Below are 53,906 nucleotides of genomic sequence, written 5' to 3' on the forward strand. Positions count from 1 at the left end.
AGCGCGGCGCATTGCGACGCCGACGGTTGCGCGCCGCCGGAGAGCATCAGCCCGTGGCGGTGCATCGCGACGCCTTCCTGCGGCCAGAAATCGAAGTGCCCGATCCACATCTGCTCGTTGATGGCGTTGACGAGCGCCATGACTTCGGCGCGACGCCGCTCGGGGGCCTTGAGATCGAAGGCGCAGCTGACGTGAAGCGTCTCGATCTGCGGCAGCCAGGTGAAGGCGACGTGATATTCCGTCCAGGCTCCGGCGACGGAAATCGAAATCTCGTCTTGATCTTCGCGATCGAAGGACCAGTCGTTGGTGGCGGCCAATTGCTCCACAACATCCACCGGATGTTCGGCGCGTTCTGTTTCTTTTTCGGTAGCGATCAGCATGAGCCAACCTTTTCGGGGTGTCAGCAGGACGCGGCGACTTGAACAAACTTGGGACGACGCATCACGAGACTTCGAGTAACAGGCGCCTCCTTCGAGCAGAGAGTCCGGGGCGGACGAATCACCCGCCAGAGCCACTATACTCCACCTGTTCAGAAACGCGTGACGGTTCAGCCGCGAAGCGCGCGTCAACCTGGGCGCAGACTGCGGGATTCGGCCTCCTGCGTCTATGGGCCCGCCGCCCCCTTCCACAACAAGACGCGAATTTGCTGCGAAAAAACTCTGGAGAAATCCGCCATTACTTTTTTGGTTCGAATCAGCGGCGCCAACTCCTTTGGCGCGGAAAGCGACGGCGCCCCGCTTTCGGCGGGCGAGGCGCCCGCCCCGCTCAGGGCTCCATCATCACCGGCGTTCCGATGCTGACGCGCGAGTAGAGGTCGGAGACGTCCTCGTTCAGCATGCGGATGCAGCCATAGGAGGCGGCGGTGCCGATCGAGGCGCGCATCCTCGGGCTCGTGCCGTGGATCGCGATCTCGCCGCGGTCGAGGGTCAGGGCCGCGACGCCCATGGGATTGCGGGACGAGCCGCCCGGAATGAAACCCGGCAGTTCCGGATGATCCGCGCGCACGACCGCGGGCGGCGCCCAATCCGGCTGGAAATATTTGCCGTCGATCGAGGCGTAGCCGGACCATTCCTTCCCGCGTTTCGGCACGGCGACCGGATAGCGGATCGCGACGCCCGGGCCGACGACATAGAAGAGTTTGCGCTGGCTGGCGCTGATGACGATCGTGCCGGGCTCTACGTCGGGCGAAAACGAGACGATGTCGCGCGCGAGCGCGCCCTGCGGCAAAACGGCGAGGCCAAGCGCGGCGACGGCGCCCAGCAGCGTGAACCGGAACCCGTTGAAACGCGGCATACGATAGACGGAACGCGAGCTACGCATTGCAGTTCACCCTTGCCTGAGCGGCCGAGACGGAAATTTCGATGACGGCATTTTACGTTCCGCGATGGGCTTGTCGAAGCGTTCCGCGTCTTGCGGTTAGGGCTTAAGGTTAAGTTTTTCCGTATGTTGCACGACAGCAACACCCTTTGCGGCCTCTTTTTCGCGCCTGTCAGGCCTACGCCCGCCCGGAATCCGCATCTTGCGCGACTTGCCCTCTTGACGTGGCTGCGCGATAGAAAAAAGCGATGACGAATCAAGCTTCCCCGCCACAGATTTTCGACCGCGCGCTGCTGCGCCGGCGGCTCGAGAAGGCGCTCGCCAAAGGCGCGCCGGACTTCCTGCTGACGCGGGCCGCGGACGACCTTCTGGACCGGCTTCTGACCGTTAAGAGGGAATTCCCGCGTTCACTCGATCTCGGCGCCCCCGCGGCCCATTTCTCGGAGGCGATCGTGGCGAGCGGACGCGCCGCGCCCTTGCGGGCCGGCCGGTTCGGCGGCGCCGCCGCGGTCGTAGACGAGGAGGCTCTGCCCTTCGCGCCGGCCTCGTTCGATCTCGTGGTCTCCGGCATGGCGCTGCAATGGGTCAACGACCTGCCCGGCGTCTTCGCGCAGGTGCGCCGCGCGCTCGCGCCGGACGGCCTGTTTCTGGCCTGCCTGCCGGGCGGCTCCAGCCTCGTCGAATTGCGCGCGGCGCTCGCGCAGGCGGAAGAGGAGATTACCGGGGGCGCGAGCCCGCGCGTCTCGCCTTTCGTGGACGTGAGGGACATAGGCGGGCTCTTGCAGCGCGCGGGCTTCGCCCTGCCCGTCGCCGACGTCGACAGCTTCACGCTGCGCTATGATTCGGCGCTCGCCTTGATGGCCGACCTGCGCGCCATGGGCGCCGCCAATGCGCTGGTCAGGCGCTCGACGCGGCCGATGCGCCGCGACGTTCTGGCCCGCGCCGCGCAGATTTACGCCGAGCGCTTCTCGGACCCCGACGGCCGCGTGCGCGCGAGCTTCGAAATCGTCTGGATTTCCGGCTGGGCGCCGCACGAGAGCCAGCAAAGGCCCGCCAAACCCGGTTCCGCGACCATGCGCCTCGAAGAGGCGATGAAGGCGGCCCGAGACAAGGACATTTGAATCTGAAAAATGCGCGCTCGAAAATATTTCCGGGCGCTCGATTGCTATTCTGGAAAATATCTCTATCTTGATATTATCGGGTTTCGGCCAGACGATCTTGCTTTCTTTCTCGCCTTGGGCGCGTCGGCTTGTGACTTCCTCTCCAGAACTTCGATCTACCAGCGTCGGCGCTTCCAGCTGGCGCGAAACCGTTCCTGGAAAGGACACCCCATGAATACTGGCGTCGTGAAATGGTTCAACGCGGACAAGGGTTTCGGCTTCATTCAACCGGAAGCCGGCGGTCCTGACGTGTTCGTTCACATCTCCGCAATCGAACGGGCCGGCCTTCGCTCGCTCGCCGAGGGTCAGAAAGTCAGCTACGAGGTTCTGGTCGACAGGCGCAGCGGCAAATACGCCGCGGACCAACTGCAACTACAGGGCTGATTTCCGGCGTTTCCCGGCTGGCCGCGGAATGTTCCGCGGTCCAGCGGCCACGGATCGCGGGGGCGGCGGCGCACTATGTTCGCCGCTCCCGCGAAGACCTTTTTCCCTCCAGCCCGAGGTCGACCGACATGGCCAAAGAACAACGCCGCGGCAATCGCGAGCCCAAAAAGCCGAAGAAGGCGAAGCAGTCCGGCGCCCCCCTCGCTGCGAGCGAGACCTGGGCCACGGTCGAGAAACTGAAAGCGCAAGACCGCAACAAAAAACACACGTGAGGCGGCATGACCGATTTCATCAATGCGCGCGAGCGGTTTCGGATCGCCAGGCCGACGGCCGCGGCGACCCACAAATACGCCGTCGGCGCGCATGTGACCTACAAAGTCGGCTTCGCGTCGGAAAGAACCCCGTTTCGCGTGACGCGGCAGCTGCCTGACGGCGGACAGGGTTTGCAATACCGCATCAAGGCGGATCGGGACGGCCAGGAGCGCGTCGTCGTCGAGACGGCGATCGAACGCATCGCGTGAGCTGGGGCGATACATCTCGGAGGCGATAATGGACGCGAAAGACTATCGAATGGAAGCTTCGCTGTTCTACGCCAAGAAAGCCGGCGGGCGGCAAAAGGCGCTGGTCTTCCGGCGTTTTACGGCCGCTGCGGAGGCGATCCGCTTCGCGGTCGAGGAACTTGCGCCGAAAGTTCTCGACAGTTGTTCGCTCGAAGTGAACGAAACGCAATATTTCGGTCGCGAGATCAAGCCGCTCTATGACAGCGGCTCTTTCCCCTTGCGACGCCGGGGCAAATAGCGCGCCGGCGGGCGGCGGAGGCTTTCCGCCGAAAGGAAACTCCATGGACTATGGCGTTGTAAAGTCGTTCAGCGCGGCGGATGGCTTCGGCTATATCGAACCGGACGCCGAAGGGCCGGACGTTTTCGTGGACGCCGGCGCGATCGAGCGCGCGGGCCTCACGACGCTGGCGGAGGGTCAGCGGATCGGCTACGAGCTCTTCGTCGACAAGCGAAGCGGCCGCTTCCTCGCAGACGCCCTCCAGCCTGTTTGATCGTCTCCGGCGTCTCGGGCTTGGTCACGCCGCGTTTATGGACCGGATCCGTGATCGAGAGGCGGCCCATCCCCTGCACACTCCGGGGGCAAGACGCAGAATTACGTCGACCCCGGCCGCCGACGCCGCCGCCAGCGCGGCGAACGCCACGATAACTCGGCTTAACATGGCGCAGGCGCCCGCCGCTCTTGTCCGTCCAGAAGCCGCGAGATACACGAAGCGGCGACCGAGGCGCCGTCCTCCTGTCCGACCGACGGCCCGATTTCGGCGGCCCGTCGCGCGCAACGCCCGTCGCACAGCAGCGCCTCCAGCTCGCGCTGGAGGATGCCGGCGTTCGCCGATTTTCCATCCGTCGCGCGAGCGACTCCGATGCGGGTCAGCCGCTCGGCGTTGTCGAACTGGTCGCCAAGGAAGGGCGTGACGAGCTGCGGGCGTCCGGCGCGCAGCGCCTGCCCCGACGTGCCCACGCCGCCATGATGCGCCACCGCGCAGGCGCGCGGGAAGATCAGCGAATGCGGGGCATATGGGGCCACATGCATGTCGCGCGGCAGGTCCGTTGCGATAGCAGGCACGTCGTCCTCATGCGCAAGCAGCACCGCCCGGCGCCTCAGATTTTGCGCCGCCGCCATGCAATCCCGATAAAACGCGTTGCGCGCCCGCGCGACGAAGCTGCCGAGCGTGAAGACGATCGGCGGCTCTCCCGCCTCGAGAAATGCCTCTAGCGCGGACGAAAGCGCGCCGCCCACCCCGTAGCGGTCGTGGAACGTATGGCCGGCCACCAGCGTCCGGGAGCCGTGGTCCGGCTGCGGCGGCGCGAGCTTGGGGCTGAACAGGCCGATGATCGCGTCGCTCGACTTCACGCCCAGCAGAAGGTCCAGACCATAACGCGGTTTGAGGCCCAACTCCCGCCTCAGGCGGCGCAATGGCTCCGCCCAAAGGGCGACGGCGTGGGACAGCGACCAGAGCAGAAAGCGGTTGTAGGCGATCTCGACGGGCCAGACCGGCGCGCGGCGCAACGGCACGCGGGAGCCGAGCGGCGGATCATAGGCCGAATAGAGCATCATCGGCGACAGCAGCACCGTGACGAGCGGCAGCCCCCTGGCCTCGGCAACGAGACGCGCCGAAAAGGCGAGGCTATGGGCGACGATGGCGACCGCCTCCCCGCTTGCGTCAAAAAGATCGTCGTAGCTTTCCCGCAGATGTGGAAATATGAGGGTGTCGAAGAGAAACTTGTCGTCTTCGGCCATGCGGCGGGCGATCGCCCCCATATCCATGTCGAGCCGCGTCGTGAGATCGTCGGCGTCCGGGCGGATCGGCGCGAAAGCCAGTCCTTCGGCCCGGATGTAGTCGGCATAGGCGCCGCTCGTGGCGATGACCGGCTCGAATCCCTCGCGCGCCAGGGCGAGGGCCAGGGCGACGAACGGATGGAGGTCGCCGAGCGAGCCGAAGGTGGCGATGAGGATTTTTCGCGCGGTCAGGGGCTGCTCCAGAGCCAAGCTTCTGAAAAAGAACCGCTAATCCAAAAGCAGCGTCCCGACAACCCTATGTTGGCGCCCTGCATTGATCATTCGGCGATATGGTCTAGAGATGACAGTGAGAATGTCACGGAAGGATGGCCTCGTGGCCGACGACAAACCCTCCCTCGCCGGCATGACCCGCGCGGAGATCGGCGACGCTTTGAGCGCGCTCGGCCTGCCCGAGCGTGAAATCCGCATGCGCGTGTCGCAACTCTGGCACTGGATTTATTTCCGGGGCGCCCGCGATTTCGGCGACATGCTCAACGTCTCCAAGGCTTTGCGCGCGACGCTGGACGGCGCCTTCGCGCTGCGCCTGCCGGAAATCGTCGAAGAACAGGTTTCGGTCGACGGCACCCGCAAATGGCTGCTGCGCCTCGCGCCCGTCGACGCGCTGGACAAGGGCGCGGAAGTCGAGTGCGTCTACATCCCCGAGAGCGACCGCGGCACGCTCTGCGTCTCCTCGCAGGTGGGCTGCACGCTCAATTGCAGTTTCTGCCACACCGGCACCCAGAAGCTCGTGCGCAATCTGACGACCGCGGAGATCGTGGGGCAGCTTCTCGTCGCGCGCCAGCGGCTCGGCGACTTCCCCGGCCGCGAACGGCCGACGGACGGGCTCGTGCCCTCGGGCGAGGGCGTGCGCGCGGTCTCCAACATCGTCTTCATGGGCATGGGCGAGCCGCTTTACAACATCGACAACGTCATGGCCGCGATCGAGGTCATGGCGGACGGCGACGGGCTGTCCCTCTCCAAGCGCCGCATCACGGTCTCGACGTCTGGCGTCGTGCCGCAGATCGAGACGCTCGGCGCCGAATGCGGCCCTGCCCTCGCGATTTCGCTCCACGCCGTGCGCGACGATCTGCGCAACGAACTGGTGCCGCTCAACAGGAAATATCCGATCAGGGAATTGCTTCAGGCATGCCGCCGCTATCCGGGCGCCAGCAACGCCCGCCGCATCACCTTCGAATATGTGATGCTCAAGGGCGTGAACGATAGCCCGGCCGAAGCGCGCGAACTCGTGCGGCTGCTCAAGGGCGTCCCGGCGAAGATCAATCTGATCCCCTTCAATCCATGGCCCGGCGCGCCCTATGAATGCTCCGACTGGGAGACGATCGAACGCTTCTCCGACATTGTCTTCAACGCCGGCTACGCGAGCCCCGTGCGCACGCCGCGCGGCAGGGACATTCTAGCCGCCTGCGGGCAATTGAAGAGCGAAACGGAAAAACTACGCGCCCGGGCGCGGCTGGCGGCGGAGTGAACGGGCGCCCGCCGTCGCGATCCAGGCCAGCGCCGCCGTTATCGCCACATTCCAGTTCGCCAGCGTCAATCCTAGCACCCACAAGGTCGGCTCGTCGCAGCGCACGACCTTCACGGTCTGCAACTGCTTCATGAAGTCCTCGACCGACCCGGCGGTTTGCAGCGCGCCGGAGCAGTCGCCCGGCCCCGGGAAAATCTTCCACTCCACGCCGGAATGGTAGATCGACAGCGCCGCGTCGCCGGCGAAGAGCGCCGCCATCAGCAGGAAGGCGACCCGCGCGAGCCCTGCCCGCCCCGTCTGCGCGGCGAAGCCCGCGAGCGGCGCCAGCGCAAAAGCGGCGTAATAGGGAACGCGCTCCCTATAGCAAAGCTCGCAGGGCAGATAGCCAAGCGCTTCGTAAACCCACGCGCCGCCGATCGTCGCGAGCGACGCCGCGAGGATGAGCGCCGCAAGGTTGCGCGGCGCGGCGAGACGGCCGAGATCGATCATGGTCAGAACATTTTCGCGGCGAGCGCGAAGCCGGCCACGACGATCACCGCGAGCGAGCCGACGAACAGGCCGAAATGGCGCTCGAGTTTCAGGCGGATCGTGTCGCCGAAATGGTTGATCGCCGCCGCGAGCAGGAAGAATCGCGCGCCGCGGGTGATGAACGAAAGGGCGATGAACAGCGGGAAATTATAGGCGAGCAGACCCGAGACGATGGTCACGAGCTTGTAGGGGATAGGCGTGAAGCCCTTCACCAGAATGAAGATCGCGCCCCACTGGGCGTAGAAGGCGCGCAGCGCGTTCATCTTCTCCGCATAGCCGTAGAGATTGATGAGCCACAGCCCGATCGTATCGTAGAACAGCGCGCCGAAAGCGTAGCCCAGCGCCCCGCCCGAGACAGAGGCGATGGTGCACAGCGCGGCGAAATACCAGGCCTTTTTCGGCTCGGCGAGCGTCATCGGCACGAGGATCACGTCCGGCGGCACGGGAAAGAACGAACTCTCGGCGAAAGCGATGGCCCCGAGCGCGATGGGCGCATGCTTGCTGGAGGCGAGCGACATGGTCCAGTCGTAAAGCTTTTTCATTTTGCCTCGTGCGGATCGGGCGTCACGGTTCGATCCTGCCGTTACCACGAAAAGTTTAACCTAAAGAAGGCGGCCGCCGGGTTGACGGAGCCCCGCGCACGGCTAATATCCGCGCGCTCGGCGGTCGCGGTTTTCGAACCTCCTCCGCGCCTGGGCCCCTGTGGCGGAATTGGTAGACGCGCTCGACTCAAAATCGAGTTCCGCAAGGAGTGCTGGTTCGACTCCGGCCAGGGGCACCAAATCGCTGTTCTCCAGCGTCAAAAACATCCAAAAATCACTATGTAAAAAATGGTTGACGGCGTTTCGGCGTTCCCGGGCGTCCGTTGGCGCGGGTAGGACGAAATGACGGGCGCTGGCTTGCGTCCGCGCGTCTGTCGCGCGACTCGGGCACGCCCATTCTCCGGACGGCAAAACCTTCCCCCTGGCGCCGCGCCGCCTGAACCAACGCCGCGGGGGCCGAAAAGAATGACCGCGCCGGAAGGCCATCGCTGGCGTCTTCGTTGGCGCAAAACGCCCGTGAGTTTAACAATACCTTTTATATCAACTACTTTGCCATCGAACGCGACTCTGGCGAGGCCGCTGTCTCGCGCTTCTCATTTCAACTGAAGCGGAACGATCTGCCCTCTCCCGCGTTAAAGCGAGTGGCACAATTTGTTCGCCCGTTCCGCGCGGAGCCGGCGCTCCTCTCAATATTGCCCGGCATTTCGACCCGCGAAATTTTTTCCAATCAACTCCCGGGAGGCGATATGATTTTCTCTTTCAAAGGCCCCCTCGCAGCGCCCCGAGCATTATTCTACTGTGCTTCCGCCGCTCCGTCCCGCATCCTGCGGCGGGCGGCCCGCCTGAGTCTGCTGGCATTGGCCATCAGCGCCGGCGGCGCGGGGGCGGAGGCCGCCAATCTGCTCGCCAACGGGGATTTCGAGGCGCCGCCGGTTCCGGCGGGGTCGTTCACGCGCTTCGCGACAGGGTCGCTCATCAGCGGCTGGCGCGTGGTGGGCGCGGCGGGCAATGTGGACCTCATCAGCGGAACTTACGTGTCGGGCGCATTTACCGCCACCCCGCGGTCCGGCCAGCAATGGCTCGACCTGACCGGCATCAGCCACACCGCGACCGGCGTCGCGCAGACCGTGCCGACGACCGCCGGCAGGCTTTACGAGCTGTCGTTTCACGTCGGCAATGTGGTCAACCCCGGCGGCCCGCTCGGCGTGACGAGCCTCGTGCGCGTGTTCGTCAACGGGACGCCGCTCATGACGGCGACGAACAGCGCCGGCGCCGGCCAGAACAAGGTCGTCTGGCGGCGGTTCTCCGCCACTATCGTAGCGAGCGGGCCGAACACGACGATCACATTTCTGAACGGCGACTCCGCCGCAGACGACTCCTGCGGTCTGGACGACGTGACGTTGATCCCGCTGTTCGCGGTCGGCGAATAACGCCGCGCGAGACGGACATCGAGGTTCTCGGGCAGGCCGCCGTCTCTCTCGGCGGCCGGGCTTTATGGCGCGCAATAATACCCAGGCCGAACCCTTTGATAGCGAACATAGCTTCCGCCGGGGCTCCGGTTGAACTCATTCGCCACGCATTTGCCGCCGACGCGCACGAAAGGGGCGACATAACCCCAGGGATACCATTCGTCCGTCGCGGGATAGGCGCTCACGAGGCCGGCGTCGTAGGCCCAGTCCCCGGCGTAGCCCCATCCGGGCCAAGCCTCTCGCACCCAGGGACCGAGTTGCGTGGGTCCGGGCGCGCGCAATTGCGGTTCGCGGCGATGCGCCCGCGCCCCCGCTTCGGACGCGGCCCCAAGGACAAGCGCCGCCGCGAGAAAACCGCTCGCCATGTGTCTGGCCGCACCCATCACGTCCTCCCGCTATTCACTGGCCCGACAGAAGCATGATCCGCGACGCCGCGAAACGGGGCCGCGCGCATATCTCTCCTCTCCGCGCTTGAAGCGGCCGGGACGCGCACAAGATCCCGGAGGCGTCCGCAAGCGGCGGCGCAGGGAGACGGAACCATGACAAACGACAATCCGAACCTTGCCAAGAACAAATACATCTTCGCGGGCGTCGGCGCCGTATTGGGCGGCCTGACTGGGGCCGCCATCGGCGGCGGGCTGATCGTGCTGATCGGCGCGGGCGTCGGCGGGCTTCTGGGCTATAACGCTCTCAGGCGGCTGTAAGCGCCGGCGGCCCTTCAGTCGCGTTGATTGATGAACAGCATGGCGATCCCCACGCTGCCGATGAAGCGGAAAGCGGGCTCCTGCATGTTGTAGACGCCCGCCCGCCACATCTGGAACCATTCGCCGCCGACGGCCATGAAGCCGAAGAGATAGAGCAGAAAGCCGATGCTCAGTCCGGCGATCGCCACGCCCTTCGCGCCGTTGAACGCCGCCGCGTCGGCCACCCGCGCGCGCCACAGAAGCCATGTTCCGTAAAGCGTGAGACCCGCGGAGACGGCCTCGGTCACGATGATGAAAACGTAGCAAAGGTGATGCAGCGCCGGACTCGTGATCGCGCGCCAGGTCAAGGGGCTCGGCGGAATCATGTCCATGGACAGGATGTGCTTCACCACGTCGAAATTCGCGCCGTAGTCGAGGACATTGCCGAGCGCCACCAGCGCAATGAGCGCGCCGCAGGCGGCCGCGACCGCAATCTTGGCGAGTCTTGTCATCATGTCGCCGTCTCCTCCCGACGCGAAGGCGTCAGCCTAGCGGGATCGGACGCGAAAGGAAACGAGGGGGTCGCCGCGCGCGCCCGAAGCGCCCCTGTCGCGCGCATCGCCCGCTTCGCGAGCGGCCGTAGTCGCGCCAAAGCGAAGGCGGCGAGCCGGCCCTTCAGGCTGGACGCAATAAACCGGCCTCGCACCGGAACTTCGCCTGACGACCAGGCCAGCTTGTAAGGGTCCGCGGGCAGAAGCAGGTCGTAGCGGGAAAGCCCCTCCTCCGCGCATCGCGCGATCAGACGGGCGGTCAGAGACTGGCCGGGCGAGCCTTCGGAGAACCGCGGGTCGTAGCAGGCGAGGAGCGAACGGTAGGCGTCGCCGCCGACGAAGCCGATTTCGATCGCCGCCGTATCCGCGCCCACGCACAGGGCGTGAACGCGCAGCCCCCCCTCGCGGGCGAGAGCGGCGGCGAATTCCTCCGAAGCCGGATTGGAGAGCCCGGCGCTGTAAACGCCCTTGCCGCGCAGCCATTCGCGCTTCAGCGTGAAGGCGCGGCGCGCCAGACGCTCCCGTTCGGCAGGCGTCCGCGCCTCGTGAAGCGAAACGGGCCCGAGCGCGTCGAGCCGTTTCGCGCGCCGCTCAACGCTCTTGTGGCGCCGGCGATTTGGCGCGCGCAAATCAAGATAGGGCGCGGACAGCGCCTCGCCTTCGCCGGCGCCGGCGGCGAATACGCCGTCTGCGCGAATGCGCGTGAGCGCGAAAAGATCGACGTCTCGCCATCGCGCCATGCCAGCTTCCGCCGCGTTGCGCCAGCGTGCGCGCCCCTCTCCCCCTTCCGCGAGCGCGTCGCCATACTGCGTCATCGGCTCGCCAATCCATCGCGCGATCGAGACGCCCAGCCGCCGCTCGATCTGCAAGGGCAGGAGCATGACGAGCCGGCCCGCCTCCCGCACGCAAACGAGGCTCGGACGAACCCGAGGCCCGGCGGCCGCAAGCCAGGCGCGGCACCAGCGGAAATTCTGAAAGCCCGTCGCCTCCGGCGTCGCGCGCTCCAGCGCGTCCCACTCGGCCTCGAGGGCGTCCATCTCCGCGAGCGTCCCGATGCGCTCGACCCGGCAGGAGGTTTCGACGGCCACGCTATTTCATGATCTGGTAGGGCGCGACGTCGCTGAAGCCCAGTTCGGCGCGCGGATCGACCCGGAAGTCGATCGTCATGGGCACCCCCTCCCTGCGAGCGAGTTTCCGAAACCCCTTGTGCGCGGCGGCCAGCGCCAGTTTAGCGAAAAAGGCGGGTCCGCTCGTCGCCCGCGACAAATCCCGTCCGCCGAGCAGCGGCCGCAACAGGCCGTTGGCGTAATCGACCACATAGCCGTCGCGCAGCTCGTCGGTCCAGTGCTCGGTCGTGAAGGAGACGTTGACGCAATCGGCGTTGCGGACTCGATGCGGGGAATTGCGCGGCCAGGTCGTCCAGTCGCCGGCCTCGAGTTCGAAACTTTCGGCCGCCGCCTCATAGGACGGGTCGTAGGGCAGTTCCGTATCGAAACTGCGCTGAAGCACGATGTTCTCGATCGTGCTTTGCGGCAGATGCGGCGGGCGCGGCGGATAGACCCATACCCGTTTGCGGCCCCTCACCTGCCACAGGCTCTGGCCGGGAACGTCCGCATGAAGCGCCACATTCATGTTGGGCGACGAGATGAGAACGCTCATCGAGCGCTTGTAGCTGCGAAATCCCGGAACGCTGCGCTCGATGTCGGCGAAGAGGTCGTCGAGAAACTCGCCATAAGCTTCGAACGCCTCGTGCACGCGCTGGAGGTGCACCCAGATATTGCCGCGCGCCACCGCCTCCATGACCTCTCGGCCTGAAAGGCCGATCATGTCGCCCTCCCGCCATTTGCGGGGGTCGGTCTCGCCGCGGGGCATGGTGTTGACGTGGAACAGATCGCGCGGCGTGGCCTCGATCAGCCGCTCCAGCGCTTCGTCCGAAAACAGCAGGCTGTCTGCGAGCCTGTGCTTCAGCAGCATCGGTCGGCGGCCGAAATCCCTGATCTGCTCGGGGGTCCACTCTATCGAGGAAATTTCCATGGCCATTGATCGCCGCGCCTCTCGAGCTTCAGCGATAGCGCCAAATGGAAAACAAAAGATGGACGCATCCTCGAAGCTTCGACGGGCGCGAGACAGCGGGCGATTCTCTCCCGATGCGGGCCGGTCGCGCCCGCTAGCGCGACGAGCGCCCGGAATCGCGCCAATTGGACAAACGGGCCGCGATGTGCCCATTTCTGGGTAGAGAGTAACCTTAACCGATGCAACCCCTGACCATCGAAAGGTTTTGTCGAGCACGACCGGCGCTTCCCTCGCCGGACCCTGGCTCGTGACGGATCGGCGCCAATTGGCGGTTGTCAGCGGATCGGCAGGAGGGGCGCAGATGATTGATCTCTACTACTGGCCAACTCCAAACGGCCACAAAATCACGATCATTCTGGAGGAGACCGGCCTCGCCTATCGGATCAAGCCGGTCGACATCGGCAAGGGCGACCAGTTCAAGCCGGATTTTCTGGCGATCTCGCCCAACAACCGGATGCCGGCGATCGTGGACCGCGCGCCGGCCGACGGCGGCGCCGAGGTCGCCATCTTCGAGTCCGGCGCGATTCTATTGTATCTCGCCGAGAAGACGGGCCGCCTGTTGCCGGGCGACTTGCGCGGACGGATGCGCGCCCTGCAGTGGCTGTTCTGGCAGGTCGGCGGGCTCGGCCCGATGGCGGGGCAAAACCACCATTTCGCCAAATACGCCCCCGCCCGAATTCCCTACGCCATCGACCGCTATCGAAACGAAACCGGCCGCCTCTACGGCGTGCTCGACCGGGAGCTGGCGAAGTCGCCATTCATCGCGGGCGACTACTCGATCGCCGACATCGCCTGCTATCCGTGGATCGTTCCGCACGAGGACCAGGGGCAGGATCTCGACGATTTCCCGCATCTAAAACGCTGGTTCGAGTCGATCAGGTCGCGTCCGGCCGTGACTCGCGCCTATGCCGCCGGCGCGCCCTATGGGCGGCGAGGGCCGGACTTCACCGCGCTGGAGCGGGAGATTCTCTTCGGCCAGACAGCCGCGCGCCCCGACACGAAATAGGCTATAGCCGGCGCATCCAACAGGGAGCCCGAGCTGCGTTCATGTCAAACGACCGTCAATTCGCCGCCCAAGAGACAGCCAAGGCGCTGATCGAAGTTCAGGCGGTGCTCGTCAATACCGAGAAACCTTTCATCACCACGGCGGGCTGGGCGTCGCCGGTTTATATCGACATGCGCAAGATCATCAGTTTCCCGCGCCTGCGCCGGCGGCTGGTGGACTTCGCGACCCGCGCCATCGAGCGCGACATCGGCTATGAATCGCTCGACGTTGTGGCGGGCGGCGAGACCGCGGGCATTCCCTTCGCCGCCTGGATTTCGGACAGCCTCATGCTGCCGATGCAATATGTCCGCAAGAAGCCGAAGGGCTTCGGCCGAAATGCGCGCATTGAGGGCGACCTGCGCGAAAACGGCCGAGCGCTGCTCGTCGAAGATCTCGCGACCGACGGCGGCTCGAAGAAGGATTTCGTGCAGGCGCTGCGGGACTCCGGCCAGCGCTGCGACCATGTCTTTGTTTTCTTCTTTTACGATATCTTCGCCGGCGCGCGGGAGGACATGGCGAAGATCGGCGTCACACTGCATTATCTCGCGACCTGGCGCGACGTGCTGGCTGTCGCCCGCGAGCATGGCTACTTCCCCGAAACGGCGCTGAACGAAATAGAGGCCTTCATCGCCGATCCCATCGCCTGGTCGGCCGCTCATGGGGGAGCGGACCGGCCGAAGGCGTGAACCGTCTCATCCGGCGGGCGACGCATTAGCAAGAGTTCGCGCCCGCCGAATCATCCCCAAATCCTATCTCGACGAACGCCCGTCTTTCTCCTAAAGATGGAATGCTGAGATGGATAATAGAAATACTTAATCGTGATTAAGCTTCTCCAGGGAATGACGGCAACAGCAACTTAACGCCTTTGTAGCTACTTTTCCCAACGCGCCGGGGGGCAGCGCCTGAAGCCGCATAGGCCTGCGGTTCGGCGTCCGTATGCGAGGGGAGAGCCGAGCGATGCGGCGGTCCGAGAATCCGAGAGACGCTCGGTTGGAAGTCATCTCTCATTACAGCCGCTCCGGGGAAAAACATCCGCCGCTTCTGTTCGTACATGGCGCGTGGCATGGCGCCTGGTGCTGGAATCGCGGCTTTCTGGAGCGCATTGCCCGGCAAGGCTTCGACGTCCACGCGATGAGCCTGAGGGGTCATGGGCGGAGCGCGGGCCGCGACCGTCTGCGCACGACCCGCGTAAGGGATTTCGTCGACGACATAGAGGAAGTAGCGGATAGCCTGCGGGCGCCGCCCATTATCATCGGCCATTCCATGGGCGGCTTCCTGACCCAGAAGCTCATGGAGCGCCGGCGTCTTCCGGGCGTGGTTCTCCTTGCCTCCATGCCTCCGAACGGCGTCGCGGCCTTCGTGGGGAAACTGATCCGCACCGATCCGGTCGGCGCGCTTCAGGCGAATCTCAGGCTCCAGCTCAGACCTGTCGTTTCGACGCCGGACCGCGTGAAGCGCCTTTTCTTCTCCAAGGTCACGCCTGACGCCGACATCGATCTTTTCGCCTCGCAGCTCGGCGATGAGGCGTTCTTCGCCTATCTCGACATGCTGTTCGCCGATCTGTGCAAGCCCGCGAAGGGAACGCCCGTGCTGGTGCTCGGCGCCGAAAATGACGCGATCTTCCCGATCGAGACGCAACGGCGCATCGCGGCGGCTTATGGGACCGAGGCGATCGTCTTTCCGAACATGGCGCACGACATGATGCTCGAGCCCAACTGGGAGCGGGTCGCCGACTTGATCGCCGCCTGGGTTCGCGAAGGCTGCCGCCAGCGCCTTCCCGTCGCCGCCTGACGAAGCCTCAGGCGGGCTTCACCGCCCAGGCGCCGACCACCAGAGGCCCGAGCATCAGAGCGTCGATCGCATCCGCCTCGTCGCGGATCCGCCGCTCAAGCGTATCGATGCCGATTTCCGCCTCCGTGGCGACCTGCATCTTCACCATCGCGGGCGCAAGGCTACGGATGGTCGAGACGAACCACGTCGGACAGAACCCTCCCCCGCCCTGCTCGATGCGGGTGATGCCGAACAGCGAAGGCGTCAGGCCCGCGGCCTTGAACGCGCGCCCCAGCGAGGCGCCGATGCGCGGATGAAAACCGCAGCGCTCGAACACCGTGGTCAAACGGACGACGTTTTCGGTCACGGAAGCGATCGGCGGCACAGTGGCGGAGCGCGAAAGATCGGGTTCCTGAAAGGCGACGATTCCGCCGGGAACGACGTAAGACAGCAACTCCCGCAGTCCAGCAGCGGGATCGGGAAAGTAAATCATCACGAACCGGCCGACGAGCGCGTCGAATTTTTCGTTGCCGCCGACATGCGGAAGCTCCGCCTGGCGGAACTCGATATTGGTCGCCCCCGCCGCCGCGGCGCGCGCGCGCGCGCGGTTCAGTCCCTCCGCGTCGCGATCAATTCCGACGACCGAGCCGGCATCGCCGACGAGACGCGCCGCCAGAATGGACACGTCGCCCATCCCGCAACCGATATCCAGCACTCTCATGCCCGGCCGCAGACCCGCGCGCCTGAAAAGATCAGTTGTCGTTTCGTTGAGAAATGCGGCCTGCTGCTCGAGCCGCTCAGCCTCCTGGGCCGAATATCCGAGGGGGTAGGAGCCGCAATCTTCCCTGCTCATGACGCATCCCGGCTGAAGTGGAGAAATGGTTAAACTCGAACGTGACTAGATAAACCCAATCTGAACGCGGACGAGAATTTCCTGCTCGTTTGGTTAACTCCGCCCGCAACCGAAATCGCCTATTCGGCCGCAAGGCTCATAAAAAGCTTTACCTCGTCCTCGAGCCGGTCGATGTCGGCGGCGAGTTCCCTGCGCCTCGAAAATGCGTTGAGCGCGAGCCCTTCCCGAAGGTCCATCGGTCGGCCCAGGAGGCGATAGAGATCGTCGAAGGCATTGGACGCCTCGTCCATCTCGGCCGCAATGTCCCCGAGAGTCCTTGCCGCGGTTTCCGAATAGGGTTCCGAGGCCAGAACCTTGAAACAGTCATAGGCCGCCTCGACCCAACCGGCGATCTTTGGATGCGCAGACAAATCGGCGTCAGGCGCGACGTGATGGCGCAGCGTGTCGCTGAGATAGGCGTCGATCTCCGCCTCGGTCTGGGCGGAAAGATTGGGCCAGGCGACGCCCAGCCGCCTCCCGATTTTTTCGATTTCGGCGCGCCAGTCCCGAAGGAAAAGCGGCCAGAAGACGATGGCGCGCGGCAGGGGGCGAGAGAATGCTTCAGCGTCGAGCATATGCCGCAACCAGATCAGCGAACTGATCTCGGGCGCAAAACCGTTGCGCTTTTCCAGCGACGCCGCAACCTCGATCGGCGAACGAAGGGCGATAATGCAGCGCAAGCCATAATTCAGCTTTCGCAGCGCCCGCGCCCAGAAGGGGCCCATGCGGGAATTCCGGGGATCCTTGAGAACGATCAGCGGCGCGAGGTCGAATTCGCTTTTCAACAGGGCGACCGCTTTTTCCCCGAGCGCCTCCAGTTGCGAGGGCTCGATGCGCGATTCGTCGAACTTCCGCCAATCGTTCCAGACGCTGCCAGCGCACGCCAGCGCTTCGTCGTTGAAACTGGCGATCAATGTTGATTCGTAATGGCCGCGAACATTGTCCGGCATGCCGCTCATCAAAGTATTCGGCGCCCGAACGCCGAGTCTCGTGAGCGTTCCCGAGACGGAGGACGTGCCGGAGCGATGCATCCCCAGAATCAAAATTGCCGTCTTTTCCGGTTCTTCGCTCCCGCCGAGCGAAGGTTCTTCTGGGTCCGCCATCGAATCGTCGCCATTTTTCTACGCTGTCGCGAGGCTTATCCGGTTCCCCCATTGAGAGCAAATCGAGACGAATGCGCGCCCGGATACAGCCGATCATCCTCCCATTTTTGCGGCCGGCGAGGAGGCGACGCGGCGCCTGGCCGGTTTTCAAGAACAGCTGATGAATTCGCGATAGATCCAGCCGAGCCGCTTGCCGCCGGGCGTCGCGACATAGGCCCAGGGCCGGCCCACTCTGTCTTCGCCATAGCGCTGGACGACGACCGGGCGACCGCTCTCGATCGCGCCGATGACGTTTTCTTTCTGGTCCCAAATATCGAGCGAGGTTCCGGCGGGAGCCGTCGCGGTGCAGCGGTCGCCCGCGAGCGCGGGCGCGTCCCAGGCAATGGCGGCGGCGAATGCGGCGAGAAGCAAACCTGTGGTCAGCGACAATTTCTCAGACATGCATAACTCCTTTGCGAATGGCGTCAGCTATAGTCGCCGCGTTCCTCCCCAAAGTTGCGCGAGCGCACATGAGCCTGCGATGAACAGAGCCCCTCTCCTCTTCCTGCTTCTCGCCCTTGCCGCGCCTGCGCGGGCGGAACCGCCGCCCGGTTTCGCCCGCCTCTCCGACGTCGCGCCGGACATTGCGCAGGACATGCGTTACGCGGGGCCGAACAATTTCACCGGCCGCCCCGTTCCGGGCTATCGCGCGCCGCAATGCTGGCTGCGCGCCGAGGCCGCAAGGGCGCTCGCCGCCGCACAGGCGGATGCGAGGGCGCAGGGCGTTTCGCTCGTGGTCTACGATTGCTATCGCCCCAGACGCGCCGTCTCCTCCTTCGTGGAATGGTCGCGCAACGCCGATCAATCGACCAAGGCCGACTATTATCCGCGTCTCGACAAGCGCCAGCTCTTTCCTCAGGGCTACATCGCCGAGCAATCCACCCATTCGACGGGGCTCGCGGTCGATATCGGCGTCGCCGGGTGGAATTTTGGCACGCCTTTCGATTTCTTCGACCAACGCTCTTGGACGAAATCGGAGACGGGCGGCGAGGCGCGGGCGCATCGTGAAGCGCTCGTCGCACTGATGCGCCGCCACGGCTTCCAAAATTATCCGCGCGAATGGTGGCATTTCGCCTTCAGTGGGGCGGACGGCGCCCAAAGCTACGATGTCGAAGTGGAGTGAGACCGTGCGCGGATTTTCCTTCGCGGCCGCCACCATCTGTCTTCTCGCCTCGCCGCTCGCGACGGCGAAGGATTGCGGCGCGCTGAACACGCAGATGGAGATGAACGTCTGCGAAGGCGAGAATCTCGCCAGGGCCGACGCCACGCTCAATGCCGCCTACGCCAGGTTGACGGCGAAGGTTGGCGCGGGCGGCAGGGCCAGCCTCGTCGAAGCGCAGCGGGCGTGGATCAAATATCGCGATCTGCAATGCGGCTTCGAAACGCTCGGCGCAGTCGGCGGCTCTATTCACACAATGCTGGCCGCCATTTGCAGGACCGAGCTTACGCGGGACCAGACGAAGCGGCTGCAACGCCAGCTCGACTGCGTGGAGGGCGACCTGTCCTGCGGCGGGCAATGAGACTTTATCTTTGGCTTGCGGCGCGGATCGCTGAAATATTGGCCCTAACCCAGACCGCGAGCCCCTCTTCGTCGATCTCGCGATTGGAGAGTTGCTCGATGATAATGAAGCAATCTTCGTCGCGGGCGGTCAGTTCGTAGCCGTTGTCGGCGAGGAACAACTCCATCGCCGTCAGCGCCACGCCCTTCTTGCCGTCGACGAAGGGATGGCTGCGGACGAAACCATAGGCGCAGGCTGCGGCGAGCCGCGCCGCGTCGCTCGACGGCGCCGCCCGCGCAATCTCCTGCGGGCGGGAAAGCGCCGTGGTCAGCGCGGGCTCGCTGATCAGTCCGATGGCCCCGCGATGGGCGGCGAGCAGTTCCTCGTGGATCGCGAGAACGATGTCGCGATCGAGAAAGCGCCACCTCGTCACTTGGAAAGCCCGCGCAAGGCGTTGTGCCGCCTGCTCATCATTCGGCGCGCAAGGGCGATGCGGCGTTCGAAATCGGGATCGCTCTTGGTGATGCGATAGCCCTCCGGCGAGCGGGTGAGATAAAGCCGGTCGCCCTTCTCGACGTTGAGATCCGCGATGATCTCGCGCGGCAGAACGACGCCGAGGGAGTTGCCGATCCGAAGGACTTTCAACACGCCGAAGGCGTTGGCGGGGTCGATTTCGTCCATAGGTTACAACACCCGTATTAACGTTGATGATTATAACAAATGTTATAACTAAAGCAGGGCAAACGCAACATGACAAATGACCGTGCGCGGATAAACTGCGCGGCCCATGCGTCCCGACATTCTCGCTCCGCTTTTCGGCCGCGTAGCCGCCCTGCCCGGCGTCGGCCCCAGGACCGCGCCGCTGTTCGACCGCCTGCTCTCCAGGCCAGGTCAGCAGGCGCGCGTGGTCGATCTCCTGTTTCATTTGCCTGCGAATCTCATTGACCGCAGCCGGCGCCCCAAAATCGCGGAGGCGCCGATGGACGCCATGGTGGTCATACAGGCGCGCGTCGTCGAATGCCGGCGGCCGCAGGGGCGCTACGCCAAACAGCCCTATCGCGTGCTCGTCGAGGACGAGACGGGCGACGTCGAACTCGTTTACTTTCTTGCCAACGCCGACTGGATCGAACGCAGCCTGCCCCTGGGCGCGACGCGATGGATTTCGGGCCGTCTGGAACTTTATGACGGGCGTCGCCAGATGGCGCATCCGCGCGTCTTCGACGAGGCGGGGTTCGCGAAGCTGCCCCCTTTCGAAGCCGTCTATGGGCTGACCGAGGGCCTTCAGCCGCGTTTCGTTTTGCGCGCCACGGAAGAAGCGCTGACGCGCCTGCCGGCGCTTCCCGAATGGCAGGAACCCGCCGTCCTCGCCGCGAACAAGCTGCCGGGCTTCGCGGAGGCTATGCGCGCGGCGCATCGGCCGGACGACGCCAGGGCGCTGTCGCCGCAACATCCGGCCCGCCAGCGGCTCGCGCTCGACGAGCTTCTGGCGAGCCAGCTCGCGCTGCGCCTCATGCGCGCGAAAATGCGTCGGCTTCCCGGACGCGAGAACAGGGGCGACGGTCGCCTTGCGCGCCAGATCGAAGCCGCGCTCCCCTTCCGGCTCACCGGCGCGCAACGGCGCGCCCTCGAGGAGATTCGCGCCGACCTCGGCTCCAACATGCGCATGTTGCGGCTCGTGCAGGGCGACGTCGGATCGGGCAAGACGGTCGTCGCGGCGCTGGCGATGGCGAGCGTCGTGGAATGCGGGCGGCAGGCCGCGCTGATGGCGCCGACGGAAATTCTCGCGCGCCAGCATTACGAGCGCCTTGCGCCGCTCATGCAGCCGGCGGGCGTGCGCATCGCCCTCCTCACGGGCCGCCTGAAAGCCAGCGAGCGCGCGGCGGCGCATGCGGCGATCGCGGCGGGCGACGTCGACGTGGTCGTTGGAACTCATGCGCTCGTGCAGGGCGATCTCGTTTTCCACGACCTCGGCCTCGCGGTCATCGACGAGCAGCACCGGTTCGGCGTTCAACAGCGTTTCGCTCTGGGCGCCAAGGGGCTGGGCGTCGACGTGCTCTTGATGACGGCGACGCCGATTCCGCGCACGCTGGCGCTCACCGCCTTCGGCGATATGGACATCTCCGCACTCGACGAAAAGCCGCCGGGCCGCACGCCGATCTCGACCCGCGCCCTCCCGGCGTCGCGCATCGGCGAGGTCGTCGCGGGGCTCCAGCGCGCGCTGGCGCAAGGCGCGCAGGCGTATTGGGTCTGCCCCCTCGTCGAGGAGAACGAAGACCTCGATCTCGCCGCGGCGGAGGCGCGGGCGGCGGATCTGCGCCATTATTTCGGCGACGCGGTCGGCTTGCTGCACGGTCGGATGAAAGGCCCGGAAAAGGACGCGGCGATGGAGGCTTTCCAGCGCGGCGACACGCGGGTTCTGGTCGCGACGACCGTCGTCGAAGTGGGCGTCGACGTGCCCGAGGCGACCATCATGGTGATCGAGCACGCGGAACGTTTCGGGCTCACGCAGCTTCATCAGTTGCGCGGGCGCGTTGGGCGCGGCGCGCGCGAATCGAGCTGTCTGCTCCTATACAAAGGGCCGCTGAGCGAAGCGGCAAAAGCCCGTCTTATGGTCTTACGTCAAACGGAAGACGGGTTCCGTATCGCAGAAGAAGACCTGCGACTGCGCGGGGAGGGCGAATTGCTCGGCACGCGGCAGGCCGGTCTGCCCGGCTTCCGCCTTGCCGACATCACGGCCCATGCCCGCCTGCTTGCGATCGCGCGGGACGACGCGGAACTGGTTTTGCGTCGCGATCCCGACCTCGTCAGCGAAAGGGGACAAGCCCTGCGGGCCCTGCTCTATCTCTTCGAGCGCGACGAGGCGGTTCGCCTGTTGCGGGCGGGCTGACGGCCGATCAGGCCGCCGCGCGCTGCAACTGGGCGAACTGCGGCACGAAGCCGGCGACCGTTTCGAACGGAATGCGACGGTCGAAATTCAGCGTCCGCGCGTCGCCCACGATGAGCGCCTGCGGGGCCAGCAAGACCGTCTCGAAGTCCATGTAATTGAGACAGGCGTCCTGATTCATCATCGCCTGGGCGAGCGTCCGGTAGGATCCGTTTTCCGACGCCGAGAGATCCTCCTCCCGCGTCGCGCACTCGACGTGCAACGCAAAGCGCAGCTTGGTTTGCTCCACCTCGAAGATGAACAGCATCCGGGTCGCCGGCGCGCCAATTCGCGCCGGGCTCCAGTTGCGCCACCAGGCATCCCCGCCCCGGGCTTCCTGTTGCTCCTTGTGCAGCAGGGTGGCGAGCGGCCAAAGGCGAGAGAATTTCGTGCGGCTGAGAAACCAGGACCGGAACTCGTGAGATTCAACCAGCTTCGAAGCAAAAATCTCGTCGAGGCGACGGTCGGCGGCGGCGTCCTGCATGGTCTGGTCCTTGATTCAAAAAAATAATCGGCGCGCTGCGTCAATGCGCTCTTCCCGACTTCTACGCGGTCCGCGTGAATCTTCCGTTTAGAAACCGCCCTATAAAAGCCTAACGCCAAACAACAATTCGCTCCATACGTTAAACTACGCGTTGTGCGACCACCACCCGGTTGCTATTCACGCCTTTTGAATTGTTGGAGACGCCCCAACAGTTGCTGGTCTTGGTGAATTTCTGCCGATTGACCACGACGCAGAGCCGCGCGAAGGGAAGGCCCTCCATCGCTTCCCACACCAGGCGCTCCAAAAGCACCCCGCCGCGCCGAACTTCCCCGACTTCGTAAGCGACGCGCCCGCCGGGCCGAACGACCCGCGCAAGTTCCTGAAAAACGCCGCGGGTCATCTCTTTCCAGGCCTCGAGGGACCGAAGCTGGGAAATCTCGACCCTTTCCGCCGCCACGCCCGCGAACCAGTTGCGCAGCCAGTTGTCCGCCCGGTAATCGACGACGTCGAGAAAGGGCGGCGAGGTCACGACGAGATCGACGGATGCGTCTGCGAGATAGGCGAGCTTCGTCGCCGGCGCCACGGCGAGTTGCGGCTCCTCGCCGGACGGCGGCGCGCCCTCGGCGAGGAGCGCCCGCGATTTCTTGAGGATCAGCGCCGCAATGTCGCGCGGCGGCGGCGTCTGCGCGCGGCGCGCATTGATCTTGACCTGCGCCTTGACGCTCACCGCCTGATTTGGCGGCATGGTGTAGACCGAGAAAAAGCCGGGCGAATGTCCGGTCAGCCGATTGAGGGCGACCATCCGAATCCAGTCGTCGACGGGATCGGGCGGGCGCGCCAGCAACCAATTCCGAAGCGCGCAAATCTGTCTAAGCGTATCGGGATGGTAGAAGGCGAGAAGATCCTCGCGCTCGATCTCGCCGTCGCCGAGCGGCGCCTCGGCGAGCCGCCGCGCCACTTCGGACAGCGCGGGCGGCCGCAGTCGCGGCAGCGTCAGCATGAGCGACAGGGGATTGGCGTCGGAGCCGCAAGGACGACGCCCCCTCAGCGCAGCCTCGAGGGGCGTCGTGCCGCGGCCCATGAATGGGTCGCAAACCACGCCCCCCGGCGCGCTCAGCCGCTCGATGAAAAACGCGGGAAGCTGCGGCTTGAAACAGGCGCGGTAGCTGATTTCGTGAAGGGGATGCCCCGAGCGCTGCGCGGAGGTCCAGAATTCGTTGACGAAATAAGGGATGCCCCCTTCCTCGAAGACCTGCGTCGGCGCGCCGAAATCGTCGAAGGCGCGAAGCGCGGCGAGAAAGGCCCGCTCGCCGCGCGCCTGCGCGAGACCCATCAGGAAACGCGGTCGACGAGGCGCGGCAGCTTGCCGACCTTCCCGCCGACCTCGCGCCGGGCGAGCCCAAGCTCGTATTGCATCTGTAGTTCCAGCCAGTCTTCGGGGTCGACCCCGAACCAGTGGCCGAGCCGAAGGGCGGTATCCGCCGTAACGCCGCGTTGTCCGTTTATGATCGCCGTGATGCGATTGACCGGCACTTCGAGATCGCGCGCGAGATCCGACGCCGTGAGGCCGAGTTCGGCCAGATGCTTTGCGAGAATTTGGCCGGGATGCGTCACCATCCACTCCTTCGCCCGGAGCCTGTTTCCGGAACGCCAAAGAACGCGCGGCCGATAGGCGGGCGGCGGCGCGTGAAGCGGCGCCGGAGCCGGCCGTTGCCGCCGCGCGCGCTCACGAATCGGCGCCCGAAGCGGGCGGCCCCGAAAGGCGCCCGAAAGAAAGAGTCGCGTAAGCGTCTGGCGATATCCCCGCATGGCCTCATGCCCCATCCAGCGTTCGATACGCAAACCATACTCACGCCTTCCGTAAACCCTACCGGCCTCCTTCGCTCTCGCCGCGCGCCCAGGCGTCGCGCACGTCTGCGATGAAGTCCGCCAGGCGTCCCTGCGCGATCGCGCCGCGCAATCCCGCCATCAGCTCCTGATAATATGCCACATTGACCTGAGTCAGCAGCATCATTCCGAGAATTTCCCCGGCTTTTACGAGGTGATGCAAATAGGCGCGCGAATAGTCGCGCGCGGCGGGACAGTTCGACTCCGGGTCGAGCGGCCGCTTGTCTTCAGCGTGGCGGGAGTTTTTGATGTTGATTTTTCCGAATCGCGTATAGGCGAGCCCATGGCGGCCCGCGCGCGTCGGCATGACGCAGTCGAACATGTCGACGCCCCGCGCCACCGCCTGAATAATGTCGTCCGGCGCGCCGACGCCCATGAGATAGCGCGGCTTGGTCTGGGGCAGATGCGGCACGGTGGTCTCGAGCATGTCGAGCATGACCTCCTGCGGTTCGCCGACGGCGAGGCCGCCGATGGCGACGCCGTGGAAGTCCATGTTCGCGAGCGCCGTCGCGCTTTCGATTCGCAGCGGCTTGCTGGCGCCGCCCTGGACGATTCCGAACACCGCCCTGCCCGGCTGCTCGACGAAGGCCTTGCGCGAGCGTTCGGCCCAGCGCAGCGAAAGCCGCATGGCCCGCTCCGCCTCCTTCTCCGAACAGGGCAGCCGCACGCACTCGTCGAACTGCATCTGGATGTCGGAGCCCAGCAGATGCTGGATCTCCATGGAGCGCTCCGGCGTTAGATGATGTCGCGAGCCGTCGATATGGGATTGGAAGGTGACGCCGCTCTCATCGAGCTTTCGCAGCTTCGCGAGCGACATGACCTGAAACCCGCCCGAATCGGTCAGGATCGGATGCGGCCATCGCATGAATTCGTGCAGGCCGCCGAGCCGCGCCACTCGCTCGGCGCCGGGACGCAGCATCAGGTGATAGACGTTGCCGAGCACGATGTCCGCGCCCGCCGCGCGAACGTCCCGCGGAAACATGGCCTTAACGGTCGCCGCCGTTCCCACCGGCATAAAGGCCGGAGTCCGGATCGTTCCGCGCGGCGTAAATATCTCGCCTTTGCGCGCCGCGCCGTCCGTCGCCTGCACGACGAAGGAAAATTCACCGCTCATTTCCGCTCCTTGGCGCCGAGCTCGGCGAGCTTCACGATCTTATAGTTTCCGCTGTCCGTCTCGTTGAACCAGACCTCGAAAAGCGCGCCCACCCTGATTTCCGTATTCCGTAAATCCGTGCGCCAGTCATCGGCGTTCCTCCCGAAATCGATGCGGCCGTCGCGACGCAGGATGAAGGGCCGCGGCAGGCCGCCGTCCAGATCGAACGCGCCGAAGAGATCCCACGGCGACGCGACGCGTAAATCCTCCACGCGCAGATCGAGGGTCATCGGCGCCTCGGAGGGATCCTCCCGCCATTGGGCGACCAGCCGGATGTTGCGCGCGTCGCTCATCCGTCGGCGCGATACAATAGGCTGGCGTCGCCATAGGAATAGAAGCGATAGCCGTTCGCAATCGCGTGGGCGTAGGCCGTTTTCATGCGCTCCAGGCCGCAAAAGGCGGAAACGAGCATGAAAAGCGTCGACCGCGGCAGATGAAAATTGGTGAGCAGCATGTCCGTCATACGGAACTTGTAACCGGGCGTGATAAAGATGCCCGTACGCGCTGCGTAAGGGAGAGCGCGTCCGTCTGGCGTCGCAGCGCTTTCTAGCGTCCGCAGCGCAGTCGTGCCGACGGCGACGATGCGGCCGCCCGCCGCCTTCGCGGCGTTCAGCGCCTCGGCGGTCTCGGCGTCGATGCGCGCATATTCCTCGTGCATTTTGTGCGCGTCGGTGTCCTCCGCCTTCACGGGCAGGAAAGTCCCGGCGCCGACATGGAGGGTCACGCGACGCAGGCTCACGCCCATCGCCTCGATGGCGGCAAGAAGCTCCGGCGTGAAATGCAGGCCCGCCGTCGGCGCCGCGACGGCCCCGGCCTCGCGCGCGAAGATGGTCTGATAGTCGGTCTCGTCACGCGCGTCGGCGGGGCGCTTGCCGGCGATGTAAGGCGGCAGCGGCATGTCGCCCGCGGCTTCGATCGCCCGATCGAGCGCTGGCCCTGTCAGTGCGAAACGAAGCGTGATCTCGCCGTCTTCGCCTCTGGCTTCGACATGGGCGACAAGGGCGTCATCTCGGCTCGAGATCGCTGCGCCGTCATGGCGGGCGAAGCGGATCTCATCGCCTAGAGCCAGCTTCTTCGCCGGCCGCATGAGGGCGCGCCAGCGCGCGGCGTCCAGTCGCTCGATCAGCGTCGCCTCGACTCGGGCGCTCAGAGCGCCCCGTATGCGCTTGCCCGAGAGCCGCGCATGGATGACGCGCGTATCATTGACGACGAGAACGTCGCCGGCTCGAAGAAAAGACGGCAGATCGCGCACGATCCGATCCTCGAAGGGGCCGGACCGCGGCGCGACGAGCATGCGGGCGCTGTCGCGCGGCTCAACGGGCCGCAGCGCGATACGATCCTGGGGAAGATCGAAGTCGAAGAGGTCGACGCGCATCCAAAAGGGCCTGGTCCCCCCTCCCCATGGCGTGGGAAGAGGGGGTGGAACTCAACCGCCCAGCGTGGCCTTGACGATCTTGTCGGGATCGCGGACCGGCTCGCCGCGCTTGATCTTGTCGACGTTCTCCATGCCGGACACGACCTCGCCCCAGACCGTATATTGACGGTCGAGGAAGCGCGCGTCGTCGAAGCAGATGAAGAACTGCGAATTGGCGCTGTCAGGGTTCTGCGCGCGAGCCATGGAGCACGTCCCGCGCACATGCGGCGCCGTGTTGAACTCGGCCTTGAGGTCCGGATATGTCGACCCGCCCGTGCCGGTGCCGCGCGGGCAGCCGGTCTGCGCCATGAAGCCCTCGATCACGCGGTGAAAAACAATGCCGTCGTAGAAGCCCTCGGAAACGAGCTGCTTGATGCGCGCGACATGGTTGGGCGCGAGATCGGGACGGAACTTGATGACGACCGGACCCTTGGTGGTCTCGAGCGTCATGGTGTCGACGGCGTCAGTCATTACTTTCCTTCCTTGGAAAAAGCTCCCTGCCCCGAAGAGCGGCCAGAGGCGCGGGAGCCGTTGGACGACGACGCCCTCGTGCTTTAGGACGCCCGCTGACACGGGATCCTCGGCATGAGGGCTGTGTCGTTGAACATCAGCTCTCGTCGCCGGCGACGCGAATCTTCACGATCTTGTCCGGCCCATCGACCATGCCGTTGTTGGCCTTGTCGCCCTTCTTGATCTTGTCGACCACGTCCATGCCGGACACGACTTCGCCCCAGATCGTATATTTGCCCTGGAGCTGCGGCGCGTCGGCGAAGCAGATGAAGAACTGCGAGTTGGCGGAGTCCTTGTCGCCCGGCTGGCGCGCCATCGCGACCGTGCCGCGCTTGAAGGGCAGATCGCTGAATTCCGCCTTGAGGTCGGGATAGCGGGAGCTGCCCATGCCCGTGCCTTCCGGATCGCCGGCTTGCGCCATGAAGCCGTCGATCACGCGGTGAAAGACGATATTGTCGTAGAAATGCTCCTTAGCGAGCCGCTTGATGCGCTCGACGTGCTTTGGCGCGAGATCGGGCCGCAGCTTGATGGTGACGCGCCCGTCCTTGGTGTCGAGATAAAGAAGCTCATCTTCCGCGCGAACGACGGAAGCCGCGCCGAGGGCGACGGAGAAAGCCGCGGCGGCGAGCAGCAGACGGCGGGTGATTTTCATGGAACGCCTCCCTTTGATCTTATTGGCGCGAATTCCTGTCGCTCGCATTTGCGGGCGGAAAGCGCGCTCGGCCTTGGTTTTAACCGCGCCTTGCGATGGCGCGTTGGAGGGCCTCGACGGAAGCGGCCGGCGCGAAGGCCGACACGTCGCCGCCGAGCGCCGCAATCTGGCGCACGAGCGTGCCGCTGATGTGGCGCAGCCCTGGCGAGGCCGGCAGGAAAACCGTGCGAATGCCGGGCGCAAGCGTCCCGTTCATCCCCGCCATCTGCATTTCATAGTCGAAATCGGCGCCGTCGCGCAATCCGCGCAGGATGGCGCAAGCCCCCCGCTCCCGCGCGGCGTCGACCACGAGCCCGTCGAAGCTCGCGACGGACACTGATCCGCCGTATCCCTCCGCGGCGCAGGAGGCGCCGATCGCCGCCGCCCGCTCCTCGAACGTCAGCCAGGGGGCCTTGCCGGGATGCACGCCGATCGCGACCACGACCCTGTCGAAGAGCGCGACGCCCTGACGAATGACGTCGAGATGTCCAAAGGTGAGCGGATCGAACGTGCCGGAATAGAGCGCCACGCGGCTCATGACGGCAGCTCGTGCGCGATGGCGCCGCCGACGACGGCGGTTTTCACGACGCCCTGCAACAGCGCGCCGTCGAAGGGCGTGTTGCGGCAGCGCGAATGGAGTTTCTCGGGATCGACGACGAAAGGCTCGTCCGGGTCGAACCGGATGATGTCGGCGGGCGCGCCCTTTTGCAGACGCCCTTGCTCGAGTCCAAGAATTTCCGCCGGGCGCGACGACATCGCGGCGAGGAGCCGCGGCAGGGAAACGTCTCCGGAATGCGCGAGCCGCAGGCCGGCGGCGAGCATGGTCTCGACGCCGATCGCGCCGAACTCCGCCTCGGCGAAAGGAAGCCGCTTGGTCTCGACGTCCTGCGGATCGTGGTCGGAAACGATCACGTCGATCAGCCCCTCCGCCAGCGCGGCGACGAGCGCCTTGCGCTCCTCTTCATGACGTAGGGGCGGGCGCAGCTTGAGGAAGGTGCGATAATCGCCGATGTCGTTTTCGTTCAGCGTGAGGTGATTGATCGTCACGCCGCAGGTGACGGGTAGCCCGGCAGCCTTCGCGGCCCGCAGCGCGTCGAGGGAGAGCGTCGTCGTGACGATGGCCGCGTGATAGCGGGCGCCGGTGAGCGCGACGAGGCGCAGGTCGCGGTCGAGCATCACTGTTTCCGCCTCGCGCGGCACACCTGGCAAGCCGAGCCGCAACGCGAAGTCGCCTTCGTTCATCACGCCGCCGGCGAGGTCCGGATCCTGCGTGAAGTGGACCACGAGCGCATTGAAATCTCGCGCGTAGGTGAGCGCGCGGCGCATGACCAGCGCGTTCCGCACCGAGCGCGCGCCGTCGAAAAAGGCGACCGCGCCAGCCTGTTGCAATAGCCCCAGCTCGGCGATCTCCCTCCCCTCCCGGCCCTTGGTCAGCGCAGCCATGGGCAGGACGCGGACGCGGCCCGTGTCGCGCGCGCGGCGGAGCACGAAATCGACCACTGCGGGATCGTCGACGGCGGGAAAGGTCGCGCTGGTGGCGACAAGCGTCGTTACGCCGCCCGCGGCGGCGGACATGGTGGCGCTGGCGATGGTCTCTCGATGCTCGCCGCCAGGCTCGCCGACGAACGCTTGCATGTCGACGAGGCCGGGCGCGAGGACGTCCCCGCCGCAATCGACGACCCGCGCGCCGTCGGGCGTCGAATCCCGGGTGACCGTCGGGCCGAGATCGGCGATGCGCCCGTTCTGAACGAGAAGCCCGCCACGCGACTCGCGCCCCGAGGCAGGGTCGATCAGGCGGGCGTTGACGAAGAGAAGCGGCGCGGAAACGTGAGGCGGCATGGCGACCCTGATTAGGGCATTTTGCCGGGCTTGGGAATTCTCCTCGCCGGAGCCCTGCCGCCCCCCCCGGTCGACCCGCGGTGCCGAACGAGACAGCCTCGACGACACGCAAAGCCCTTGTAAACAAATAGTTCAAAGCTCTCTAAAGATCTCTAGAGTATCTTAGGCCCCACATTTTCATCTACAGCCGAACGGCCTCGTATGTTCATTTAAACCACGCGGCGGATTTTCAAATTGTGTTTATTTTATTGCGAGACTCCCGTCTCTCCCCTATCGTGCGCCTGTTTCTCGAAAAAATGTGGGGTGGACGCTGTGAAATCATTTCGTCTCTTTCTAGCCGCGCTGGCGTCGCTGACGCTGTCAGCGACGGCGCAGGCGCAATCCGAAAAAAGTAAATTGAGCGCGCAGACGCTCGCCAAGACGGCGACGTCCGGCGAGCTTGCCGCCGCTCTGGCCAAGGACGGCTCCGTTCGTGTCGTCGTCATCGTCAAAGCCGCGGGCCGGACCAGCGAACAGCTGACGGCGGCGGCGCACGACGCGGCGACGCGCGCGGCGACGAAGCAGGAAATCGCGGCGGCCATCGAGGCCGTGCTTTCCAGCCACAAGCTTTCCGGCGTCAGCACGGCCAAGGGCGCGCCCGCGGTCGTACGGCTCACGACCGCGCCGGCGTTTTCGGTTGTCGTCAACGCTGCGGAACTCGACGATTTGGCAAATGATCCGCGCGTTGCGGCCGTCGAATACGATCGGCCCATGACGAAGCAGCTTGCTGTGACTCTCCCGCTGATCGGCATGCCCACTGTCCATGCGGGCGGCGGCACCGGCGTCGGCTACGCGGTCGCCCAGATCGACGACGGCATCCAGCGCGACCACCTGTTCCTCGGTCTCGCACGTTTGTATCCTGGCCGCGAAGCCTGTTTCCTCGCGACGAACAACTGTCCGAACGGGACGTCGGAGCAGATCGGCGCAGGCGCGGCGGCGGCGGCCCCCGGCGCCTCCCACGGCACGCACACCGCCGGCATCGCGGTCGGCAACCGCGCCAGCGGCACGCCCAACAAGGGCGTCGCGCCGGCTGCGAAGCTAATCCCGATCAACATCTTCGGCCCGAGTTCCACGGTTCCGTTCTCGATCATCCAGCGGGCGTTCGAGCACGTCGAGGATCTCGTGCTGCTGAGCAGCGGAACCAATCCGCTGAAAATCGCCTCCGTGAATATGAGCGTGGGCGGCGGATCCAGCGCGGGCGTCTGCGACTCCGATCCGACGATGGCGCTGCTGAAGCCGGTCATCGACAGTCTGCGGAGCAAGAACGTCTTGTCGGCGGTCTCGGCAGGCAATGACTACTTTAGGTCGGCTATGGGGTATCCCGCCTGCGTCTCCTCCATCGTGTCGGTGGCGGCGACGAGCCGTTCGGGCGTGGTCGCCAGCTATACGAACATCAGCCCGAGCACGGACCTCTTCGCTCCGGGCGGCGACGTCGGCGGCGACTGCGTCGTCTCCTCGGTGCCGACGAACAGTTTCAGCGCTTATTGCGGCACGTCGATGGCCGCGCCGCATGTCGCAGGCGCCATTGCGGTTCTGAAGCAAAAGGTTCCGACGGCGAGCGCCTGCAAGATCGAGGACGCGCTCAAGGTGACCGGCCTCGCGACGGCCGACACCCGTTCTAGCGGAACGATCACCAAACCGCGCATCCGCGTGAACCTCGCGCTCGCGCGTCTGCTGGCGCCCGCCGCTCCGGCAAACAATAACTTCGCCGCCGCGACGATCATTCCCGCCACGGCCACGAATCTCGGGCTCACCGGATCGAACATCGCAGCCACTTTGGAAACGGGCGAACCGCGTCATGTCGTGGCGACGTCAAACCGCAGCGTCTGGTGGAAATGGACGCCGAGCTTCACCGGCCCGGCGACCATCGATACGCTGGGTTCCGGCTTCGACACCGTCATGGCGGTCTACCGTGGCGCGACCGCCGTCACGAGCCTCGGAACGCTTGTCGCTCAGAATGACAATGCTTCAGCCACGGAGCGCACGAGCAGCGTCACGTTCACTGCCGTCGCCGGTCAGACCTACCACATCGTCGTGGCCGGCAAGACCGTTGCCGAGGAGTGCTCGATCGCGTTGAACCTCCTGCGTCCGCCGGCGAACGACAACTTCGCGCAGGCGCGCGCCGTAACGGTCCTCGCCACTCAGGAGCTGGGCGTCGGCGGCAGCAATGTCGGCGCGACGAAGGAAGTCGGCGAGCCGAACCACAACGGCAATCCCGCGAATACCTCGACCGTCTGGTTCCGCTTCCGGGCGCCGGTTTCGGGTCCGATCACGCTGGACACCGAGGGCTCCGGGCTCAGCGACACGGTTCTCGCCGTCTACACCGGCGCGGCCGTCAATGCGCTGACCCAGGTCGCCGTCGACGACGACAGCGGCGCGGGACTATGGAGCAAGCTGTCCTTCGACATGGTGGCCGGCACGACCTACAATGTCGCCGTGATGGGCTACTCAGGGGCGCAGGGCCGGTATCGACTCTGGTTCAGCCCCGCCGGCGCCCTCAAAATCGACCGCACGAAAGTCGCCGTCGATTGAGACGGGCCCGCGGCCAGGGAAAAAGGCCGGGCCTTCGCAAACAAAACAAGGGGCGGCGTTCGCGCCGCCCCTCTTGCGTTACCGGCGAAGACTGCGCGCCGGGCTATTTTCTTACGCCTCCGTTGAAGCCCGCCGGCGCGGTCTTCCTCTCTTCGAACTTCGCGAATCGCACGAGCACGTCGGCGCCGTCCTCGGGCGGCGAGGCGAGGCGCGCGCGGAAGGCCACTTTCTCGCCGGCTTCGAGGCGCGATTTCGGCGTGGGCGCCGTCCATGCGTAGCGGTCGAGGCCATTCGGCCCGCGCACCGCGAGCGTGATCGGCGGCACGCGATTTTGCTCGCGGCGCATGTTGACGATTTCGCCCTCGGTGACGAGCACCTTGCGCGCACCGTCGATCACGATGCGCGATCGCACGTCGCGGAACTCCAGTCCCGCGAGGTTCACCGGCATGCCGAGGGCGCGATAGGCGGTCGCCATGGCGGGCAGAACCCGGACGATGCGTTCGCGCATCGCGATGATCGCCGTGGCGCCGAAAACCAAGGCGATCATCGTCGCGAAGACAGGCCAGCGGTCGGATTTGCGCTCGGGAAGCGGCCGCGCCGCCGGCCGATTGGGAGGGCCCCACATTTCCTCGTAGCTCGGCGGGCGCGGGAACTCGCTTGACGCCTCGGCGGCGATCTCCCCCGGCGTCGCTGGTCCGTCGAAATCCCTGTCGTGCACGAGGCCCATGCTGCGCTCCCGCTTGCGCGTCGCGAAAATGCGCGCGATCAGGGATTCATTGACCTCGATTATGGTTAAGGACGGGTGAACTGCTAATGTCCCGTCCGAATCCGCCGTCGCCATCGGCGCCGGTTGCACGGCGCAGCTTTCGGGAGCGGTCCAAAGGTGCTGAGTTTCGAGAATGTCGGGCTCCGATACGGCGTCGGGCCGGAAACGCTGCGCGACGTGACCTTTGAAGTCGCGCCGCGCTCGTTCCAGTTTCTCACCGGCCCGTCCGGCGCCGGCAAGACGACGTTGATGCGCCTCATCATCATGGCGCTGAAGCCCACGCGCGGCCTCATCAACATCTTCGGGCGGGACTCGGCGACGCTGGACAAGGACGAAATCACCGAGACGCGCCGCCGGATCGGCGTCGTCTTCCAGGACTTCCGCCTGCTCGACCATCTCACCCTCTACGAAAACGTCGCCCTGCCCCTGCGCGTGCTCGGCCGGGAAGAGTCGAGCTACCGCTCGGAAGTGACCGAGCTTCTGAAATGGGTCGGCCTCGGCGAGCGAAAGCACAGTTTGCCCAGCGTCCTCTCCGGCGGCGAGAAGCAGCGCGCCTCGATCGCTCGGGCGCTCATCTCGCAGCCCAAGCTCCTGCTCGCCGACGAACCCACGGGCAACGTCGATCCGACACTTGCCCGCCGCATTTTGCGGCTCTTTGTCGAGCTGCACAAATCGGGCACGGCGGTGATCATCGCGACGCATGATCTGAGTCTGATGGATCAATATGACGAGGCCCGGCGCCTGGTGCTGGCGGACGGCCGGCTGCACATCTTCGAGTGAGGGAGATGGCTCTGTCCTTCGCCCAAAAGCTGCTGTCGTTCGCCCGGGGGCTGAACCCGCCCGAAGAGACGCTGGAAGAAGACGGCCCGTCCCAGCCGACGGCGCTCGTGCCGACGGACTCGGTCGCGGGCCGCTCGCTCGTCATCGTCATCGCGATCATGACCTTCCTTGCGGCGCTCGCCGCCGGGGCCGCTCTGCTCGTCGCGGAGGCCAGCGTCGAATGGCGCAATGAAGCGTCGAGCGAAGCGAGCGTCCAGGTGCGTCCCGCGCAGGGCCGGGACATGGAGGCGGATCTCAAGAAAGCGGCGGAGATCCTTCAGCGAACACCCGGCGTGCGGGAGGCGCAGATTTACACCAAGGCCGAATCCGAAGCCTTGCTGGCGCCCTGGCTCGGTCAGGGGCTCGATTTTTCCGAATTGCCGACGCCGCGCATGATCGTCGTGAAGCTGGACCCGAAGAAGCGGCCAGACCTCGACAGTCTGCGGACGGAGCTTTCCAGCGCCGTCCCCAGCGCCGTGCTCGACGACCATCATCTTTTCGTCGAACGCCTCGGCGACATGGCGCGCGCGGTCGTCGCGGTTTCGGCGATGATCTTCGTGCTCATCGTCGGCGCAATGGGCATCGCCGTCGCCTCCGCAACGCGGGCGGCGGTCGCCACCAACCGCGAGATCGTGGAAGTGCTGCATATCGTCGGCGCCGCGGACACCTTCATCGCGCAAGAATTTCAGCGCCGCTTCCTGGCGCTCGGACTGCGCGGCGCGGCGCTCGGCGGCGGAGCGGCGATCGCCTTTTTCCTGCTGGCGCGAACCCTGACGCGAAGCTGGCGCGCGACCGCGGGCGGCGAGCAGATGGAGGCCATGTTCGGCGACTTCTCGCTGGGGCCCGAAGGAATCGTCATCATCCTGCTACTCGCCGGAGGAATCGCTGTTTTGACCGGCTATCTCTCGCAGCTCATCGTCTTCCGTCATTTGCGCCGACTGGGGTGACTTCCGCGGCCCCGGGGCATTATGTCCTCCTCTGAAAAAGCGAATCGCGCTTCGACGCGCGGTCGGCCGAATATAACGGGAGGAAGCGGGTGAGGGCGACGGCGCGCCGTTGGAGCGCGAAAAAAAGCCGGTTCGGCCGCCGCCTCGCCGTTGCGGCGCTGGGCTTCGCCGGGGCCTGCGTCGCAGCCTTCGGGCTGGGATTCCTCTGGTTCGCCCACTCGCTCGCGCGCGTCGAACCAATTCTAGAGGTCAGGGCCGAAGGCGTCGTGGCCTTCACCGGAGGGTCGGACCGGGTGCAGGAGGCGGCCGAATTTCTCGCCCGCGGTCAGGCCAAACGGATGCTCATCACGGGCGTCAACCGCGCGACGCGAAGCTCCGTGCTCGCCAAGCTCTTACCTCTCCCCCGCGACCTATTCAACTGCTGCGTGGATCTCGGCTATCAGGCGCTCGATACGATCGGCAACGCCCGGGAAACGCGCGAGTGGGCGCAGGTGCACAACATTACGCGCTCGCTCATCGTCGTCACGTCGAACTACCACATGCCGCGCGCGCTGGCGGAGCTTTCGGCGGAGCTGCCGGACGTCAAGCTATATCCGTTTCCGGTCGTCAGCGAGCATGTGACGGTCGCGGACTGGTCGCGCGACCTGAACGTCGCGCGCCTCGTCGGCGGCGAGTATCTGAAATATCTCGGCGCCTACGTGCGCCTTTACTTCCGCCCGAAGCAGAGCGGCCTCGATCTCGCGCAGCTGCGCGCGAGCGCGACCCTGTCAGAGTGAGCGCCTTGTTTTCCGGCGCCGCGCTGGCGTAAAAGGCGCGGGCGCGTCGCCAAAGTAACCCTGCCCATGATCTATCTGCGCTCTTTCGTCTTCCAGATCCTGTTCTTCGCCACGATGATCCTGCTCCAGATCGTCTGGCTGCCGGGCCTTTTCATGCGCCGTCAGGTTTCGCAGGAGCTCGGGCGCACCTGGGGGCGGCTCTCGCTGTGGCTCCTGGACAAAATCTGCGGAACGAAAGTGGAGTTTCGCGGAGTCGAGAATATTCCGAAGGGCGCGGTGATCGTCGCGGCGAAACATCAGTCGATCTGGGACACCTTCGTTCTGCCGACGAAATTTCCCGACTTCAGCTACATCCTCAAGCATGAGCTGGTCTGGATTCCCTTCTTCGGCTGGTATCTGCTCGCCGCCGAACAGATCGGCATCGACCGGGCCAAGGGCGGCAAGCTGCTGCCCCAGCTCATTGCTAAAGCAAAGAAGATCTTCGCGCAGGGCCGCCAGCTTTTCATCTTCCCGGAAGGCACGCGCCGCCCCGCCGGCGCGCCGCCCGCCTACAAGATGGGCGTCGCGCATCTCTATGCGGCGGCCGATGTGCCGGTGCTGCCGGTCGCGCTCAACGCCGGGCTTTTCTGGCCGCGCCGCTCTTTCCTGATCCATCCGGGGACGATCGTGATGGAGTTTCTGCCGGTCATTCCGCCCGGCCTGCCGCCGCGCGAATTCTTCGAGAAAATGCAGACTGAGATCGAAACCGCCTCCGACCGGTTGATCGCGGAAGCGGTGGCGAAGGATCCGGGTCTCGCGAAGCGCGTCGAGGAAAACCGGGCCAGGGCGATCGAAGCAGACAAGGCGCGCGCCGCGAGGAAGGCGGGCGAGCTTTAAAAGCCGCCGCCTTCGCCTCTTAAGCGGTCGCCGCTCCCGTCAGCGCCGCACGCGCCTCGTAGAGCGGATATTCCGCCTCGACGATATAGGGACCGCCGCCCACGGAGGCGCGCGACGACATGAGCACGAATCGCTCGGCCCTGAACCGCAGCGGCGGGAAATAGCCGCGCGCGCCGAGATAGGCGGCAACGGACGCCGCGCTCGATCCGCGCAGACGCGCGAGCGTCACATGCGGCGCGAATTTCCGCGGCTCCGGCGGCGCGCCGAGACGGCGCATCAGCCGCTCCTGCTCGGCCTGTAAATCCATCAACGCCGGATCGGGCCGCACCCGCGCCACGATCGCCCGCGGCCGATCCCCGCCGAATGACGTCAACTGGTCGATGACGACATCGACCTCGGGCCGTTCGATAAAGGAAAGCGCGTTGGCGGCGTCGCGGGCGAAGGCGTCGTCGACGTCGCCGAGAAAGCGCAGGGTGACGTGATAGTTCTCAACGTCGATCCAGCGCGCGCCGGAGAGGCCGCCGCGCAGGCGCGCGAGGCTTTCGGCGATGTGGGGAGGAACTTCCAGGGCCGTGAACAGTCTAGGCATATGCTCCTCCTCGAACAGCTGTTGGACCAGCCGCGCTAGCGCGTTTCCCTCCTCGCGCCCGCGGACGCGAGAACCCTTTCGACATAGGGGGCCATTCTTCTTGCAATCTTCGTGACGCCCGCCGCATTCGGGTGCACGCCGTCGCCGATCAGAAGCTTCGGATCGCCCCAGACGCCTTCCATGAAGAAAGGAACCATCGTCACCCCATATTTCCGGGCGAGGTCTGGATAAATCGAATCGAACTCCTCACGATAAGCTTGCCCCCAGTTGTTGCTGGAGACCATTGCCGCCAGAACGACAGGCACGCCTTTCGACTGAAAAGTTTCGATCATTTTCTCGAGATTGGCGCGGGCGTCCTTGGGCGGCATCCCGTTCAGCATGTCGTTCGCCCCAAGCTCCAGAATCGCCGCGTCCATCGGCCCGGTCGAAAGGGCGTAATCGAGCCGCGCGAGGCCCATCGCCGTCGTATCGCCGGAGACCCCCGCATTGATCACCTCCACATCGAGCCCCCGGGCCGCGAGCAGGCGCTTCAGCTGCGCGGGAAGAGTATCCTCCGCTGCAAGGCCCGGGCCAGCCGTCAGGCTGTCGCCGAAGGCGAGCACGCGCTTTTGCGCGGCCTCCGCGCTGGCGCCGGCGAGAAGGGAAACGGCGAAAGCCGCGATTTGAAGCCAGCGCCCGAACAGGCGATAAGGCGGGAAAGTCACAAGCGTCTGAAGCGGCGCGTCGTTCAAGGAAAGCTTCTCCGTGCAGCCGGTCATCGAACTCGCGGACGTCGATCTCACGCTGGGCGACGGCGCCGCGCGGGTCCACGTTCTCAAGGGCGTCAGCCTAAACATAGCCCATGGCGAGACGGTCAGTCTCCTGGGGCCGTCCGGCTCGGGGAAATCGACACTGCTCATGACCCTCGCCGGGCTCGAGCGCCCCAACTCCGGCGCCGTCCGCATAGACGGCCGCGACCTGGGCGCGATGTCGGAAGACGCGCTGGCGCGGTTCCGTGGCCAGAAGATAGGCGTGGTCTTCCAGTCTTTCCAGCTGATTCCGACCATGACGGCGCTGGAAAACGTCGCCGTTCCATTGGAACTCGCGGGAAAATCAGATGCCTATGACATCGCCGAAGCGGAGCTTGCGGCGGTGGGGCTTAGCGCGCGGCTCTCCCATTACCCCGCGCAGCTCTCGGGCGGGGAGCAGCAGCGCGTGGCGCTGGCCCGCGCACTCGCGCCCGATCCGCTGATCCTTGCGGCGGACGAGCCGACGGGGAATCTGGACTCCGAGACCGGCGCCGCCGTCATCGACCTCATTTTTGCCCAGCAGAAGCGCCGGGGCGCCACGCTGGTTCTCGTCACCCACGATCCGGGGCTCGCCGCGCGCTGCGGACGGCGCGTGCGGCTGCGCTCGGGGCGGATCGAAGCGGACGAAAGCTGATGGCTGGCGCGCGTTTCCGCTCCCTCCCCTTCGCCCTGCGCTTCGCCCTGCGCGATCTTTTTGGCGATCCGCGCGGCTTCGGCATTTTCATCGTCTGCATCGTCATCGGCGTCGCGGCGATCTCGGGGGTCGCGGGCCTCTCGCGCTCGCTCGCGCAGGGCCTCGCCCGCGAGGGACGCACCATTCTCGGCGGCGACGCCTCTTTCAGCCTCGTCGCGCGCGATTTCTCGCCCGAGCAGCGGGCCTTTTTCGAAGCGCGCGGGCGCCTGTCGGACATCTCGCTGATGCGCGCCATGGCGCGGCGCGACGACGGCGAGGCGGCCATGGTGGAAATCAAGGCCGTCGATCCCTCGACCTATCCGGCCTTCGGCGCCGTGGAGCTGGACCCCGCCCTGCCCCTGACGGACGCGCTCGGGGAAAAGGACGGCGTCGCGGGAATCGCGGTCGACCCGATTCTGCTCGCGCGGCTCGACGTGAAGCTCGGCGAGACGCTGATGATCGGCGCCGCGCGGCTGCAATTGCGCGCGAAGCTCGTCGCCGAACCCGACAAGCTTGCGGGCGGCGTCGGCTTCGGCCCGCGCGTGATGATGACGCGCGCGGCGCTCGCCGCCGCCGGCCTTTTGACGCCGGGGACGGTCGTGCGCAACGTCACGCGCGTGACGCTTCACGGAAAGGCGAGCGACGAGGACGTAAAGTCCTTTGCGAAAGCCGCAGACGCGGCCTTTCCGCAGGCCGGCTGGGAGGCGCGCACGCGGGACGCCGTATCTCCGCAATTCTCGCGCAATCTCGACCGCTTCACGCAATTGCTCACGCTTGTCGCGCTCACCGCCCTTGTCGCGGGCGGCGCCGGCGTCGCTAACGCCGTTCACGGCTTCGTCGAGCGCAAGCGGACGCAATTCGCGGTCCTGAAGGCGCTCGGCGCAACGGGGTCGCGCGTCTTCGCCATTGCGCTCGCGCAGGTCATGGCCGCGGCCGCCTTCGCCATAGCGCTCGGCCTCGCAGTCGGCGCCGTCATTCCGCTCGCGGCGGCGGAAACGCTGAAACAGGTCGCGGAACTTCCCGTTTCCGCCTCGCTCGACGCGCGCGGCGCGCTCATGGGCGCGCTCTACGGCCTTCTCGTCACGCTCATGTTTGCGCTCGTCCCGCTCGGCCGCGCCCATGAAGTCCCGGTCGCGGCGCTGCTCCGGGACGACGCCCGCAACGTCAGGCTCGCGCGCTATCGCGCCGGGGCCTGGGCGGCCGCGGCGGCGCTCGCCGCGCTTGTGATCGCGTCCTCGCCCGATCTCAAGCTCGGGGGCGCCTATGCGGCGGCGGCCGTCGCCGCCTTCGCAGTCTTGCGCGGCGCGGCCTGGCTGACGATGCGAATCGCGCGCGCCTTGCCCCGCCCCCGCGACGCGCGGCTACGGCTCGCTCTCGCCAACATCTGGCGCCCGAAAAGCCTCACGCCCGCGTTGGTCGTCTCCATCGGCCTGACGCAGACCTTGCTCATCGCCCTCGCCCTGGTCGAGGGCGCGATCCATAAGGAGCTGGCGCGGGCGGATGCGGGCGAAATCCCGAATTTCTTCTTCATCGACACGCCGAAGGCGCAGGCGCAAGCCTTCAACGCCTTCCTCGCCGAACAGGCCCCTGGCGCGAAGATCGAGCATGTGCCGATGATGCGCGGCCGGATCGTCGAGGTGAAAGGCGTTCCGGTCGACAGGATCAGCGTCGCCGACGACGCCAAATGGGCGCTGGAGGGCGATCGCGGCGTGACCTTTTCCGCTTCCGTGCCGTCGAATTCGCAGTTGGTCGCGGGCGAATGGTGGGCCGGCGACTACACTGGTCCGCCCCTCGTCTCGCTGGAACAGCGCATCGCCGAAGGGCTCGGGCTCGGCCTCGGGGACGAGATCAAGGTCAATGTGCTGGGCCGCGAGACGGTCGCGAAAGTCGCGAGTCTGCGCAAGGTCGACTGGCGCAGCTACAACATCAATTTCGTGATGGTGTTCTCGCCGAACACATTCGCCGCCGCTCCCTATATGGAGCTGTTCACCATTGCTTACGACGCGCCCTCCGTCGCCGCCCGCGACGCGATGGACGCGCGGCTCGCCCGCGAGACCGCCAAGCGCTTCCCGATGGTCGTGTCCGTGCGCGTGAAGGAGGCGCTCGCGGCGATCGACAAAATCGCCGGACAGCTCGCGCTCGCCGCCCGCGCCGCGTCGGGCCTCGCCATCGTCACCGCGATTCTCGCGCTCGCGAGCGCCGTTGCGAGCGGCCAGCGCGCGCGGCTGCACGACGCCGTGGTGCTGAAGACCCTGGGCGCGACGCGCGGCTGGCTCGCCGCCGCCTATGGGCTGGAGTTCGGCGTCGTCGGGCTCGTCGCTTCGTTCATCGCGGTGGCCGCCGGTTCCGGGGCGGCCTACGCCATGGTGACGCTTCTGATGAAAATCGACTTCGCCTTCCCCATGGGCGTCGTGGCCGCGACGACCGGCGCGACGCTCATCGTCACGATCGCCCTTGGACTCGCGGGCACCTGGCGCGTGCTGTCGCGCCGGCCGGGGCCGGAATTGCGGGAATTGTGAGCGATCCGGACGCCCGGGCGGCCGCGTCCCCCTTGCCCTTCCAGCCCCGTCGGCGTAGAAAGCGCGTCTCGCGCCGCCGGCCGGAAGGTCGTATCGGCGCTTTTTGGCTTGACCGGACGCCTAGCCCGGCGGGCCGCGACCCCAGATTGGAAGTTTCTCGCACGTGCCCGACAAGAGCGAATTCTCTCCGCAGAATATCGGCGTCTCGATCCTCGGCGGCTTCGCCGCGGCCGCGGTGGCCCTCGTCGTCACGCGCGGGGGACTGGCCGGGCTTTTGTTCGCCCATCTCGCGCCCCTGCCCCTGATCATCGTCGCCCTCGGTTTCGGCGTTCGGCATGGCGCGACTTCCGCGATCGTCGCGACGCTGATCCTGTCGTTCTATCCGCATCCGGTCGTCGGCATGGGCTACGCGCTTCTCGTCGCCGGGCCGGCCTGGCTCGCCGCCTATGCAGCCTCGGGCGCGCCGCGCGGCCGCCGCGACCTCATCGCGTCTAACGTCTCGAGCTGGGCTTGTCTCGCCGCGGGCGCGGTTTTGGCGACCGCCGTCATTTTGTGGCTGATCGTCGCGACGATCAGCTTCGGCTCGCTCGACGAGGCGCTGAACCCCATCCGCGCCCGCGCTTTCCTGATGCTCGACTCGATGCTGCGGGACAAGGAGCTGCCGGAGGGCGTCAATCCGACTGAACTTTCGGGTCAGGTCGCGCGGGCGGTTCCCGCCATGCTCGCGGGCTACGGACTCTTCATTCATGTCGCCAATCTTTGGCTGGGCGGTTTCATCGCCCGCGCCTCCGGGCTGCTCTCCCGCCCCTGGCCCGACATTGCGATGGACTTCCGCCTTCCCCGCGCGGTGACGGGCGCCTTCGTTTCCGGCCTCGCGCTCGCCTTTTTCAACGGCCCCTCGGGCGCCATCGGCCTCGTGCTGGTCGCGACCATGGGCACGCTCCTGATGCTTCAGGGCCTCGCGGTGGTGCACGTGGTGGTGCGCGGGTCGAAGTCGAGCGCGCTCGTGCTTGGCGTCCTCTACTTCATGCTCGGCCTGCTCGGTTGGCCGATCGTGCCCCTCGCCGTGCTCGGCGGCGCCGACACAATCTTCAACTATCGCGACCGCAAGCAGGCCGCGGCGCCGGATCAGCCGCAAAAATCGGATTGACTTCGTCCCGATTTTCCTGACAAAGCGCACAACTCCCGGAGACCAAAAAAATGGAAGTCATTCTGCTCGAACGCGTGGCCAAGCTTGGCCAGATGGGCGACACGGTCCGCGTGCGCGACGGCTACGCCCGCAACTTCCTCCTCGCCCGCGGCAAGGCCCTGCGCGCGACCGAGTCCAACAAGAAGCAATTCGAGTCGCAGCGCGCTCAAATCGAGGCCCGCAATCTCGAGGCGAAGAAGGAAGCCGAGGCCGTCGCCGAGAAGCTTGACGGACAGACCTTCGTCATCATCCGGCAAGCCGGCGAGAGCGGACATCTCTACGGCTCGGTCTCGACGCGAGACATTGCCGAGGCGGCGACCGCCGGCGGATTCTCGCTCAACCGAAATCAGGTCGTGCTGACGCATCCGATCAAGGCGCTTGGCCTGCATTCCGTGCCGGTGCATCTGCATCCGGAAGTCGACGTCAAGATCACCGTCAACGTCGCCCGTTCGGAGGAAGAGGCCGAGCGTCAGGCGCGCGGCGAATCCGTCACGACCCGCGAGGAGACGTCGATGGACGACCTCGGCCTCGAGGTCGGCGCGGCGCTGGCCGAGGCTGGCGACGTCGAGCTGTAAGACGCATTTCGACCGAGAGTGAATTTGACCCGGCGCTCGAAAGACCGCCGGGTTTTTCTTTTTCGCGCCGCACAACGCGATTCGGCGCCGCTCCGCAAGTCCCGCCGGCGACACGGAAACGAAATCTTTCGCCGCGCATGTGGAAAAGACTCGCAACTGTGACACCCGAAAGAATGCATTAAGAGTCAAGTCTGGCGCCGTCCGCGCCTTCATGCGAAAATCCTTTCAAATCCGGGCAGCTTCCGCGTTATGTGTTTGAAGGCCCCGGCGCTTCTTTCGACGTAACGAGACCCGATGCCTCCAATCGAACAATTGGCGGAACGGCGCGGCTTTCAGGTCGCCCAGCCGGAGACGCCTGCCTATCGCACGCCCCCGCACAATATCGAGGCCGAACAGGCGCTGCTCGGCGCCATTCTCGTCAACAACGACGCCTTCGATCGCGTCTCCGACTTTCTGCGCGCCGAACATTTTTCGGAGGCGCTGCACGGGCGCATCTTCGATACCGCCGGCCAGCTCATCCGCGCCGGCAAACTCGCGACCGTCGTCACGCTGAAAACGTTTCTGGCCGACATCGAACTCCCCGCCGGCGTCACGATCCAGGCCTACCTCGCGCGTCTCGCCGCGGAAGCGACCACCATCATCAACGCCGAGGATTACGGCCGCATAATCCACGATCTCGCGACGCGACGCGAATTGATCAGCATCGGCGAGGACATCGTCAATACGGCCTTCGATTCGCCCGTGGATTCCTCCCCGCGCGCACAAATCGAGGAGGCCGAACGCAAGCTCTACGCCATCGCCGAAACCGGCCGCTACGAGGGCGGCTTCCAGCGCTTTTCGGACGCGCTCACCATCGCGATCGACATGGCGTCGAGCGCCTATATGCGCGACGGCCATTTGTCCGGCATCGCCACGGGCCTCGTCGACCTCGACGAGAAAATGGGCGGCTTGCAGAAGTCCGACCTCATCATCGTCGCGGGCCGTCCCGGCATGGGCAAGACAGCGCTCGCCACCAACATCGCCTTCAACATCGCCAGGGCCTATCAATATGAGGTGGAGCCCGACGGCTCGCACAAGACGATCAACGGCGGGATCGTCGGCTTTTTCTCGCTCGAAATGTCGGCCGAGCAATTGGCGACGCGCGTCATCGCCGAGCAGTCTGGCGTGCCGAGCTACAAGATCCGGCGCGGCGATCTCAACGAGGACGACTTCCGCCGCATCGTCGACGCCTCGCGGGAGATGCAGAACATCCCCTTCTACATCGATCAGAGCGGCGGCATCTCCATCGCGCAACTCACGGCGCGCGCGCGCCGGCTCAAGCGGCAGAAAGGGCTCGACCTTCTCGTCGTCGACTATTTGCAGCTGCTCGCGGGCTCCAAGTCTCGCGGCGACAACCGCGTGCAGGAACTCACCGAGATCACGACCGGCCTGAAGGCGCTGGCGAAAGAGCTGAATGTGCCGATCATCGCGCTCTCCCAGCTCTCGCGTCAGGTCGAGTCGCGCGACGACAAGCGCCCGCAGCTCTCGGACCTGCGCGAATCGGGCTCGATCGAGCAGGACGCCGACGTCGTGCTTTTCGTCTATCGCGAGGAATATTACCTGAAGAATCGCGAACCGCGGGAAGGCACGGAGGAGCACATCAACTGGATGGCCGAGATGGAGCGCGCACACGGCCGCGCCGAGGCCATCATCGGCAAACAGCGCCATGGCCCTACCGGCACGGTGCCGCTCGCTTTCGAGGCGGAAGTCACGCGCTTCTCGAATCTCGCGGACGAGGACAAGCTGCCCGCGCCGATGTGAGGATCAGAAATTTGACGGATCAGGACGACGACGCGAAGCGGCGCGACCGCGAAAATTTCGACTGGCGGAGCATCGCGCTATTCGTCATTTTCCTCGGCGCGTTCATCTACGCGATGTGGACCCGCTGAGGCGTCGCCGCCCCCGCCGCCTTGCGGGAGCGGCGGTGGCGCAACGGTTTACCGCGGCAGCACGGCCCAATAGTCGAAATCGAGCAGCACCGCCGGGTCCGGCTTGCCGTCGGCGCCGACGAGCGGGAACTCCGCGCAGGGCTTGTCCTTCGTCGCGACGAGACGCAGGCGCAGCGCGCCGATGTCGCCGCGGCCGGGGATCTCCGCCTTGTCCAGCACCTCGCTCCACGCGAAGATGGTGCCGCCGGCGAAGAGCGGATTGACGTGCTTGCCGCCGTTCACCGCCGAAATGTGGAACACGTTTTCGAGCCCGTTGAAGGACAGCGCGCGCGCCATGGAGATCACATGGCCGCCGTAGATGATGCGCTTCCCGAACCGGCCCTGCGATTCGTAATACTGGTTGAAGTGCACCTTGGAATTGTTCTGGTAGAGGCGCGTCGCGAGCATGTGCTCGGCTTCCTCCACCGTCATGCCGTCGATGTGGTCGATCTTCTCGCCCACGTCGTAATCTCCCCAGAAGTAGGGCGAACCGGCAAGCGCCTTGTCATAGGCGGCGACGTCGAGCGGCGGCACGGCTCGGCCCAGCTCCGACGGCGGCACGGCCTTGGGCAGGTCCGGCACGACGGCTGGGCCGACGGGCGCGTCCTTGTCGCGCTTTTTCACCATTACCCAGCGGGCGTAGGAGAGCACGGTCTCGCCGCGCTGATTCTTGCCCGTCGTGCGCACATAGACGACGCCCGTCTCCTTGTTGGAGTTCTCCTTGAGGCCGATGACTTCGGAGGTCGCGTCGAGCGTGTCGCCCGGATAGACCGGGACGAGGAATTTGAAGTCAGCGTAGCCGAGATTGGCGAGCGCGTTGAGCGAGACGTCGGGCACCGTCTTGCCGAGCACGAGATGGAAGACGAGCAGGTCGTCGATCGGCGCGTCCTTGTAGCCGATCGCCTGCGCGAAGGCCCTGGAGGACTGCACCGCGAAGCGCGGCAGATAGAGGGCGGTGTAGAGCGCGACCTCGCCGACCGTGACGGTGCGCGGCGCGGCGTGGCGCAGCGCCTGGCCGATTTTGAAGTCCTCGAAGAAATTGCCGACGTTGATTTTCGACTTGCTCATCTCTTTAGCCGTTAGTTGGCGCCAGCTTCGCCAGCGCGTCGAGGTATGGCGCGGGGTCGCCCGCGATGAAAAGCTTCTTCACGCGGCTCGTTTCGCCGGAGCGAATCGCCACGGATTTTTTTGGCGCGCGCAGCGCCTTGGCGATCAGTTCGATCAGGGCGGCGTTGGCGCGCCCGTCCTCCGGCGCGGCGCGCACCCGCGCCTTGAGGACGCTCTTGCCGTCTGAGAGCGTCTCGACCCCGTCGATCGCGTCGCGCCCGCCTTTGGGCGTGAGCCTGAGCCAGAGCGTCACGCCGTCCGGCTCGGCCGCCCAGGGCGGCTCAACCGTAGACAAGGGCGCGTGAAACGACGTCGCGCAGGAACTGCAAGCCGAGCAGGAGAATCAGCGGCGAGATGTCGAGGCCGCCCACGGCCGGCAGGACCGAGCGGATCGGACGCAGCAACGGCTCCGTCAGCGCGTCCACGGCGCGCCAGATCGTCTGCGCGGCCTGAGAGCGCGTGTTCAGCACGTCGAAAGCGACGAGCCAGGACATGATGACCGAGACGATGACGACCCACCAATAGAGGTCGATGATCGTGAGAAGCAGATTCGCAACCGCGTAAGACATGTCTTCGTCCCGCAAAAATTGGGTTCCGGCCTCTCTAGCCTCCCTGCCCTTCTGCGGCAACCTTCCGCGAAGCCGCAGCCCGTTCGCGGAAATTTTCATTCGACGCGCATATCCGATTGACAGGGAAAGGCGCGCCCTATATCCACCCGCCTCGGAGCGGGGCTGTAGCTCAGATGGGAGAGCGCTGCAATCGCACTGCAGAGGTCGGGGGTTCGAATCCCCCCAGCTCCACCAATTCCCTTCCTCAAAGTGATGTCTTTCGTTGCAGCGGCAAATCGCCGCATTGATTCTCAACGAACAGGGTTTCGCCGCCGTTCCCGACTCTCGCCGATCAGATCGCCGCGCAAACGGGCGCTCGGCGATCGACGCCGGTGTCGGAAGGCGGAGTCGCGCGCCGCGAAGTTTTTGCTCAGCGCCCGTTCATGGGCGCCATTGCCTCCTTGATGTCCTCGACCGTGACGAAGCCTTTGTGGCCTCTGTCGATCTTGGCGAAATTCGCAGCGACGCGGGGCATCCCCGCCTTGGCTTCTTCCGGCGTCAGCTTGCCGTCGCCGTCCTTGTCGGCGGCGGCGAATTTCGTCTCGATCTGGGCGGCGCTCTGCGCGCTCGAGAAACCGTGATCGAGGATCAGGAGCGTCGCGATCAGCGCTGCGCGGAGCGGAAGCCGTTTCGCCGTCTTCATGTGCGTTTCCATCCCTCGGCGCCGGTTAATCGTGAGCGCCATCAAAATGTTTCCATCGCTTCAAGCGCAGTCTTGCCTATTCTCCGCCCGGCGTCAAAGGACGCGCGCGGCGACGCCAATGGAGCGTCTACCGCGCGCGGATGACGTTGCGTTGCGCACGGATTCGTGCGACGCGGCTTGCGCTTGCATCTGACGGCGCGATACAAGTCTGCCGCGTTTTGCACTGATTCAGTCTTGGAATTGCTGTGATCTGACCACAGTCGTATTGCAAGCAGCGTAACCCGCCCGAGTATCTGCGCAACACTGTTGTCCTGGAGGAACGCATAGGATGGCGCGTGTTATATCGACTATTCTGACAGCTCTCGTCGCTGGCGCGATCGGCTTCGGCCTTGGCGTCTATGCGGCGCCGAGCGAAGGCGTCGCCTCCTTGCGAGCGGCGATCGAGAATATGATGGCTCCGAAGGCGGAAGCGCCTTCCGAAGCCGCTCCGCCCGCCGAAACGCCAGCGCCCGTCGAGGGCGAGGCGCCGAAGGAGCCGGACGCCTCCGCAGCCCCGTCGGCCGAGGCGACGCCCGCCGAGCCGCCGGCTGCGCCGGAAGATGCGCCGAAGTCCGACGGAGCTCCGCCGGTCCCGCCGCCCGCAGCCGAAGCGCCGCCCGCCCCCGAGGCTGCGCCGCCGGCGCCCGCCGCGCCCGAAGCAGCGCCGCCGGCCGCCGCGCCTGAAGCCGCTGAGCCTGCCCCCGCCGAGAAGAAGCCGGCCGCGCCCAAGCCCAAACCCAAGCCCAAGCCCAAGCCCAAGCCGAAGCCCAAAGCCGCTCCGGTGGACGCCCCGGCCGAAGAGGCCCCGGTCCAGTAGCAGGCGGTTTGCTGGGATCTTTCCCGCAGCCGGCGCTCGAAAGGGCGCCGGCTGTTCTTTTTTGTCGCCCCCGAAAGTTTCGCTCCGGTGGGCGGCCGTTTCGGCCGTGATGACGGCGCCGCCGCTTGACGAGTGGCAGAAAACTGGAACAATAAGAGAACAAACTACGTCGTCCCGTTCCGCTCATGCCGCCGCCCCGCTACGCCGAACTCGCGACGACCACCAATTTCTCCTTCCTGCGCGGCGCCTCGCATCCGGAGGAGATGGCGGCGACGGCGGTCGCGCTGGGCCATTGCGGCCTTGGAATCGCCGACCGAAATTCGCTCGCAGGCGTGGTGAGGGCCTTCTCCTATCTGCGCGCGCACAGGGAAAGCGCCGGCGGCTTCCGTCTCGCCATTGGCGCGCGCCTCGTCTTTCGCGACGGGACGCCGGACATTCTTTGCTATCCGAAGGACCGCGCCGCTTACGGACGTCTTTGCCGTCTGCTGACGCGCGGCAATATGCGAAGCGTGAAAGGCGACTGCGCGCTTCATCTCGACGATCTGCTGGAATTCGCCGAGGGCCAGCATGTGGTGCTGATGGAGAACGGCGCGCCGCCCCCTGCTCTGCTGGAGGCGCTGAAGGGCCGCCTCTGGATCGCGGCGACGGCGCTTTACGGCCCGCGCCCGCGCGCGCGGCTTTTCGGCCGCATCGAACTCGCGCAAAAGCTCGGGCTTCCGCTCGTCGCGGTGAACGATGCGCATATGCATGTCGCCGGACGGCGCCCGCTCGCCGACGCGCTGACGTGCATTCGCGAGAAGACGACGCTGGAGGCGGCGGGTTTCCTGCTCGCCGCCAACGCCGAGCGGCATCTCAAGAGCGCGGAGGAAATGGCGCGGCTCTTTCGCGACGCGCCGCAGGCGGTGGAGGAAAGCGCGCGCTTCATCGACGCGCTCGACTTTCGCCTCACCGATCTCGCCTATGACTATCCGAGCGAGTTGCGCGAAGGTTTCGCGAACGAACAGGAGGCGCTCGAATCGCTCGCGCGCGCGGGCGCGAAGATCCGCTATCCGCAAGGCGCTCCCGACCATGTTTCCGCGCTGCTCGAACGCGAGCTGAAACTTGTCGGCGAGCTGAAATACGCCGCCTACTTTCTCACCGTGCACGACATCGTGCGCCATGCGCGCGAGAAAGGGATTCTGGCGCAGGGGCGCGGCTCGGCGGCCAATTCCGTCATCTGCTTCTGTCTCGGGATCACAGAAGTCGATCCGACGAAACACGATCTTCTCTTCGAGCGCTTCGTGTCCGCCGCGCGCAACGAGCCGCCCGACATCGACGTCGACTTCGAGCATGAGCGGCGCGAGGAAGTGATCCAATATATCTACCAGCGCTTCGGCCGCGAGCGCGCGGGACTTGCGGCGGCGGTCACGACCTATCGCGGCAAGAGCGCCATTCGCGAAATCGGCAAGGCCTTCGGGCTCTCGAGCGATCTCGTCGGCCGCCTGTCGTCGGCCGCCTTCGGGCGCGGCAGCGAGCGCGGCACGCGCGCCGACGACATTGCGAAACTCGGTCTGGATTCGAGCGAACCACGCTTCGCCAAGGCGCTCGCGCTCGCGGAGGAAATCGAGGGCTTCCCGCGTCATCTCACGCAGCATTCCGGCGGCTTCGTCATCACGCGCGACCGTCTCGACGAAGTCGTGCCCGTGCTTCCCGCGGCAATGGAGGGCCGCAGCACCATCGAATGGGACAAGGACGATCTCGACGCGCTGGGTCTTTTGAAGATCGACGTGCTCGCGCTCGGCATGCTCACCTGCCTGCGCAAGGGGCTCGCATTGCTCGCGCAGCATTACGGGATCGCGCATCGCCTCTCGACGATTCCCGCCGAGGACAAGCGCGTCTACGCGATGATTTCGCGCGCCGACACGGTCGGCGTGTTCCAGATCGAAAGCCGCGCGCAAATGTCCATGCTGCCGCGCCTCAAGCCCGATTGCTTCTACGATCTCGTCGTCGAGGTCGCGATCGTGCGGCCCGGCCCCATTCAGGGCGACATGGTGCATCCCTATTTGCGCCGCCGCATGGGCAAGGAGCCGGTGTCTTATCCCTCGAAGGAACTGGAGAAGGTGCTGGGCAAGACCTATGGCGTGCCGCTCTTTCAGGAGCAGGCCATGCGCATCGCCATCGTCGCGGCCGGTTTCACGCCGGAGGAGGCCGACCAGTTGCGCCGCGCCATGGCGACCTTCAAGCGCGCAGGCCTCGTCGGCGGCTTCCGCGACAAGATGATCGACGGCATGACGCGCAAGGGCTATGCGCGCGAATTCGCCGAACGCTGCTTCAAACAGATCGAGGGCTTCGGCTCCTACGGCTTTCCCGAGAGCCACGCGGCGTCCTTCGCTTTGCTCGTCTACGCCTCCGCCTGGCTCAAATGCCGTTACCCGGATGTCTTCGCCTGCGCGCTCTTGAATGCGCAGCCCATGGGTTTCTACGCCCCGGCCCAGATCGTGCGCGATGCGAAGGAGCATGGGGTGGAGGTGCGGGAGGTCGATATCAACGCGTCGGATTGGGACTCCACGTTGGAACCCCACCCGTCGCGCTCCGCGGCGAGCAGAGGGCGGCCGCTCCCCCTCCACCCCCGCCACGCCGACATGGCCGGCGACATTCTCGGAAACCGCGCCATCCGCCTCGGCTTCCGCCAGATCAAGGGCGTTTCGGAGGAAGACATGCGCCGCCTCGTCGCGCGGCGGGGAAAGGGCTACGACTCGGTGCGCGACGTCTGGCTGCGCGCGGAGCTTTCTCCCGCGACGCTCACGCGGCTTGCGGAGGCCGACGCCTTCGCCTCGCTCGGCCTCTCCCGCCGCGATGCGCTCTGGGCGGCGGCCGGACTCAATCGCGCGGGCGACAAGGACGATCTGCCGCTGCTGCGGGAGCTGTCCTTCGCGCCGCTGGAGCCCGACGCGCATCTGCCGCCCATGCCGCCCGGCGAAGAAATCATCGAGGACTACCGCTTCCTCTCCCTCTCGCTCAAAGGCCATCCCGTCGCCTTCCTGCGCAATCGGCTCGACGCGCGCGGCGTCCTGCCCTGCGCGGCGCTCTCGAATTTTCCTGATGGAGACGGCCGCCATCTGACCGTCGCCGGCCTCGTTTTGCTGCGGCAGCGCCCTGGCACGGCCAGGGGCGTCGTCTTCATGACGATCGAGGACGAGACCGGCCAGGCCAATATCATCGTCTGGCCGAAGCTCCTCGAACGGCGGCGCGCGGAGATCATCGGCGCACGCTATGTCGCCGTCGCCGGGCGTCTGCAAAAAGCGGCCGGCGTCATTCATGTCGTAGCGCAACGCGTGGAGGATTTGTCCGAGGATTTACGCCTGCTGGAAACGATGCGCATCGTCAGAGGCGACGCGATGCCCAAAGCGCGCAATTTTCACTGATGAGGAATACGGAACATTTCCCGCCCAAATTCGTTAAAGAATGGCAAATTCGGCGGCCGATGACGGATCGCCCCAAAAAGAGCGCGGAACGCGGATCTATGCTTGGCGTATATTGCAAAGCTTTCGCTTTCTGATTGTTCAATACTGCCTGAAGCGGGGAAGCCAAAATCAATATAAATTCCCGCAATCAATCGATAATTTTAGTTTTAAATTCGTTGTTTAACTGCCAAGATCAAGAAAATTACTCAAAATATACGCGCTAAATGTAAAAATAAAAAGTTTCAATTTTTGCGAGAATCTGCAATATTCCGATTTTCCACTCATCGCGCGTCTAATGGAGACTTCATGAAAACGGGACCGAAAGCTGTTTCCTTTGCTTCGAGTTCATTCCCCAGATCAGCGCAGCCAACGCGCGGGGCCGTTCTGTATTCTCCGAACGCCCACTCTCCTCTTCGTCTGGGCCTTGCGCATTCGGGCGGCAATGTCGCCATCGCTTGCGGGACGCGCGGAGCCGGGGCTTTCCTATACCGGGGGCCGGGGGCCGAGCACGCGGCCGTCGGTCTGCGTTCCTCCGAGACGACAGGCGGCGCCAAGACCGGCAAGAGGGAGAGCGACTGACCCCTTTCCGGTCAGCTCACGAGAGTCTCCCGGCGCAGGGGCAAAATTTCGCAGCGGGGAGCCAAACGGGCGGAAAATCGTCAGTCTTCGCCATCTTGGGCATAAGCATAACGATTTTAGGGAGATAACGATGACGATGCGTTGCAAGGGCGCGGTGACCGCAGCGATCGCCGTCGCCCTCATCTCGGCCGCCGCCGCGGCCGCGCCGGCGACGAGCCCGGCGAAGGTCCGTTCCGGGCCGAGCATAAAATAGCCTGTCGTCCCCGTCATTCCCGCCGGCGCCACGGTGAACAAGGGCGGATGCATCGCCGATTGGCAGACGACGTGGCGCCAGACGATCTACATTGGCGTCGTCGGTTATGCGATGGAATCGCTGCTGGAGCGCCAGGGCGCGCTCTTCCCGATGTAACGCTTCGCCGGAGCGGACGGTCCCGTGGGCCGCCCGCTCTCTGTCCGCCTGAGGGTCGGCGTTTTTTCCGAGAGGCGCGCCCCGGCCAAATCGTCGACATGAGGTCCGCCATCGACTCCGCCAGCGCCTGGACCAGGACGGAACGCGTCTCGCAACTCGTGCGCCGCGTCGTCGCGCCCAATGCGGGATCCTTCACCTACATGGGCACCTGCTCTTACGTCGTCGGAACGGGAGACGTCGCCATCGTCGACCCCGGCCCCGCCGACCCCCGCCACATCGCCGCGCTCCTCGAAGCGATCCGCGGCGAACGCCTGCGATATGTGCTCGTCACCCACACCCATCGGGATCATTCTCCCGGTGCGCGCGCCCTCAAGGAGGCGACCGGCGCCACGATTGCCGGTTGCGCCGCCTATGCGCCGCCCCGGGACGCCGACGACGCCGGCCCGGGCCTCGACGCCTCTCACGATCGACTCTATGCGCCGGACGTCGTCCTCGGCGAAGGCGACCAGATCGAACTCGGCGACGCGACGATCGAGACGCTCGTCACGCCCGGGCATACGGCGAATCATCTGTGTTTCTCGCTCGTCGAAGAGCGCGCCCTCTTCACAGGCGATCACATCATGGGCTGGGCGACCACGGTGATCGCGCCGCCGGACGGATCCATGCGCGATTACATGGCGTCCCTGGACCGGCTGCGCGGACGCGACGACGAAATTTATTGGCCGGGCCATGGCGATTCGGTGCGGGAGCCCCAACGCTACCTCCGCGCGCTCGTGCGCCACCGACGCGCCCGCGAGGCTGCGATCCTTCAACGCATCGAGGCTGGCGACGACACTATCGCCGACATCGTCGCCTGCATTTACGAAGGAGTGGACAAGCGGCTCCACGCCGCCGCCGCCATGACGGTTCTGGCGCATCTGGAGGATCTGGTCTCGCGCGGAATCGTCACCTGCGGCGGACGGGCGACATTTTCTGCCCGTTACGTGAAAGCCTGAGGCGCCGTCGGCTCAAGGGGTCTGCGATTCGCCCTGAGGCGTCAAAATTACAACCTCGTTCTTGTGAACGCGGCCGAGCCTCTTGCGCGTTTCCTCATCGAGAATGTCGGCGTCGATATTCTCGCCCTTGATTAGCGCGATTCGGCTTTCCCACTGCATGCGCTGGAGTTTCAGCAGATCGCGCTCCAGTCGCAACTGGGCCAGCCGCTGCTCATATTCCTCACCGGTCTTGAGACCGCGCTGCCCGTTCACGCCATGCCAGACGAAGTAGGCGGCGACGCTGCCCGCCACGCAATAAAGCATGAGGGGAACGACAAGCGAGCGAAGGAATACGCGCAGGCGGTGCATGATCGAAGCATAACGACGACTTCTATAAGCAGCGTTAACGAGCCGTCAAAACCGCCCGTCTTTTCGTCAGCGACGTCCGCCGCG

63 protein-coding genes and 2 tRNA genes (2 of these 65 cut by a window edge) are annotated in these 53,906 nt (G+C 65.6%); 32 read left to right on the forward strand and 33 right to left on the reverse strand.

Going from position 1 to position 53,906, the window contains the following annotated elements:
• Both ACV959_RS09510 and ACV959_RS09515 read right to left on the reverse strand, forming a co-directional pair.
• A protein-coding gene (locus ACV959_RS09510) for a type III secretion system chaperone family protein (RefSeq protein WP_475736373.1) crosses the window boundary here: on the reverse strand, positions 1–380 show its 5' portion. Its footprint begins 124 nt before the window's first position; the window shows 380 of its 504 coding nt (coding positions 1–380); the start codon lies at positions 378–380; its stop codon lies off the left edge, out of view.
• A 385-nt stretch (positions 381–765) separates the two neighbouring features.
• Positions 766–1,293, reverse strand: coding sequence for a L,D-transpeptidase (locus tag ACV959_RS09515; protein ID WP_475739631.1), 528 nt, complete (start codon positions 1,291–1,293; stop codon positions 766–768).
• Between the two features lie 272 nt (positions 1,294–1,565).
• Between ACV959_RS09515 and ACV959_RS09520 the strand changes: the two genes are divergently transcribed.
• The 6 genes from ACV959_RS09520 to ACV959_RS09545 all read left to right on the forward strand — a co-directional run bounded on the left by ACV959_RS09520 (position 1,566) and on the right by ACV959_RS09545 (position 3,912).
• Entirely contained in the window at positions 1,566–2,438 is an 873-nt protein-coding gene (locus ACV959_RS09520; protein WP_475736374.1) for a methyltransferase domain-containing protein, read from the forward strand.
• A gap of 210 nt (positions 2,439–2,648) precedes the next feature.
• On the forward strand, positions 2,649–2,861 hold the full coding sequence (locus ACV959_RS09525) for a cold-shock protein (RefSeq protein ID WP_475736375.1): 213 nt from the start codon (positions 2,649–2,651) through the stop codon (positions 2,859–2,861).
• A gap of 128 nt (positions 2,862–2,989) precedes the next feature.
• On the forward strand, positions 2,990–3,133 hold the full coding sequence (locus ACV959_RS09530) for a hypothetical protein (protein WP_475736376.1): 144 nt from the start codon (positions 2,990–2,992) through the stop codon (positions 3,131–3,133).
• 6 nt (positions 3,134–3,139) lie between these two features.
• Entirely contained in the window at positions 3,140–3,382 is a 243-nt protein-coding gene (locus ACV959_RS09535) for a hypothetical protein (RefSeq protein ID WP_475736377.1), read from the forward strand.
• Positions 3,383–3,410: 28 nt separating this feature from the next.
• Entirely contained in the window at positions 3,411–3,659 is a 249-nt protein-coding gene (locus tag ACV959_RS09540; RefSeq protein WP_475736378.1) for a hypothetical protein, read from the forward strand.
• Between the two features lie 43 nt (positions 3,660–3,702).
• Positions 3,703–3,912 (forward strand): cold-shock protein, encoded by a 210-nt coding sequence (locus tag ACV959_RS09545; protein ID WP_475736379.1) that lies wholly within the window; start codon positions 3,703–3,705, stop codon positions 3,910–3,912.
• 161 nt (positions 3,913–4,073) lie between these two features.
• Here the strand turns inward: ACV959_RS09545 and ACV959_RS09550 are convergent, their stop codons facing one another.
• Positions 4,074–5,408, reverse strand: a complete 1,335-nt coding sequence (locus tag ACV959_RS09550) for a glycosyltransferase (RefSeq protein WP_475736380.1) — start codon at positions 5,406–5,408, stop codon at positions 4,074–4,076.
• A 103-nt stretch (positions 5,409–5,511) separates the two neighbouring features.
• Between ACV959_RS09550 and rlmN the strand changes: the two genes are divergently transcribed.
• Positions 5,512–6,684 (forward strand): dual-specificity RNA methyltransferase RlmN, encoded by a 1,173-nt coding sequence (rlmN, locus tag ACV959_RS09555; RefSeq protein ID WP_475736381.1) that lies wholly within the window; start codon positions 5,512–5,514, stop codon positions 6,682–6,684.
• Here rlmN and ACV959_RS09560 read toward each other — a convergent pair.
• Both ACV959_RS09560 and ACV959_RS09565 read right to left on the reverse strand, forming a co-directional pair.
• Positions 6,652–7,173, reverse strand: a complete 522-nt coding sequence (locus tag ACV959_RS09560) for a disulfide bond formation protein B (RefSeq protein ID WP_475736382.1) — start codon at positions 7,171–7,173, stop codon at positions 6,652–6,654. The genes rlmN and ACV959_RS09560 overlap by 33 nt on opposite strands.
• Positions 7,174–7,175: 2 nt before the next feature.
• Complete coding sequence (locus ACV959_RS09565) at positions 7,176–7,754, reverse strand: YqaA family protein (protein WP_475736383.1); 579 nt, start codon at positions 7,752–7,754, stop codon at positions 7,176–7,178.
• Between the two features lie 154 nt (positions 7,755–7,908).
• Between ACV959_RS09565 and ACV959_RS09570 the strand changes: the two genes are divergently transcribed.
• A tRNA-Leu gene (locus tag ACV959_RS09570) sits at positions 7,909–7,993 on the forward strand.
• A 261-nt stretch (positions 7,994–8,254) separates the two neighbouring features.
• On the forward strand, positions 8,255–9,184 hold the full coding sequence (locus ACV959_RS09575; RefSeq protein WP_475736384.1) for a DUF642 domain-containing protein: 930 nt from the start codon (positions 8,255–8,257) through the stop codon (positions 9,182–9,184).
• Positions 9,185–9,246: 62 nt separating this feature from the next.
• On the opposite strand, the gene ACV959_RS09580 is transcribed toward ACV959_RS09575, so the two are convergent.
• Complete coding sequence (locus ACV959_RS09580) at positions 9,247–9,606, reverse strand: hypothetical protein (RefSeq protein WP_475736385.1); 360 nt, start codon at positions 9,604–9,606, stop codon at positions 9,247–9,249.
• A 156-nt stretch (positions 9,607–9,762) separates the two neighbouring features.
• Between ACV959_RS09580 and ACV959_RS09585 the strand changes: the two genes are divergently transcribed.
• A complete protein-coding gene (locus tag ACV959_RS09585; RefSeq protein WP_475736386.1) occupies positions 9,763–9,927 on the forward strand; it encodes a hypothetical protein in 165 nt (54 codons plus the stop codon).
• Between the two features lie 14 nt (positions 9,928–9,941).
• Here the strand turns inward: ACV959_RS09585 and ACV959_RS09590 are convergent, their stop codons facing one another.
• Genes ACV959_RS09590 through ACV959_RS09600 form a run of 3 tightly spaced genes read right to left on the reverse strand, consistent with a single transcriptional unit; the run spans position 9,942 to position 12,497 of the window.
• The gene (locus ACV959_RS09590; protein WP_475736387.1) at positions 9,942–10,421 is read right to left on the reverse strand and encodes a DUF2165 family protein; all 480 of its coding nucleotides are present in this window, start codon (positions 10,419–10,421) and stop codon (positions 9,942–9,944) included.
• The gene (locus ACV959_RS09595) at positions 10,418–11,545 is read right to left on the reverse strand and encodes a GNAT family N-acetyltransferase (protein WP_475736388.1); all 1,128 of its coding nucleotides are present in this window, start codon (positions 11,543–11,545) and stop codon (positions 10,418–10,420) included. The genes ACV959_RS09590 and ACV959_RS09595 overlap by 4 nt, the downstream gene beginning before the upstream one ends.
• 1 nt (position 11,546) lies before the next feature.
• A complete protein-coding gene (locus ACV959_RS09600) occupies positions 11,547–12,497 on the reverse strand; it encodes a hypothetical protein (RefSeq protein WP_475736389.1) in 951 nt (316 codons plus the stop codon).
• A gap of 334 nt (positions 12,498–12,831) precedes the next feature.
• Here ACV959_RS09600 and ACV959_RS09605 point away from each other — a divergent pair, with 334 nt between their 5' ends.
• The 3 genes from ACV959_RS09605 to ACV959_RS09615 all read left to right on the forward strand — a co-directional run bounded on the left by ACV959_RS09605 (position 12,832) and on the right by ACV959_RS09615 (position 15,366).
• Entirely contained in the window at positions 12,832–13,536 is a 705-nt protein-coding gene (locus ACV959_RS09605) for a glutathione S-transferase N-terminal domain-containing protein (RefSeq protein ID WP_475736390.1), read from the forward strand.
• A 41-nt stretch (positions 13,537–13,577) separates the two neighbouring features.
• Positions 13,578–14,261, forward strand: a complete 684-nt coding sequence (locus tag ACV959_RS09610) for an orotate phosphoribosyltransferase (protein ID WP_475736391.1) — start codon at positions 13,578–13,580, stop codon at positions 14,259–14,261.
• Between the two features lie 304 nt (positions 14,262–14,565).
• Positions 14,566–15,366 (forward strand): alpha/beta hydrolase, encoded by an 801-nt coding sequence (locus tag ACV959_RS09615; RefSeq protein WP_475736392.1) that lies wholly within the window; start codon positions 14,566–14,568, stop codon positions 15,364–15,366.
• Positions 15,367–15,373: 7 nt separating this feature from the next.
• Here ACV959_RS09615 and ACV959_RS09620 read toward each other — a convergent pair whose 3' ends face one another.
• The 3 genes from ACV959_RS09620 to ACV959_RS09630 form a co-directional block, all read right to left on the reverse strand.
• Positions 15,374–16,198 (reverse strand): class I SAM-dependent methyltransferase, encoded by an 825-nt coding sequence (locus tag ACV959_RS09620; RefSeq protein WP_475736393.1) that lies wholly within the window; start codon positions 16,196–16,198, stop codon positions 15,374–15,376.
• Between the two features lie 119 nt (positions 16,199–16,317).
• Positions 16,318–17,340, reverse strand: coding sequence for a sulfotransferase family protein (locus tag ACV959_RS09625; protein ID WP_475736394.1), 1,023 nt, complete (start codon positions 17,338–17,340; stop codon positions 16,318–16,320).
• 147 nt (positions 17,341–17,487) lie between these two features.
• A complete protein-coding gene (locus ACV959_RS09630; RefSeq protein ID WP_475736395.1) occupies positions 17,488–17,781 on the reverse strand; it encodes a peptide-binding protein in 294 nt (97 codons plus the stop codon).
• A gap of 79 nt (positions 17,782–17,860) precedes the next feature.
• Between ACV959_RS09630 and ACV959_RS09635 the strand changes: the two genes are divergently transcribed.
• The gene (locus ACV959_RS09635; protein WP_475736396.1) at positions 17,861–18,502 is read left to right on the forward strand and encodes a M15 family metallopeptidase; all 642 of its coding nucleotides are present in this window, start codon (positions 17,861–17,863) and stop codon (positions 18,500–18,502) included.
• Entirely contained in the window at positions 18,486–18,899 is a 414-nt protein-coding gene (locus ACV959_RS09640; protein WP_475736397.1) for a lysozyme inhibitor LprI family protein, read from the forward strand. Before ACV959_RS09635 ends, ACV959_RS09640 begins: the two co-directional genes overlap by 17 nt.
• A gap of 4 nt (positions 18,900–18,903) precedes the next feature.
• Here ACV959_RS09640 and ACV959_RS09645 read toward each other — a convergent pair whose 3' ends face one another.
• Entirely contained in the window at positions 18,904–19,311 is a 408-nt protein-coding gene (locus tag ACV959_RS09645; RefSeq protein ID WP_475736398.1) for a type II toxin-antitoxin system death-on-curing family toxin, read from the reverse strand.
• Entirely contained in the window at positions 19,308–19,559 is a 252-nt protein-coding gene (locus ACV959_RS09650) for an AbrB/MazE/SpoVT family DNA-binding domain-containing protein (RefSeq protein ID WP_475736399.1), read from the reverse strand. Before ACV959_RS09650 ends, ACV959_RS09645 begins: the two co-directional genes overlap by 4 nt.
• Before the next feature lie 106 nt (positions 19,560–19,665).
• Here ACV959_RS09650 and recG point away from each other — a divergent pair, with 106 nt between their 5' ends.
• Positions 19,666–21,765 (forward strand): ATP-dependent DNA helicase RecG, encoded by a 2,100-nt coding sequence (recG, locus tag ACV959_RS09655; protein ID WP_475736400.1) that lies wholly within the window; start codon positions 19,666–19,668, stop codon positions 21,763–21,765.
• Positions 21,766–21,772: 7 nt separating this feature from the next.
• On the opposite strand, the gene ACV959_RS09660 is transcribed toward recG, so the two are convergent.
• From ACV959_RS09660 to pyrC, 10 genes are all read right to left on the reverse strand, one after another.
• Positions 21,773–22,285 carry a hypothetical protein gene (locus ACV959_RS09660; protein ID WP_475736401.1) on the reverse strand — a complete coding sequence of 171 codons (513 nt, stop codon included), beginning with the start codon at positions 22,283–22,285 and terminating at the stop codon, positions 21,773–21,775.
• A 139-nt stretch (positions 22,286–22,424) separates the two neighbouring features.
• Entirely contained in the window at positions 22,425–23,618 is a 1,194-nt protein-coding gene (locus tag ACV959_RS09665) for a DNA methyltransferase (protein ID WP_475736402.1), read from the reverse strand.
• Positions 23,618–23,899 (reverse strand): HigA family addiction module antitoxin, encoded by a 282-nt coding sequence (locus tag ACV959_RS09670; RefSeq protein ID WP_475736403.1) that lies wholly within the window; start codon positions 23,897–23,899, stop codon positions 23,618–23,620. Before ACV959_RS09670 ends, ACV959_RS09665 begins: the two co-directional genes overlap by 1 nt.
• A gap of 253 nt (positions 23,900–24,152) precedes the next feature.
• A complete protein-coding gene (gene tgt / locus ACV959_RS09675; RefSeq protein ID WP_475736404.1) occupies positions 24,153–25,286 on the reverse strand; it encodes a tRNA guanosine(34) transglycosylase Tgt in 1,134 nt (377 codons plus the stop codon).
• Complete coding sequence (locus ACV959_RS09680; RefSeq protein WP_475736405.1) at positions 25,283–25,618, reverse strand: hypothetical protein; 336 nt, start codon at positions 25,616–25,618, stop codon at positions 25,283–25,285. Before ACV959_RS09680 ends, tgt begins: the two co-directional genes overlap by 4 nt.
• Positions 25,615–26,700 carry a tRNA preQ1(34) S-adenosylmethionine ribosyltransferase-isomerase QueA gene (gene queA, locus ACV959_RS09685; RefSeq protein WP_475736406.1) on the reverse strand — a complete coding sequence of 362 codons (1,086 nt, stop codon included), beginning with the start codon at positions 26,698–26,700 and terminating at the stop codon, positions 25,615–25,617. The genes ACV959_RS09680 and queA overlap by 4 nt, the downstream gene beginning before the upstream one ends.
• A 51-nt stretch (positions 26,701–26,751) precedes the next feature.
• A complete protein-coding gene (locus tag ACV959_RS09690) occupies positions 26,752–27,210 on the reverse strand; it encodes a peptidylprolyl isomerase (RefSeq protein ID WP_475736407.1) in 459 nt (152 codons plus the stop codon).
• A gap of 136 nt (positions 27,211–27,346) precedes the next feature.
• Positions 27,347–27,901, reverse strand: a complete 555-nt coding sequence (locus ACV959_RS09695; RefSeq protein ID WP_475736408.1) for a peptidylprolyl isomerase — start codon at positions 27,899–27,901, stop codon at positions 27,347–27,349.
• A gap of 79 nt (positions 27,902–27,980) precedes the next feature.
• Positions 27,981–28,478, reverse strand: coding sequence for a pantetheine-phosphate adenylyltransferase (gene coaD / locus ACV959_RS09700; protein WP_475736409.1), 498 nt, complete (start codon positions 28,476–28,478; stop codon positions 27,981–27,983).
• Positions 28,475–29,779 carry a dihydroorotase gene (gene pyrC / locus ACV959_RS09705; protein ID WP_475736410.1) on the reverse strand — a complete coding sequence of 435 codons (1,305 nt, stop codon included), beginning with the start codon at positions 29,777–29,779 and terminating at the stop codon, positions 28,475–28,477. Before pyrC ends, coaD begins: the two co-directional genes overlap by 4 nt.
• A 312-nt stretch (positions 29,780–30,091) precedes the next feature.
• Between pyrC and ACV959_RS09710 the strand changes: the two genes are divergently transcribed.
• The gene (locus tag ACV959_RS09710; RefSeq protein ID WP_475736411.1) at positions 30,092–32,350 is read left to right on the forward strand and encodes a S8 family peptidase; all 2,259 of its coding nucleotides are present in this window, start codon (positions 30,092–30,094) and stop codon (positions 32,348–32,350) included.
• 103 nt (positions 32,351–32,453) lie between these two features.
• On the opposite strand, the gene ACV959_RS09715 is transcribed toward ACV959_RS09710, so the two are convergent.
• Positions 32,454–33,191, reverse strand: a complete 738-nt coding sequence (locus ACV959_RS09715; RefSeq protein ID WP_475736412.1) for a hypothetical protein — start codon at positions 33,189–33,191, stop codon at positions 32,454–32,456.
• A gap of 42 nt (positions 33,192–33,233) precedes the next feature.
• On the opposite strand from ACV959_RS09715, the gene ftsE reads away from it, so the two are divergent.
• From ftsE to ACV959_RS09735, 4 genes are all read left to right on the forward strand, one after another.
• Positions 33,234–33,896 (forward strand): cell division ATP-binding protein FtsE, encoded by a 663-nt coding sequence (gene ftsE / locus ACV959_RS09720; protein WP_475736413.1) that lies wholly within the window; start codon positions 33,234–33,236, stop codon positions 33,894–33,896.
• Positions 33,897–33,901: 5 nt separating this feature from the next.
• Entirely contained in the window at positions 33,902–34,882 is a 981-nt protein-coding gene (locus ACV959_RS09725; protein ID WP_475736414.1) for a cell division protein FtsX, read from the forward strand.
• An 89-nt stretch (positions 34,883–34,971) separates the two neighbouring features.
• Entirely contained in the window at positions 34,972–35,658 is a 687-nt protein-coding gene (locus tag ACV959_RS09730) for a YdcF family protein (RefSeq protein ID WP_475736415.1), read from the forward strand.
• Between the two features lie 66 nt (positions 35,659–35,724).
• Positions 35,725–36,534, forward strand: a complete 810-nt coding sequence (locus ACV959_RS09735) for a lysophospholipid acyltransferase family protein (RefSeq protein WP_475736416.1) — start codon at positions 35,725–35,727, stop codon at positions 36,532–36,534.
• A 19-nt stretch (positions 36,535–36,553) separates the two neighbouring features.
• Here the strand turns inward: ACV959_RS09735 and thpR are convergent, their stop codons facing one another.
• Both thpR and ACV959_RS09745 read right to left on the reverse strand, forming a co-directional pair.
• On the reverse strand, positions 36,554–37,123 hold the full coding sequence (gene thpR, locus ACV959_RS09740; RefSeq protein WP_475736417.1) for an RNA 2',3'-cyclic phosphodiesterase: 570 nt from the start codon (positions 37,121–37,123) through the stop codon (positions 36,554–36,556).
• Between the two features lie 35 nt (positions 37,124–37,158).
• Complete coding sequence (locus tag ACV959_RS09745; RefSeq protein ID WP_475736418.1) at positions 37,159–37,854, reverse strand: arylesterase; 696 nt, start codon at positions 37,852–37,854, stop codon at positions 37,159–37,161.
• 13 nt (positions 37,855–37,867) lie between these two features.
• Here ACV959_RS09745 and ACV959_RS09750 point away from each other — a divergent pair, with 13 nt between their 5' ends.
• The 5 genes from ACV959_RS09750 to ACV959_RS09770 all read left to right on the forward strand — a co-directional run bounded on the left by ACV959_RS09750 (position 37,868) and on the right by ACV959_RS09770 (position 44,667).
• Entirely contained in the window at positions 37,868–38,545 is a 678-nt protein-coding gene (locus ACV959_RS09750; RefSeq protein WP_475736419.1) for an ABC transporter ATP-binding protein, read from the forward strand.
• Complete coding sequence (locus ACV959_RS09755) at positions 38,545–41,103, forward strand: ABC transporter permease (protein ID WP_475736420.1); 2,559 nt, start codon at positions 38,545–38,547, stop codon at positions 41,101–41,103. Before ACV959_RS09750 ends, ACV959_RS09755 begins: the two co-directional genes overlap by 1 nt.
• 163 nt (positions 41,104–41,266) lie before the next feature.
• The gene (locus tag ACV959_RS09760) at positions 41,267–42,253 is read left to right on the forward strand and encodes a DUF2232 domain-containing protein (RefSeq protein ID WP_475736421.1); all 987 of its coding nucleotides are present in this window, start codon (positions 41,267–41,269) and stop codon (positions 42,251–42,253) included.
• A 50-nt stretch (positions 42,254–42,303) separates the two neighbouring features.
• Entirely contained in the window at positions 42,304–42,867 is a 564-nt protein-coding gene (rplI, locus tag ACV959_RS09765) for a 50S ribosomal protein L9 (RefSeq protein ID WP_475736422.1), read from the forward strand.
• Positions 42,868–43,161: 294 nt separating this feature from the next.
• Positions 43,162–44,667: a replicative DNA helicase gene (locus ACV959_RS09770; RefSeq protein ID WP_475736423.1), complete on the forward strand. Its 1,506-nt coding sequence runs from the start codon at positions 43,162–43,164 to the stop codon at positions 44,665–44,667.
• 176 nt (positions 44,668–44,843) lie between these two features.
• Here ACV959_RS09770 and ACV959_RS09775 read toward each other — a convergent pair whose 3' ends face one another.
• From ACV959_RS09775 to ACV959_RS09785, 3 genes are read right to left on the reverse strand one after another with little or no spacing between them, the layout of a single operon-like run.
• Positions 44,844–45,902: a MaoC family dehydratase gene (locus ACV959_RS09775; RefSeq protein ID WP_475736424.1), complete on the reverse strand. Its 1,059-nt coding sequence runs from the start codon at positions 45,900–45,902 to the stop codon at positions 44,844–44,846.
• Positions 45,903–45,906: 4 nt separating this feature from the next.
• On the reverse strand, positions 45,907–46,236 hold the full coding sequence (locus ACV959_RS09780) for a DUF167 family protein (protein WP_475736425.1): 330 nt from the start codon (positions 46,234–46,236) through the stop codon (positions 45,907–45,909).
• Positions 46,223–46,510 (reverse strand): YggT family protein, encoded by a 288-nt coding sequence (locus ACV959_RS09785; protein ID WP_475736426.1) that lies wholly within the window; start codon positions 46,508–46,510, stop codon positions 46,223–46,225. Before ACV959_RS09785 ends, ACV959_RS09780 begins: the two co-directional genes overlap by 14 nt.
• 158 nt (positions 46,511–46,668) lie before the next feature.
• On the opposite strand from ACV959_RS09785, the gene ACV959_RS09790 reads away from it, so the two are divergent.
• Positions 46,669–46,744 (forward strand) — tRNA-Ala (locus ACV959_RS09790).
• A 175-nt stretch (positions 46,745–46,919) separates the two neighbouring features.
• Here ACV959_RS09790 and ACV959_RS09795 read toward each other — a convergent pair.
• On the reverse strand, positions 46,920–47,192 hold the full coding sequence (locus ACV959_RS09795; RefSeq protein WP_475736427.1) for an EF-hand domain-containing protein: 273 nt from the start codon (positions 47,190–47,192) through the stop codon (positions 46,920–46,922).
• 328 nt (positions 47,193–47,520) lie between these two features.
• On the opposite strand from ACV959_RS09795, the gene ACV959_RS09800 reads away from it, so the two are divergent.
• From ACV959_RS09800 to ACV959_RS09820, 5 genes are all read left to right on the forward strand, one after another.
• Positions 47,521–48,048: a hypothetical protein gene (locus ACV959_RS09800; protein WP_475736428.1), complete on the forward strand. Its 528-nt coding sequence runs from the start codon at positions 47,521–47,523 to the stop codon at positions 48,046–48,048.
• A gap of 185 nt (positions 48,049–48,233) precedes the next feature.
• Entirely contained in the window at positions 48,234–51,452 is a 3,219-nt protein-coding gene (locus tag ACV959_RS09805) for an error-prone DNA polymerase (protein ID WP_475736429.1), read from the forward strand.
• A 748-nt stretch (positions 51,453–52,200) separates the two neighbouring features.
• Positions 52,201–52,323 (forward strand): hypothetical protein, encoded by a 123-nt coding sequence (locus ACV959_RS09810; protein ID WP_475736430.1) that lies wholly within the window; start codon positions 52,201–52,203, stop codon positions 52,321–52,323.
• 33 nt (positions 52,324–52,356) lie between these two features.
• A complete protein-coding gene (locus ACV959_RS09815; protein ID WP_475736431.1) occupies positions 52,357–52,479 on the forward strand; it encodes a hypothetical protein in 123 nt (40 codons plus the stop codon).
• 98 nt (positions 52,480–52,577) lie between these two features.
• The gene (locus tag ACV959_RS09820) at positions 52,578–53,474 is read left to right on the forward strand and encodes an MBL fold metallo-hydrolase (protein WP_475736432.1); all 897 of its coding nucleotides are present in this window, start codon (positions 52,578–52,580) and stop codon (positions 53,472–53,474) included.
• 12 nt (positions 53,475–53,486) lie between these two features.
• Here the strand turns inward: ACV959_RS09820 and ACV959_RS09825 are convergent, their stop codons facing one another.
• Both ACV959_RS09825 and ACV959_RS09830 read right to left on the reverse strand, forming a co-directional pair.
• Positions 53,487–53,822 (reverse strand): FtsB family cell division protein, encoded by a 336-nt coding sequence (locus tag ACV959_RS09825; protein WP_475736433.1) that lies wholly within the window; start codon positions 53,820–53,822, stop codon positions 53,487–53,489.
• A 66-nt stretch (positions 53,823–53,888) separates the two neighbouring features.
• A protein-coding gene (locus ACV959_RS09830; protein WP_475736434.1) for a PopZ family protein crosses the window boundary here: on the reverse strand, positions 53,889–53,906 show its 3' portion. 645 nt of this gene lie beyond the right edge of the window; the window shows 18 of its 663 coding nt (coding positions 646–663); its start codon lies off the right edge, out of view — the gene reads right to left on this strand; its stop codon occupies positions 53,889–53,891.

This window comes from Methylocystis sp. Se48 (assembly GCF_056269425.1).

What these genes read in the sequence shown, in the direction of transcription:
- ACV959_RS09515 (WP_475739631.1), bottom strand. Translation starts at nt 1,293, where the DNA reads ATGCCGCGTTTCAACGGGTTCCGGTTCACGCTGCTGGGCGCCGTCGCC.
- ACV959_RS09520 (WP_475736374.1), top strand. Translation starts at nt 1,566, where the DNA reads ATGACGAATCAAGCTTCCCCGCCACAGATTTTCGACCGCGCGCTGCTG.
- ACV959_RS09525 (WP_475736375.1), top strand. Translation starts at nt 2,649, where the DNA reads ATGAATACTGGCGTCGTGAAATGGTTCAACGCGGACAAGGGTTTCGGC.
- ACV959_RS09530 (WP_475736376.1), top strand. Translation starts at nt 2,990, where the DNA reads ATGGCCAAAGAACAACGCCGCGGCAATCGCGAGCCCAAAAAGCCGAAG.
- ACV959_RS09535 (WP_475736377.1), top strand. Translation starts at nt 3,140, where the DNA reads ATGACCGATTTCATCAATGCGCGCGAGCGGTTTCGGATCGCCAGGCCG.
- ACV959_RS09540 (WP_475736378.1), top strand. Translation starts at nt 3,411, where the DNA reads ATGGACGCGAAAGACTATCGAATGGAAGCTTCGCTGTTCTACGCCAAG.
- ACV959_RS09545 (WP_475736379.1), top strand. Translation starts at nt 3,703, where the DNA reads ATGGACTATGGCGTTGTAAAGTCGTTCAGCGCGGCGGATGGCTTCGGC.
- rlmN (WP_475736381.1), top strand. Translation starts at nt 5,512, where the DNA reads ATGTCACGGAAGGATGGCCTCGTGGCCGACGACAAACCCTCCCTCGCC.
- ACV959_RS09560 (WP_475736382.1), bottom strand. Translation starts at nt 7,173, where the DNA reads ATGATCGATCTCGGCCGTCTCGCCGCGCCGCGCAACCTTGCGGCGCTC.
- ACV959_RS09565 (WP_475736383.1), bottom strand. Translation starts at nt 7,754, where the DNA reads ATGAAAAAGCTTTACGACTGGACCATGTCGCTCGCCTCCAGCAAGCAT.
- ACV959_RS09580 (WP_475736385.1), bottom strand. Translation starts at nt 9,606, where the DNA reads ATGGGTGCGGCCAGACACATGGCGAGCGGTTTTCTCGCGGCGGCGCTT.
- ACV959_RS09585 (WP_475736386.1), top strand. Translation starts at nt 9,763, where the DNA reads ATGACAAACGACAATCCGAACCTTGCCAAGAACAAATACATCTTCGCG.
- ACV959_RS09590 (WP_475736387.1), bottom strand. Translation starts at nt 10,421, where the DNA reads ATGATGACAAGACTCGCCAAGATTGCGGTCGCGGCCGCCTGCGGCGCG.
- ACV959_RS09600 (WP_475736389.1), bottom strand. Translation starts at nt 12,497, where the DNA reads ATGGCCATGGAAATTTCCTCGATAGAGTGGACCCCCGAGCAGATCAGG.
- ACV959_RS09605 (WP_475736390.1), top strand. Translation starts at nt 12,832, where the DNA reads ATGATTGATCTCTACTACTGGCCAACTCCAAACGGCCACAAAATCACG.
- ACV959_RS09610 (WP_475736391.1), top strand. Translation starts at nt 13,578, where the DNA reads ATGTCAAACGACCGTCAATTCGCCGCCCAAGAGACAGCCAAGGCGCTG.
- ACV959_RS09620 (WP_475736393.1), bottom strand. Translation starts at nt 16,198, where the DNA reads ATGAGCAGGGAAGATTGCGGCTCCTACCCCCTCGGATATTCGGCCCAG.
- ACV959_RS09625 (WP_475736394.1), bottom strand. Translation starts at nt 17,340, where the DNA reads ATGGCGGACCCAGAAGAACCTTCGCTCGGCGGGAGCGAAGAACCGGAA.
- ACV959_RS09630 (WP_475736395.1), bottom strand. Translation starts at nt 17,781, where the DNA reads ATGTCTGAGAAATTGTCGCTGACCACAGGTTTGCTTCTCGCCGCATTC.
- ACV959_RS09635 (WP_475736396.1), top strand. Translation starts at nt 17,861, where the DNA reads ATGAACAGAGCCCCTCTCCTCTTCCTGCTTCTCGCCCTTGCCGCGCCT.
- ACV959_RS09640 (WP_475736397.1), top strand. Translation starts at nt 18,486, where the DNA reads ATGTCGAAGTGGAGTGAGACCGTGCGCGGATTTTCCTTCGCGGCCGCC.
- ACV959_RS09650 (WP_475736399.1), bottom strand. Translation starts at nt 19,559, where the DNA reads ATGGACGAAATCGACCCCGCCAACGCCTTCGGCGTGTTGAAAGTCCTT.
- recG (WP_475736400.1), top strand. Translation starts at nt 19,666, where the DNA reads ATGCGTCCCGACATTCTCGCTCCGCTTTTCGGCCGCGTAGCCGCCCTG.
- ACV959_RS09660 (WP_475736401.1), bottom strand. Translation starts at nt 22,285, where the DNA reads ATGCAGGACGCCGCCGCCGACCGTCGCCTCGACGAGATTTTTGCTTCG.
- ACV959_RS09665 (WP_475736402.1), bottom strand. Translation starts at nt 23,618, where the DNA reads ATGGGTCTCGCGCAGGCGCGCGGCGAGCGGGCCTTTCTCGCCGCGCTT.
- tgt (WP_475736404.1), bottom strand. Translation starts at nt 25,286, where the DNA reads ATGAGCGGTGAATTTTCCTTCGTCGTGCAGGCGACGGACGGCGCGGCG.
- ACV959_RS09680 (WP_475736405.1), bottom strand. Translation starts at nt 25,618, where the DNA reads ATGAGCGACGCGCGCAACATCCGGCTGGTCGCCCAATGGCGGGAGGAT.
- queA (WP_475736406.1), bottom strand. Translation starts at nt 26,700, where the DNA reads ATGCGCGTCGACCTCTTCGACTTCGATCTTCCCCAGGATCGTATCGCG.
- ACV959_RS09690 (WP_475736407.1), bottom strand. Translation starts at nt 27,210, where the DNA reads ATGACTGACGCCGTCGACACCATGACGCTCGAGACCACCAAGGGTCCG.
- ACV959_RS09695 (WP_475736408.1), bottom strand. Translation starts at nt 27,901, where the DNA reads ATGAAAATCACCCGCCGTCTGCTGCTCGCCGCCGCGGCTTTCTCCGTC.
- coaD (WP_475736409.1), bottom strand. Translation starts at nt 28,478, where the DNA reads ATGAGCCGCGTGGCGCTCTATTCCGGCACGTTCGATCCGCTCACCTTT.
- pyrC (WP_475736410.1), bottom strand. Translation starts at nt 29,779, where the DNA reads ATGCCGCCTCACGTTTCCGCGCCGCTTCTCTTCGTCAACGCCCGCCTG.
- ACV959_RS09715 (WP_475736412.1), bottom strand. Translation starts at nt 33,191, where the DNA reads ATGGCGACGGCGGATTCGGACGGGACATTAGCAGTTCACCCGTCCTTA.
- ACV959_RS09725 (WP_475736414.1), top strand. Translation starts at nt 33,902, where the DNA reads ATGGCTCTGTCCTTCGCCCAAAAGCTGCTGTCGTTCGCCCGGGGGCTG.
- ACV959_RS09735 (WP_475736416.1), top strand. Translation starts at nt 35,725, where the DNA reads ATGATCTATCTGCGCTCTTTCGTCTTCCAGATCCTGTTCTTCGCCACG.
- thpR (WP_475736417.1), bottom strand. Translation starts at nt 37,123, where the DNA reads ATGCCTAGACTGTTCACGGCCCTGGAAGTTCCTCCCCACATCGCCGAA.
- ACV959_RS09755 (WP_475736420.1), top strand. Translation starts at nt 38,545, where the DNA reads ATGGCTGGCGCGCGTTTCCGCTCCCTCCCCTTCGCCCTGCGCTTCGCC.
- rplI (WP_475736422.1), top strand. Translation starts at nt 42,304, where the DNA reads ATGGAAGTCATTCTGCTCGAACGCGTGGCCAAGCTTGGCCAGATGGGC.
- ACV959_RS09770 (WP_475736423.1), top strand. Translation starts at nt 43,162, where the DNA reads ATGCCTCCAATCGAACAATTGGCGGAACGGCGCGGCTTTCAGGTCGCC.
- ACV959_RS09775 (WP_475736424.1), bottom strand. Translation starts at nt 45,902, where the DNA reads ATGAGCAAGTCGAAAATCAACGTCGGCAATTTCTTCGAGGACTTCAAA.
- ACV959_RS09785 (WP_475736426.1), bottom strand. Translation starts at nt 46,510, where the DNA reads ATGTCTTACGCGGTTGCGAATCTGCTTCTCACGATCATCGACCTCTAT.
- ACV959_RS09795 (WP_475736427.1), bottom strand. Translation starts at nt 47,192, where the DNA reads ATGAAGACGGCGAAACGGCTTCCGCTCCGCGCAGCGCTGATCGCGACG.
- ACV959_RS09800 (WP_475736428.1), top strand. Translation starts at nt 47,521, where the DNA reads ATGGCGCGTGTTATATCGACTATTCTGACAGCTCTCGTCGCTGGCGCG.
- ACV959_RS09805 (WP_475736429.1), top strand. Translation starts at nt 48,234, where the DNA reads ATGCCGCCGCCCCGCTACGCCGAACTCGCGACGACCACCAATTTCTCC.
- ACV959_RS09810 (WP_475736430.1), top strand. Translation starts at nt 52,201, where the DNA reads ATGACGATGCGTTGCAAGGGCGCGGTGACCGCAGCGATCGCCGTCGCC.
- ACV959_RS09820 (WP_475736432.1), top strand. Translation starts at nt 52,578, where the DNA reads ATGAGGTCCGCCATCGACTCCGCCAGCGCCTGGACCAGGACGGAACGC.
- ACV959_RS09825 (WP_475736433.1), bottom strand. Translation starts at nt 53,822, where the DNA reads ATGCACCGCCTGCGCGTATTCCTTCGCTCGCTTGTCGTTCCCCTCATG.